Origin of the sequence: Mesorhizobium sp. M1004 (assembly GCF_040318795.1) — a bacterium.
In the GTDB taxonomy this organism is placed as follows: domain Bacteria; phylum Pseudomonadota; class Alphaproteobacteria; order Rhizobiales; family Rhizobiaceae; genus Mesorhizobium.
The window spans coordinates 166,676-224,346 of sequence record NZ_JAMYNB010000004.1 but is presented as its reverse complement, the minus strand read 5'-3'; the positions used below and the strand labels follow the sequence as shown (position 1 = coordinate 224,346).

Genomic DNA, 57,671 nt, shown 5'->3' with positions numbered 1-57,671 from the left:
GTTCGTCAGGTCGGGCCAATCCAGCCAGTTGGCTTCGAAGCCCTCGGCAAGGGTGAGCGTGCTAACATACTGCGGCGTATCTTTCAGGATCAATCTGACCAGGACACGCTTCCTGCGGCTATCCAGGCGCGGTGTCAGGTGCAGCACGAACAGTGCCGGCTTGCCACCCTCGGCGATCAGCGTGTCGGCCATCTGCGTTACTGCAGCGTCGCTGCCCGACGCGGCGACCATTCGTGAGATCTGGATGTCGGCATTGTTGTCGGCACCGAACTGCCAGGCTGCAATGAAATCGGGTTCGCTGACCCCAAATCGGGAAGCAAGGTCGACCAGATTGCAGGTCTCGAACAGTTCGGCGCGGCGCTTTTCCTGCGCCGGGGATTTGAGTTTTGCCGGGGTGTAGGTGGTGCGGCGGCGGATAAAGCCGGATTTGCCTTCTGCGATGAAGGCGGCAAGTTCGGCAACGGGATCGTCGGCACCGCCACCAACACGACCGTGCTCGCCCAACCTCGCCAGCAGCCGGCTCGCCAGTTCCTGCACCTTGCCGGAGCGGTCAGTGGCCAGGCTTTTCAGGAACGGCGCGTCCTCAGGCGTCAGGCCGAAATGCATGAGTTCGATCAGTGCCAGCCGGACTTCCGCCGGCTCGCCGGGCGCCTTCGCTTCCATCAGGCTGCGGGCCGTGGCCGGATCGCGACGGCGCATCTCGGTCAACGCGATACGGCGCGCGGCGGGGTAAAAGTCATCCCAGTTCTGCACCGTCAGTTGCTCCTGCGGCGCAATCTTCAGCCCCTCGACGCTGGCCTGCCAGTCGATCCACGGCGCATAGATGTCAGGGCTGTTCTGGTCTGATGCCGACGGCATCCAGTCCATCGGATGCAGCACGTAGCCACGGCCGGCGACGAGCGTCGCCACGCGCGCCTTGCGCCGCGCATCGGCGGTGTTCTTCAAGGCAGCCCGCAACAGCGGCCGCAACCGCTCCGGCAGCAGCGGCAGGCCAAGCCTCGGCAGCGGCGGGCGCCGCTTCAGCGACTTCGGCGCGGCTGGCCTTAAGCCCACATCGAGCGCCTGCGCGGCGATGGCCAGCAACAGCCGCTCCCGTTCGTCCGGGCTTGCGCCGCCGGCGATTTCCTTCCACGCGGCTGGCGCCAGATCGAACGCAGTTCCGCCGGTGATCCAGCAGTCGCGCATCGTCGCCAGGCCGGTTTGCTCGAGCTCGTTCATGACAGATCGAGCCTCCCGAAGCCGCTTTGCGCGGCGAGCAGATCGAGCCGCGCGCCGTTCCACAGGGCTGCCGTTGCCGAAAGGTCGAGACCGAGCACGGTTTGATCGACGGTTCCGGCGACAGGCAGGGCGATCCCTTGCGGGTCGTGCGCCGCTTGCCACCAGGCGGTGCCGCGCTCATCGAGCAGGATCGCGCCGGCAGGCAGCATCAGCGGGCTATCGGTCGACCAGGGCGCTGCGTCCTGGTGCGCCGCATGCGCCGCGAGCGGGTCCTTGACAGCGTCGAGGCCGAAATCCGGCCAGGCGCCCGACACGACGTCGCCCTTGCGCTCCGCCACCAAGGCCCGCAGTGGCTGGCGCGACGGGTAGAATACCAGGCGGGCGTGGAACCGGTCACCGGGCGTGAACGCCGCCGAGCGGCGGCCGGCCGAAGCCGGAAAGAAATCGAGCAGCAGCGCAAACTGCGGCGTCGGGCTTTTCAGATCGAGCAGCCAGGTCGAATGGCTGACGAGACCGTCGCGGCGGGTCTCGATCTTCTCGCCGACGACCTCCCAATGGCTGTCGACCTGCTTCGCGTCGGGACTGGACAGAACCTGGTCGCGGGTTTCGGACGCCGACACCAGTCGCTTCAGCTCGGGATCGTCGGGCGCCGAGCGCCAGGCTTTGGCCAGCAGCACCAGCTTGCCGAGTTCGCGGATCGCCGCGTCCGGCCGTTCCTCGCTGCGCAGCGCCATTAGCCGGGCCGGGATTTCGTCGATGCGTCCCGCAAGCGCCGTTGCTTTCATGTCGACCAGCCTGGCGGCAATGCGGCGGCAGCGCTCGCTGCTGGCGTCGGCAAAGGCGGAAAGGCCGAGCCGCAGCTGGTCGGCAATCCACTGGTCGAGTTCGTCCAGCGCGCCTGCCACCGCGGTGCGCGTATCTTCCGCCCGCTTGCGCTGCGCCGTCTCGCGGCGCTCCGTCGCGGCGGCGTCATCGACGGTGCTTTCCTCTGCCTGCGAGGCCTCGCCAATGCTCTTGCCAGACGCGCCCCTGCCAGACTTTGCGTCGACCGGCGGGGGCGCACTCTTCCTGCGCCGGCCAAGCCAGTCATTGACCCATTCCGGCGTTGTTTCGGCTGATGTGAAGCTGGCCGGCGCCGTGGCGGCGATCCACATCAGCGCCAGCGTGTGCTTGCAGGGAAATTTTCGCGACGGGCAGGTGCATTTGTAGCCGTGGTCGCCGGTGTCGACGACGGTGCGATAGGGGTTGGATCCCGAGCCCTGGCATTCGCCCCAGATCAGCGCCTGCTGCTCGTTCTTCTCCAGCCGCGGCCAGTTCGAGCGCTTGGTGAGCTTCGAGGCGGCGCTTAGCGACGCCTGATCGGGGGCCAGCGCCTCGATGGTTTTCAGTTCGAATTCCAAGCCGCGCCTCTCGTCACCCCAAATCAATGCCTGGCATCAATATAGGGTGCCGTTTGTGAAGGATTGTTGTGGCCCCGGCAAGACGAAGATAGCGCAGATCAGTACAACGGCGTGGCCATATGCCGGGGCGTCGGCCATTGCGCCGTGATCTCGGGCTGCACCGGGCGCTCGAGATAGGTCGACAGCACGACATAGCTTCGCGTCGAGGTGACGCCGGGCGTTTCGTAGAGACGCGCCAGCAGGCCTTCGAGCGCCCTGGTGTCCTCGGTGCGGACCTTGAGAAGCATGCAGGTGTCGCCGGCCACCGAATGGATTTCCTCGACCTCAGGATATTGGGAGACGGCCATCAGCTCCGGTGTCTTGCCCCAGCCCTTGGTATCGATATGCACGAAGGTGAGCAGCGGCTTCTTCACCGCCTTCGGGTCGATGATCACAGCCGTGCCGCGGATGGCGCCGCTGCGCCGCAGGCGCTTGACCCGCTCATGCGCCGCCGGCGGCGAAAGGCAGACGCGTTCGCCAAGTTCGGCGTAGCTGATCGTCGCATCCTCGACCAGCACGCCTAATATTTTTCGGTCGATTGCGTCGAGCTCGCGGGGAGCTACCTTGTTCTGCAGAACCCCATCTGTTTCTTCGTCCATATCGAAATTCCTTGTTGTCGCGGAATCCAGTTCGGCCATTATGACCCGATGACGAACGCGCATCAAGCTGCAACGCTCCATCAGCCGATCCCGGCGCTGGCCTACCTCCTGACCGGCTGCATCGCCGTCATCGGCTCGAACTCGCTGGTCCTGGGTCCAATTGCTCCGGCAGTCGCCGCATCCTTCGGCACCAGCGTGCCGGCGGTGATGGCCGCGTCGGCTGCCTTCGGTCTCGGCACTTCCGCCAGCGCTTTGTTCCTCGCCCGCTATATCGACGGCGTCGGCGCCCGCCGCATGCTGCAGGGCGCTCTGCTGTTGCTGGCGGTCGGGCTTCTCGTCAGCGCGCTGGCGCCGACGGTGATCATGCTGGTCGCGGCCCAGGCCGTCGCCGGCATCGCCGCCGGCGTCGCCATGCCGGCCATCTATGCCAGTGCAGCGGCAATTGCGCCGCCCGGCCGCGAAAGCGGCACGATCGGCGTCGTGCTGACCGGCTGGACGGTCTCCATGGTGGCCGGCGTGTCGCTGTCGGCCGTGCTTGCCGATCTCGTGCACTGGCGCGCCGTCTTCGCCGCCGTCGCGGTGCTTTCCGCCATTGCGCTTGCTGCCTTGTCGATGACCTCGCTCAGCGACGTCAGGAAGAGCGGCCCGGCGCCGTCGCCGTTCGTTGCGCTGGCCATTCCGGGCATCGTGCCGCTGCTCATCGCCTGCACCGCCTTCATGACCGCTTTTTACGGCGTCTACGGCTATCTCGGCGATCATCTGCACCAGGATCTGGGCGAGCCCGTCAGCGCCAATGCGCTGGCCGCACTCGCCTACGGCGCCGGCTTCGGCGCCGCGGCCTTCCTCGACGGCGTCATCGACCGCATCGGCGCACGGCGCGTCATGCCTTTCGCCTATCTGCTGGTCGCCGTCGTCTATGTCGCGATCGCGCTCGCAAGCAGCAATTTCGTGCTGATCCTGGCTATCATCGCCATCTGGGGCCTTGCCAATCATTTCGGCCTGAACGTGCTGGTGATGCGCCTTGCCGCGCTCGATCCGTCGCGCCGTGGCACCATCATGGGCCTGAACAGCTCGGTCACCTACCTCGCCGTCTTCATCGGCACCACCAGCTTCGGGCCGCTTTATTCATCGTTCGGCTTTGCCATCTGCGCCATCGTCGCCGCCGTGCTGATGCTGGTTGCGGCAGCAGCGGGGTCATGGCGATCGCCGCTGCCCATCAAGCCGTAAAGCTTGCGTTCTCATCCCGTCCTTCGCTAGAGCTTGGCTTGCCATGCGAGCCCCGCCCGGATGAAGACGACGCTTGAAACCACTGCCGACCCCTCGTCAGACGACCTCGCCTTCCTGGCCGAGCGGCTGACGGCGTTCAATGACGGCGATGTCGGCCCCTCCGGCCGCAAGCCGATCGCCGTCTTCGTTCGTGATGAGCACGGCGCTGTCGTCGCCGGCATTTCGGGATACACCGCCTGGGGCTGGCTCTATGTGCAGTGGCTGTGGGTCGACGAACGCCTGCGCGGCCGGCATATGGCCGGCGACATGCTGGGCGCTGCCGAGGAGGAAGCGGTCAAGCGCGGCTGCCAAAACGCCTGGATTGATACGTTCAATCCGACAGCGGCCAAAGTCTATGAGCGGCAAGGCTACCGGCGCTTCGGCGAACTGCCTGACTTTCCCGTCGGCCGCAGCCGCATCTTCCTGCAGAAGAAGCTCTAACCTGCCAGCCGCCCGCCTTGCATCGGCCGCGGCACGCCGGTGGTGCTGGGAAAGCTGATCGGCAGGCCGCGCAGCACGCGCACGGCAAGGAAGGCAAAGCATTCAGCCTCCACCGCATCGCCTTTCCAGCCCAGTGTCTCGGCCTGCACAACCTCGACGTTGGCGCGCCTCGCCAGCATCGCCATCATCGTCGGGTTGCGGCGGCCGCCGCCACTGACCGCCAGCCGCTTCGGCCGGCGCGGCAACAAATCGAGCGCCTTGCCGACGGCCGAGACGGTGAAGGCCGTCAGCGTCGCCGCCCCATCCTCTGCGCCGAGGCCGTCGGCCATGGCGGCGCCGAAGTCGAAACGGTCGAGCGATTTCGGATAGGGCTTGGTCAGATACGGATGCTGGAGCAATTTGGCCAGCCGCACTTCATCGACGGTGCCGGCCGCGCCCAGTGCGCCGTCGCGGTCCATCTCGCCGAGGCCGTTTGCCTTGATGAAATCGTTGAGCGGCGCGTTGGCCGGGCCAGTGTCGAAGGCGACGATGTTGTCCTTGCCGTCCCACCAAGTGACGTTGCCGACACCGCCGAGATTGAGCACAGCGGTGTCCCCGCTGGCGTCGGCTTCCCTCAAAAGCGCCGCGTGGTAGGCAGCCGCCAGTGGTGCGCCCTGGCCGCCAGCGCGCACATCGTCCGAGCGGAAATCATAGGCGACCTTGGCGCCCAAAATGGAATGCATCAGCGCGCCATCGCCCAACTGGCGCGTATCGCCGCGCCGCCCGGGTTGCGGGGCACGATGCAGCACGGTTTGGCCGTGAAAACCGACCACGCCGATATCGCCCATGGTCAGGCCGTAGCTTTCGACAAGGTCCTTCACCGCCGCCGACTGCGCCCGCGTCAGCGCCTCCTCGGCTTCGGCAAAGATCGCCGGCTCCGGCCCGTCGAAATTCCACACCCGGGCCTGACGCAGCGTCTCCTCCAGCAAGGCACGGATCGCTGCGGGGTAGGGGGCCAGCGTATAGGTGCCGAAATCGGCGATCCGCTCGCCATCGGTCTTGATCAGCGCCACGTCGATATTGCCGTCAAGCACGGTGCCGGTCATCAGGCCGACGGCCCAGATTGGTTCCACGGTCGACTCCCTTGCGACACCGTTTGCGATTCCAACGCAATCACCTGTCGGACGGATTGTCTCGCCAGGCAAGACCCTGGCCGCGGTCGATTGCTCCGAACCTGCCGGCAGGGTTTTTCACCGAACAGCGAAAATCGAGCAACGCCGTTCTTGCGTCTCGCCGCTCAAGACGCCAGCTATGAGACGAACACGTCATCGCCAAGGAGAAACGACATGGCATCCGAAGTCGCAGTGATCGCCGGCGCGGGTGCGGGCCTGAGCGCCTCTTTGGCACGCCTTCTCACCACGGAAGGCTATCGTGTGGTGCTGGCCGCCCGCAACACGGCCAAACTCGCGGCGCTGGTCGGGGAAACCGGCGCGCTGGCCGTCGAAACCGACGTCGCCGATCCGGCCTCCGTCGCCGGCCTGTTTGACGCCGCCGACAAGCAAGGCCCGCTGGCCCTTGCCGTCTTCAATGCCAGCGGCCGCACGCGCGGCCCGATCGCCGAGGTCGATCCCGATGCGGTCAAACAAGCCTTGCTTGTCGGCGCCTATGGCGGCTTCCTGGTCGGCCAGCAAGCGGCGCGGCGGCTGCTTGCGCGCGGCTCCGGTTCGATTCTTTTCACCGGCGCCTCCGCCAGCATCAAGGGCTTTCCCAACTCCGCCGGCTTTGCCATGCCGAAATTCGGCCTGCGCGGTCTGGCTCAGTCGATGGCGCGCGAACTCTTCCCGAAGAACATCCATGTCGCCCATTTCATTATCGACGGCCAGATCGAGCCGGTCGGGACGAAGCCCGAGCGACCGGACAGCCAGCTGTCGCCCGATGCGATCGCGCAGACCTATCTCGCGACCCATCGCCAGCATCGCAGCGCCTGGAGCTTCGAGGTCGAGCTGCGGCCCTTTGTCGAGACATTCTGACCGGTCCGGCGTGAGCGTTCTCGCAATCGCGAAATCTTTGAGAGAATATTCCCGGCTTCGTGTTTGAGAAGAAATGCGGTTCTTTGATCCGGCAAGCAGCATTGCCGATGATGTCGTCAAGGCTTGGTATTCCACCTCGCCGCAATGACTTCAGGATTACGAGGGATCGACAATGTCCGAACGCGGAAACGCTTCCAGCTCTCTTCTTTTTTCAGCCATCAGCCGGCGAGCTGCCCTTGCGGCACTTTTTGCCTCGGCCATCACGCTTGTTGGTCTGGCTCAGCCGACGCCGTCCTTCGCCGAGGACAAGAAGTCTATCAAGGTCGGCATCATCAGCGGCGAGGATGAGGATGTCTGGCGCGTCGTCGTCGCCCAGGCCGCCGAAAAAGGCCTGACCGTCGAGACCGTGGTGTTCAACGACTACACCCAGCCCAACGAGGCGCTCGAGCGCGGCGAGATCGACGCCAACGCCTTCCAGCACCAGCCCTATCTCGACAACCAGATCAAGACCCAAGGGTACCACATCGTGCGCGTCGGCTACACCGGCGTCTGGCCGATCGGCCTCTACTCCAAGAAATACACCAAGGTTGCCGACCTGCCCGAAGGCGCCGTCATCGGCTTGCCCAACGACCCCTCGAATGAGGGCCGCGCGTTGCGCGTTCTGCAGAACGAAGGCGTGATCAAGCTGAAGGACGGCACCGGCATCCTGGCGACTACCGCCGACATTGCCGAGAACCCGAAGAAGGTCGTCATCAAGGAACTGGACGCCGGCATTGTCGGCCGCTCGGTCGAGGATCTCGACGCGGCTGTCGTCAACACCGACTGGGCGCTGAAGAGCGGTCTCGGCCCGGACAACCGCATCGCCCAGGAGCCGGTGGCCGACAACCCCTACCGCAACTTCATCGCCGTGAAATCCGGCAACGAGAACGAGGCGTGGGTGAAGACGCTGGTCGCGTCCTACCAGAACGAGGCGGTCAAGGCCGAGTTCGACAAGGTCTACAAGGGCACCGGGATCAGCGCCTATTGATTGGCGCCTGGTTGTCAGGAGCAGGCGGCCCGCTGTTGAGCGGGCCGCTGTCGCATTTGTCGAGCGTTGAAACGGACAGTGAGATGAACCAGCACGTCACGGCCGAGGCATCCGGTCCGGTCAATATATCGGCCGGGCAGGAAGATGTCGTACGCCTGGTCGACCTCAAGCGCCGCTTCGGCGCGACGCCTGCGCTCGACGGCGTCTCGCTGACGGTGCGCAAGGGCGAGATCCTCGGCATCATCGGCCGCAGCGGCGCCGGCAAGTCGACGCTGATCCGCTGCCTCAACGGGCTGGAGCGGCCGGACTCCGGCGACGTCTTCATCGAGGGCCGCGAGATCGGCCGGCTCGGCGAGCGTGAATTGCAGCCGCTGCGGCGTCGCATCGGCATGATCTTCCAGCACTTCAATCTGCTGTCGGCCAAGACCGTGGAGGACAATGTCGCGCTGCCGCTGAAGATCGAGGGCCGCCCAAAGGCCGAACGGCTGGCGCGCGCCGCCGAATTGCTCCATCTCGTCGGCCTGTCGGAGAAGGCGAAGGCCTATCCGTCCTCGCTGTCGGGCGGCCAGAAGCAGCGCGTCGGCATCGCCAGGGCGCTGGCCGCGCGGCCGGCGCTGCTGCTGTCCGACGAGGCGACCTCAGCGCTCGATCCGGAGACGACGCGCTCCATCCTGGCCTTGCTGAAAGACATCAACCGGCAGCTCGGCCTCACCATCCTGCTCATCACCCACGAGATGGAGGTGATCCGCTCGATCGCCGACCGCGTCGCGGTGATCGATGCCGGGCGCATCGTCGAACAAGGCCCGGTGTGGTCGGTCTTTGCCGAGCCGCGTTCCGAAATCACCAGGAGCCTGCTCGGCGGCATCCGCCCGCAACTGCCGGCCGAGATTGCCGGCCGGCTTGCTCCCGGAGGCGGCGCCGAGCTCATCCTCAGGGTCGACGTCGCAGGTGAGGCCGCGCGCGGTCCGCTGCTGTCCGATCTTGCGGTGGCCGTGCCGGGACGGTTCCGCCTCGTCCATGGTGGCATCGACCATGTCCAGCAGCAGCCGGTCGGCACGCTGTTCCTTGCGGTCGCGGGCAACGATCCGAAACATCTGTCCAAAGTAATCGCATTCCTGAAGGCCCGCGACGCACGGGTGGAGGTGCTTGGCCATGTCGCCGGTTCTGTTTGAACTTCTGCTGCGCTCGATCTGGGAGACGGTCCTGATGACGGCGGCATCGGGCCTCATCTCGCTCGTCTTCGGGCTGCCGCTCGGCCTGGCATTGATTGCCACCGAGCGCGGCGGCATTGCCGAAAGCCTGTGGGTGAACCGCGCGCTCGGCGCCGTCATCAACGGCTTCCGCTCGGTGCCTTTCATCATCCTTCTGGTGGCGCTGATCCCGGTGACGCGGCTGATCGTCGGCACCTCGATCGGCACCTGGGCGGCGATCGTGCCGTTGTCGATTGCGGCGACGCCCTACTATGCCCGCATCGCCGAAGTGTCGCTGCGCGAGGTCGATCGCGGCCTGATCGAGGCGGCACGCGCGATGGGCGGCAATCGCTGGACGATCATCCGCGAGGTGCTGGTGCCCGAAGCTTTGCCCGGCATCGTTGCTGGTTTCACGGTGACGCTGGTAACGCTGATCGGCGCTTCGGCCATGGCCGGCGCCATCGGTGCCGGCGGGCTCGGCGATCTCGCCATCCGCTATGGCTACCAGCGTTTTGAGACCAGCGTCATGGTCGCCGTGGTCATTGTGCTGATCATTCTCGTTTGCGGCATCCAGTGGGTCGGCGACCGGCTGGTCGCCAGGCTGGACCGGCGCGGATGAGCGGCCACGAACGTTATTTGCCGGCAGGCTGCCAAACGCAGCGCCGGCTTTCTCTATCGGCGCCGAGATTGGGTTGCGCGTTGCTTTGATCGGACCGGCCTGCGTGCCACCGTGACAGCGAAACAAGGAGCTTGACCATGCCCAGGATCGTACCCGTGCTTGATCTCGGCCGCCTCGAGCAGGGCGCTTCGGAACGGCGAACGTTTCTCTTCGACCTGCGCACGGCCGCGCGCGATGTCGGCTTCTTCTATTTGACCGGCCACGGCATATCGGCTGCGGATACCGCAGAAGTGCTCGACGCGTCGCGCCGCTTCTTTGCCCTGCCGGAAGCCGACAAACTGGCAATTGAAATGGTCAAGTCCTCGCAGTTCCGCGGCTACACGCGCGCCGGCGGCGAGCTGACCAAAGGCAAGGCCGACTGGCGCGAACAGCTCGACATCGGCGTCGAACGCCCGGCCATCGAACAAGGCCCCGGCGTGCCCGCCTGGACGCGGCTGCAAGGGCCCAACCAGTGGCCGGCCACGCTGCCCGAGCTGAAGCCGGCGCTACTCGCATGGCAGGCCAAGGCGACGGCGGTGGCGATCCGGCTGCTCCGGGCCTTCGCTTTGTCGCTCGATCAGGCCGAGGACGCCTTCGATCCCGTCTACCGGGCCGAGCCCAACCATCGCATGAAGATCGTGCGCTACCCCGGCCGCGACGCCACCGGCGACAACCAGGGCGTCGGCGCGCACAAGGATGGCGGTTTCCTGACGCTTCTGTTGCAGGACGAGAGCAAGGGGCTGCAGGTCGAATATGACGGTGCCTGGGTCGACGTCGATCCGCTGCCCGACACGCTGGTGGTCAACATCGGCGAACTGCTCGAGCTGGCCTCCAACGGGTATCTGAGAGCAACGGTCCACCGCGTGGTAACGCCACCGGCCGGTGTCGAGCGGATTTCGGTGCCCTTCTTCTTCAGCGCCCGGCTCGACGCCACGATCCCGCTGCTCAACCTGCCCGAGGAACTGGCGGCCGAGGCGCGGGGTCCGGCCAGCGATCCCGACAATCCGCTGTTTCGCAATGTCGGTACCAATGTGCTGAAGAGCCGCCTGCGCTCGCATCCCGACGTGGCGCGCCGGCACTACGCCGATCTCCTGGAAACCGGCGCTCAGCCGGCTGAAATCTTGGAAGACAAGAACGAAATTTCCGCATCCCGCATTGTTTTAGAAAGCCGTTCGTCGCCAACCGCAGCGAATGCGCGCATATAGGAATTATCGTTCGGCGGTTTCCTCCCATTCCACCGAACGGTGTTCCCCTCTGAAGGTTCTTGACCTTCTTTTGGCCGGGCTGCTTTCGCGCCCGGCCTTTTTTATGTCAATAGCTCTTCTTTCTTCCCCACAAGGGGAGAAGGAAGAGGCGCCAGGGGACTTCACCCAAACTTCGGATCAAGGCTGCCCGACTTGTAGCGCTTGGCCATCTCAGCTACCGGCAGCGGCTTGATCTTCTGGGCATTGCCGGCGGTGCCGAACTGCTCGAAGCGCTCCTTGCACAGTTTGCGCATCGCGGCCATGGCCGGCGTCAGGTATTTGCGCGGATCGAACTCGCTCGGGTTTTCGGTCAGCACCTTGCGGATGGCGCCGGTCAGCGCCATGCGGTTGTCGGTGTCGATGTTGATCTTGCGCACGCCGTGCTTGATGCCGCGCTGGATCTCTTCCACCGGCACGCCCCAGGTCGGCTTCATCTGGCCGCCATATCTATTGATGATTTCCTGCAGGTCCTCGGGCACCGAGGACGAGCCGTGCATCACCAGATGCATGTTGGGCAGGCGGCGGTGGATTTCCTCGATGACGTTCATCGCCAGCACCGCGCCGTCCGGCTTGCGTGAGAATTTGTAGGCGCCGTGGCTGGTGCCCATGGCGACAGCCAGCGCATCGACATGGGTGTCCTTGACGAACTCGACCGCCTGTTCCGGATCGGTCAAGAGCTGGTCGTGGCTGATGGCGCCTTCGACGCCGTGGCCGTCTTCCTGCTCGCCGCCGCCGCTCTCAAGCGAACCGAGCACACCGATCTCGCCTTCCACCGACACGCCGCCCCAATGCGCCATGTCGACGACGCGCCGGGTGATGCCGGAATTGTAGGCATAGTCGGCCGGCGTCTTGCCGTCCTCTTTCAGCGAGCCGTCCATCATCACCGAGGTGAAGCCGTACTGGATGGCGGTGACGCAGGTGGCTTCGTTGTTGCCATGGTCGAGATGCATGCAGACCGGGATGTCGGGGTGGATTTCGACCAGCGCGTCGATCAGCTTGGCCAGCACCACATCATTGGCGTAGGCGCGGGCGCCGCGGCTGGCCTGCAGGATGACCGGCGACTTGGTCTCCTCGGCCGCCTCCATGATGGCGAGGCCCTGTTCCATATTGTTCATGTTGAAGGCGGGTACGCCGTAGCCGTATTCGGCGGCGTGGTCGAGCAATTGTCTCAGTGTTATGCGAGCCACCCAATAGTCTCCCGTATCTGGTTTCAAGCGCAACGTCGCGGGCCGGCCGGTTGCCGGCCTAGATGCTTCTGGCCGGATTTCGCCAGAACCGCAACCGTCAGCGGCCATCGTGGCCGCAATTCTTGTTGCAGGGCTGAAATCCGGTAGCCAGCCGGTGAGGCGCTAATCTACCCATTGAGGGGGAGATGGACGGCAGGCCAGAGGGGGTCGGTTCGACTGGAGCGCTAGCGTCCATCTGTCGGTGCTGGGAGGTCGCGTCAGGACGCGCCGACCCCCTCTGTCGCCTTTGGCGACATCTCCCCCTCAAGGGACCCTCAATGGGGGGAGATTATCCGCGTTCGGGGAACATCGCCTTCAACCCTTCGCGCGAAGCCTTGGCCACACCGCGCTCGGTGATCAGCCCTGTCACGAGCCGTGCCGGCGTCACATCGAACGCCGGATTGGCCGCCGGCGTCGCTTCGGGCGAAACCCGCACCTGCGCAATCTTGCCGTCCGCCGTCTTGCCCCAGACCAGCGACACCTCGTCACCGGAGCGTTCCTCGATCGGGATTTCGGTCAGCCCATCACCCACCGTCCAGTCGATGGTCGGCGAGGGCAGAGCGACGTAGAAGGGCACCTCATTATCGGAGGCGGCGAGCGCCTTGAGATAGGTGCCGATCTTGTTGCAGACGTCGCCATTGGCCGTGGTGCGGTCGGTGCCCACGATCACCATGTCGACCGCGCCACGCTGCATCAGATGGCCGCCGGCATTGTCGACGATCAGCGTGTGCGGCACGCCGTGGCCGGCCATCTCCCAGGCGGTCAGCTGGGCGCCCTGGTTGCGCGGGCGCGTCTCGTCGACATAGACATGGACCGGAATGCCGGCCTCGACGGCGAGATAGATCGGCGACGTGGCGGTGCCGTAATCGACCGTCGCCAGCCAACCGGCGTTGCAGTGGGTGAGGATGTTGACCGGCTCGCCCGGCTTCTTGCGTGCCGCGATCTCCTTGATGATGGCAAGCCCGTTCTCGCCGATGGCGCGATTGAGATCGACATCCTCGTCTGCGATTTCGGCAGCGCGCTTATAGGCCGCCTCCGCGCGCTGTCCCAATACGATCGGCCTGAGGAACCGCCGCATCTCGTCCAGTGCCCAGCGCAGATTGATCGCCGTCGGCCGCGTCTTGTGCAGCGTCTCCCAGACCGCGTCGAGCGCTTCGTCAGACGGATCGTCCGCCATCTGGATGGCGACGCCATAGGCTGCGGTGACGCCGATCAGCGGCGCGCCACGAACCCACATGTCACGGATCGCGGTGGCGATGCCGGCAACGCTCCCGATCGTCTCGACCCGGAACTCGTGCGGCAGCCAGCGCTGGTCGATGATCTCGACCGAACGCTGGTCGTCGCTCAGCCAGATGGTGCGGTAGTGGCGCTCGCCGACGTTCAAATCCTGCTCTCCCGTTCGATCAAAGCGGCCAGATTATTGACCTCGTCCATGCCGTGAATCTGGTGCCGGTTGACGGCGATGTGGCGGCCGAATTTCAGCGCCTTGGCCTCGCAGGAGGCTCGCAGATCCTCGTCTTCAATGGTCTCGAAATCGGCATTGTGGGCGAGGCCGAGGATGCGCCGGTGCACCTCGATGCCGGCAAAGCCCAAGAGGTCGGTCCAGATCTGGTGCAGCACATGGTCGAGCGCCTGCTCCGAGGCGAGAATGTCGCCCTGATCCTCGAACAGGCTCTTCTGGTAAAGCATGCCGGTGCGCTCGGTGCGCCATAGATGCGAGAACTCGGCGCGGAACACCGTCCAGGTGTCATTGGTCACCCCGAGCAGATAGGCACGCATGGCGTCACGCTTGCCCTTGTGTTCATGGCCGCGCTGCGAGAAGTAGGACATCCAGAAATTGGCGAGCAGCATGCCGACGTCGAAGGCCATCGGACCGTAGAAGGCGAATTCCGGATCGATCATCCGCGTCTCGGTGTCGGTGACCATGATCGAGCCCGAATGCAGGTCGCCATGCAGCAGCGTCTCGGCGTTGGCGGCGAAGATATGCTTCAGCCGCTGCGCCTCGACCTTGAGGTCGCGGTCGGCGCGCAGCTCGGCGACCAGGCCGTCGAGCTGCGGCGAGGTGTGCCGGTTCAGCTTGGCGTCGAAATAGGGATCGGAAAACACCAGGTCTTCCGTGATGCCGCAGAGCTCGACATTGTCGGCGAACAGCGCCAGGTCGGCCTTGCGGTCCTTGGTCGGCATGGAGAGATCGGAGCCGCGGAACAAAGTGCGGGCCATGAACAGGCCGATGTCGCGGGCGATATTTGGCAACTCGCGGCCGCCGATCAGGGCACGGCGCAGGATGATGTGCGGCGGCGCCAGATATTCCATGATGATCAGCGCCTGGGCTTCGTCGAAATGGAGGATCGCCGGCACCGAACCCGGCGCGCGCGCCTCTTGCCGCGTCAGCGCGTGATACTCGAAGAAGGAGCGTTTGAGCGGCAACGGCCAGCTGTCGCCGACGAGGCGAACATAGGGCAGGGCCTGCTTGACCACGGCCGCACCCGACACGCCCTCGACGATGAAGACGAGGTTGAGATTGCCGTCGCCGACCTCGCGCACCTTCCAGGCACCGGTATCGGGGCCGATTTTTGCGCACAGCGCTTCGTTCGTGCCGAGGCGCGTTGCAAGCGTCTCCACCGACAGTGCTTCGAACGGCAATTTCGCAGTCATTCCTCACCCTCCCGCTTGCTCGCTCAATCATAGTGGAGCGATGGCGGTGAGGCCAAGCTAGGAAGCTGACTGGCAATTGTCAATCGAGTTGACAATTGATGACGTAGCCCATAGCGTCATGGTCAGGGAGGAAACGAATGGGCAATGATGCCGTGTTCCGCGTGGACGGGCTGAGGAAGTCCTTCGGCCATATCGAGGTGCTTGGCGGCGTCTCGCTCGAACTGCATGCCGGTGAGATCACCGTGCTGATGGGCGCCAATGGCGCCGGTAAGTCCACCCTCGTGAAAATTATCAGCGGCGTCTACGACCATGCCGGCGGCACCATGCACCTGGCCGGTCATGATTTCGCGCCGAACACGCCGGCCGAGGCGATCCGCGCAGGCGTCGTCACCGTGCATCAAAACATCAATGACGGCGTCGTCGCCGATCTCGATGTCGCCACCAATCTGACGCTGGATAGGTTGAGCGGCAAGGGCGCGCCGCTGCTGTTCAACCCCGGCCGGGTGCGCCGCGAAGCCAAAGCGGTGGCCGACCGCATGGGGCTCGCCATCGACCTCAAGGCCCGCATCAGCGATCTGTCGCTGGCCGATCGCCAGATGGTGGCCATCGCGCGCGCCATGGCGCACCAGCCGAAAGTGCTGATCCTCGACGAGCCGACCTCCTCACTGTCCAGCGCCGAGGCGGACCGGCTGTTCGCCCTGCTCGACCGGCTGCGCGAGCAAGGCGTCGCCATCCTCTACATCTCGCACCGCATGTCGGATATCAGGCGGCTTGCCGACCGCATCGTCTCGATGCGCGATGGCGTCATCTCAGGCGTCTTCGACAGCGAGCCTCTCGACTATGAGGGCGCCGTTAACGCCATGCTCGGCCGCAAGATCCATCTTGACCGCATCGAAGCCAGGAGTTCTGCCAAGCCGATCCTGACCGTCGATGCCTTGCGCATCGCCCCTGGTGCCCGGCCATTCTCGCTGACGCTCGGCGACGGCGAGGTCGTTGCCATCACCGGCCTCGTTGGCGTCGGCAAGACCGCGCTCGCCGAGACGCTGTTCGGCTTGCGCAAGCCGCTGTCCGGTACGATGACTTTATATGGCAAGCCCTATGCGCCCGCGTCGACCGGCGAAGCCATCGCCGCCGGCGTGTTTCTGGTCGCCAAGGACCGCGGCGAAAACGGCATCGTCGGCGGCTTCAACATCCAGGAAAACATCAGCCTGCCCTTCCACAAGCGCATGTCGCGCTTTTCAGTTCTCAAACGCGGCCTTGAACGCACGATTGCCCGCCGGCAGATCGAGGATCTCGGCATCGTCTGCCGCTCGGAGAAGGACGAGATGACCACTCTGTCGGGCGGCAACCAGCAGAAGGTGATGGTGGCCCGCTGGATGGCGCAGGACGCCCGATTGTTCATTCTCGACGAACCGTTCCAGGGCGTCGATATCTCCGCCAGGCGCGACATCGCCGCCAAGCTGAGGGCAAGCGCCAATGGCCGCGCCACGCTGCTGTTCGTCACCGAACTCGACGAGGCACTGGAGACGGCCGATCGCATATTGGTGATGTCCGAGCAGACCATCGTCGGCGAACACCGCAACGCCGATGTCGATCTCGACCGTCTGCTGGCCGAAGTCGCGGGCGGGCCGTTGCACAGTGCGGCCTGAGCCACGATGATTGAAGAACTGAGGGTTGGAATGGAGTGCACGGGTTTGAGTTGGGTATTGACGGCGGGCGCTGAATGACGCTGCGCGATTACGCTATCCGCTACGGGTTCATCGTGCTTCTGTTCGGGCTGATCGCGTATTTCGCCATCGCCGCCGACGGGTTCGTCTCGCCGCAAAGTGCCGTCTTCATTTTCCAGTCGGTCGCCATCACCGGCGTGCTGGCGCTGGGCGTCACCGCCACACTGGTTGTCGGCGGCTTCGATCTCTCGATCGGCTCGGTTGCCACATCGGCCATGATGGCGGCTGCCTATGTCATGGTGGTGCTGGAGCAGAACGTTGTCGTCGCTGTCCTCATCTGCCTGCTCATCGGCGCCCTTGTCGGCCTCATCAATGGCTGGCTGATCGTCTATATGCGCGTGCCCGATCTGCTGGCGACGCTCGGCATGATGTTCCTGCTCGTCGGCCTCCAGCGCATCCCGACTGAAGGACGCTCCATCGCCACCGGTATGACAATGCCGGACGGCTCGGTCGCCAACGGCAAATTCTCCGACGCCTTCCTGGCGCTCGGCCGCCACCGCTTCGACTTCTTCATCCCGAACCTCATTCCGGTCTCCGTGGTCGTGCTGATCGTGCTCGCCGTGCTGATCTGGTTCTTCCTCGAATACACACGCTTCGGCCGCATGATGTATGCGGTGGGCAGCAATGAACGGGCCGCCGAACTCGCCGGCGCGCCTGTCAAGGCATACAAAATCTGGGCCTACGTCATTTCAGGAGTTTTTGCCTCGATCGGCGGGATTTTGCTGGCCGCACGGCTTGGACGCGGTGACATCGCGTCGGGTAATAATCTGCTGCTCGATGCGGTTGCCGCGGCGCTGATCGGCTACGCGGTGCTCGGCGCCGCCAAGCCGAACGCCTTCGGCACCGCCATCGGCGCGCTGTTCGTCGGCATCCTGCTGCAAGGCCTGACGATGATGAACGCGCCTTACTACACGCAGGATTTCGTCAAGGGCGTGGTTCTCGTCGTCGCCCTTGTCTTTACCTTCGCCCTTTCCGGCCGGGGCAGGAGATAGAATGGCTGCCGGGACAGTTTTGGGTTCAACAAACGGAGGAAAGAACGTGAACATCACAAGACGACTTTTGGGGAAGGTCGCGCTCGGATTGGCCGGCGCAACAATGCTGATGCAGGTCCCGGCCTTTGCCGCCGACAAGCCGGCGCCGTTCGACAAGCCCGGCGTCAAGATCGCGCTGGTGCGCTATCTCTCGACCGGCGATTTCTTCCAGGCCTATCTCTCGGGCGTCGAGTCCCAGTCCAAGGCGCTCGGCATCGATCTGCGCGTGCTCGACAGCCGCCAGGACGCCGCCCTTCAATCCGACATGGTCGACCAGGCCATCGCACTCGGCGTGCAGGGCATCATCATCCAGCACGGGCTGACGGAATCGATGAAGGACGCCGCCCAGCGCGCGGTCGATGCCGGCATCAAGGTCGTCGCCTTCGACGTCAATGTCGAAAACCCCAAGATCCCGCAGATCGAACAGTCCGACAAGGACCTTGCGCGCCTGGCGCTCGAGCAGGCGGTCAAGGACAATGGCGAGAGCTGGAACGCCGGCTATGTCTATGTCGCTGGCATCGCGCCGCTCGACCGCCGCAACGAGACCTGGGTCGACGTGAAGAAGAAACATGCCGGCATCAAGGAAGTCGCGATGTTCGGCACGCTCGACAACCCGATCGCCAACTCGGTCGCCAACCAGGCGCGGTCGGTGCTGCAGGCGCATCCCGACATCAATGTGATGTTCGCGCCCTATGACGAGTTCGCCAAGGGTGTGAAGATCGCCGTCGACGAGGCGGGGCTGAACAAGAAGATCAAGATCTACTCCGCCGACATCTCTACCTCGGACATCGCGGCCATGCGCGAGACCGACAGCGCCTGGGCCGCCACCGCCGCCACCAACCCTGCCGTCGTCGGCCAGGTCTCGGTGCGCGCGCTGGCGCAGCTGCTCGCCGGTGAAGATCCCGGCCACAACGTCATCGTGCCGCCGACGCTGATCACCCAGAAGGACCTGATCGACAAGGACATCAAGAACATGGAGGACCTGTCGGCCAAGCTGCCGCAATTCGCCCATGCCGATGTCGCCATGCCGGCCTGGATGCCGAACCCGAACGCGAAGTAGGATCGGTCGTCTGATAGATGCGAAGGGCGGCATGGGCCGCTCTTTTCATATTGATCGTAAGCCTGCCGGCCTACAACCAATGGTCTGGATCGCGCATCCCGTGGACAATCGCCACAGACACCATCGGGCTGCGGCTCGTAGATGATGATATAACGGCCTTCGACGAGCACGCGGGCCGTTGCGCTTAACTCGGGCCGTGCGCTGCCCATCTTGGGGTGCTGCGCCGCCAGCTCCAGTCTTTCGAAAATGCGCATCAACAGTCAGTCTGCTGCCTTTTCATTGTCGGCGGCGATGGTGTGCCAGATGTCTCGCAAATCCTGCGAAGCGCGCGGTGTGAGCCTATAGCTAGCCACGGGCGCGGCGTTCTGCCTTCAGGCTGCCGATGAACTCGGTGGGGTCGACAGCCACTGGCTTGCCGCTGCCCATCCCGTCGGCATAGGCCCGCTTCAAGTGCTGGAGTTCGAGCGTGCGCAATTCCTCGCGCTGCTCCCATAAGCGCAGGGCGTCGCGGACAATCTCGCTGTTGGAAGCATAACCGCCACCTTCGATAGCGCTTTGCAGGCGAGCTATCTGCTGCGCGGTGAGGGATATGGTGAGGGTGCGCATAGGTTCGTTTTTCATACCCACATTATAATGCATCCAACAAGGTCTAACAATATCTGTTAGGAATCTGCCCCTGCATCATGACCGCCCGACTCGCACCAGCCACCGCGCCGTCCTCGCCATGCAGGCGTGCAGTACCGGAACACCATATTCGATGGCAGGCAGGTCGTGCGGCGCACCCTTGGCGGGGATCGCCAGCATCCGCCCATGCCCGCCCGGCGCCAGGCAAAGCTGCGTCCCATCAGACGGTGTCGCCAGCGCGCCGTCCTTGAAATTGCTCAGCAGCCATTGGCCTTCGCGGGTGACGAAGATGGGAACGGCGTCGTATTTCGCCGGGTCCAGCGCGGCTATGACATTGGTTGCCGAAAGCAGCGACACCTCATGCTCGGCGGAGCGCCCGCCGAACAGCAAGCCGACACGAAGTCTCTTCGCAGCCATCGACAACTCCACCAAGGATCAGGGTCGGAGCTCGCATGCGAAACACAAGGCGCGCCCTAAAGTGGTCGAGCAATAGGCCAAGGATTGGAGTGGATTTTGACCAGTTCGAGCAGTTTTTCAGCACGACCTGCAAAAGCAGTTCTCCGCCTGGAGTCCTTCAGGTGGGAGAGCGGTTCGTCGTTTTGGTGAACGATGAACCGCTCCAGGTCTATGTCTAGCGCAGCGCTGCGGCGATGTTGCCACCGTCGACCGTCGTCACATCGGCGGTGGTGCGTTCGGCCAATGCTTGGTGCAGGAAGGCCTGCGCCACGTCTTCTGCCGTCACCTCCTGTCCGAGCAGATTGCCCGACATGTATTCCTTCTCCGACACGCCGCGCGCGCCGGAACGGCTGGCGATCATGGCGTCGGTCAACAGGCCGGAGCGGATGCGGTCGGCGTTGACCGCATTGGAGCGGATGCCGTGCGCGCCGTAGTCGAGCGCATATTGCCGGGACAGGAATAGCGTCGCCGCCTTCGGCACACCATAGGCGCCGAATTTCGGACCCGGGTTGACCGCCTGCTTGGAGGTGTTGAACAACAACACACCGCCGGTGCCCTGTTCCAGCATGATGCGCACCGCGTTCTGCGCCGCCGACTGGTGGGCGAAGAAGTTGAGCTCGAAACTCTTGCGCAGCAGGGCATCGTCGAGCTCGCCGATGCGGCCTTCCCAGGCGGCACCGGCGTTGGAGACCAGAATGTCGACGCCGCCATAGACAGCGACAGCTTTGTCGAAGGCGGCGCGCAGCTCGGCCGGGTTGGTGATGTCGGCGCCGACGCCGATCGAATTGTTGCCGGCTGCCTTTGCCGCCTCGGCCGCCCTGGCCGCATCGAGATCGACGACGACGGCATGCGCGCCATTGGCGGCGAACAGTTTTGCCGTCGCAGCACCGATCGCGCCGGCGCCGCCAGTGATCAGCACCACCTGGCCGGTCAGCGGCTTCGGCTTGTTGGAGGCGAGCTTGGCCTGCTCAAGCGACCAGTACTCCAGCGGGAAGAGGTCGGCCTTCGATAGAGGATGGAAGCTGCCGACGGCCTCGGCGCCGCGCACCGCCTCGATCCACATCTCGCCGACATCAGATGCGATCTTCGCATCCTTCAGCGTGCGGCCATGGCCGAACATGCCGAGGCCCGGCACCAGCGTCAGCCGCGGCATCGGGTCGAGCATGGTGCGCTGGACGTCGTCCAGCGCATCGTTGGTTTCGAAATAGGCGCGATAGTCGTTGGCGAAGGCGTCGACATGGCTCTTGATGACGGCCTTGTAGTCGCCAATCTTGTCGGCGTCTGGCACCGGAACCGCCATCGGTCCGGTCTTGATGCGGATCGACAGGTCGGGCGTCGACACGCCGCGTCCGGCATAGTCTGCAATGCCGGCTGAGTTGATGAAATCGACGATGGCGTCCGAAGTGCGGAAATCGCTGATCATGCGGTCGAAGCGGCCTTCGCCACGCGCCACCGCCACCGCGCCACGCAGCATCGGCGCGATCGCTGCCGGCGTTGCGAGCTTGGCCGGCAGTGCGGCTTTCGCTGTCTTCGGCTTGCCGTTCTTCGCCACATAGTCTTCGGCCACGTTCACATAATGGATCATGCGGTCATAGGCCTGCTTCGCATCGTCGCCGAAGGTGAAGATGCCATGCTTGTCGAGGATCAGGCCTTCGACGCTGGGGTCGGCGTCGTAGACATCGGCGGCCACCTTGGCGAGGTCGAAGCCCGGCTTGATGTAGGGCACGTACCCCATCTTGTCGCCGAACACGGTCTTGATCAGCGGCTTGCTGTCCGCCTGGTCGACGATGGCGAGGATCGCGGTCGAATGCGTGTGGTCGACGAATTTATGCGGCAGGAAGGCGTGCAGCAGCGTCTCGACCGATGGATTGGGGGAGGCGGGGTCGATGAGGTTCGCCCGCTGCAGCGCCACCATGTCCTCGTCGGCGAGGCTGGCCAGCGCACGCGCCTTCAGCAGCGCGCCGAGCTTGACCGCCGGCAGGCCTTGCGGCTCGATCACGCCCATGTCCCAGCCGCTGCCCTTGACGCACAGCACGTCCCATTCGTCGCCGACGAGGTCTGTGGCCTTGGTCTTGCAGGAAGTGTTGCCGCCGCCATGCAGCACCAGCCGCGGCTCGCCGCCGAGCAGCCGGGTGGTGTAGACGCGCAACGCGAGGTCGCGGGCCACGCCCTTTTTCGCATAGTCGGCCACCAGTCTTTCCGCGTCGTCGTCATTCCAAAGGTTCTTCATGTCGCTATGTCCGCTTTGCTGTCTTTGATGTTGCTGTGAACAGGAGTACCGCGATGCCTTGATGACAATGCGCCGGCTGCTGGGATTTCGTTGGTCAGGAAGCCTTTTTTGCCCCCGCACTGGCTCCGGCATGGTCGAGCAGCCGCCGCGCCATGCTGGCGCCGACGACGAGATGCGTGCAGAGCCCGCCGGCGAGCGCGGCGAGCAGCGGTTCGAACTTGCTGTCTTCCTGCACCACCATCAGCCGCTTTTCGATCTGGCGCAGTGACGACAGCGAGGCCGAGATGACGCGGCGGTTGTAGCTGCAGTCGAGCGCCTTGCCGGCGGCATCGATGATCTGGCCGGCAACGACGCCGGCGGCGCCCGCTTCGCGCAACAGCCCCATCTCGCCGGGGCTGAGCGCGCCGCATTTGACGACATGGCTGTCGGCGTCGACGGTGCCGACCGAATAGAGCGCCAGATCGCAGTTGGCAATATCGGCCAGTTGTTCGCGGATCACCGGTTCGGCGCGCAGCCCATGCGCCAGCAATTCCGTTGTCAGCACCAGCGGCGCGTAGAAATTGAGGCCCTTGGCGTTGAGCCGCCGGGCGATCTCCATCGTGCACTGGTCGGGACGGTAGGAGTAGGGCGCGCCGAGATTGCCGCAGAGCTGCACAACGGTGACGTCCTGCAGGTCGGCATAGGACATGACGTCGGCGATGGTGTAGACGGTGCGGCCCCAGGCGACGCCGATCCGGTCGCCCTTCTTGACCAGTTCGAGAAAGACGCCCGCCGCCAGCACCGCAACGTCCGTCGAAGGGTCGACGACATAGGCATTCTCCGGCGCGATCCACACCGCATCAAGCTTGAGCGCGTCCTCGAGCTGGCGCGCAAGCACGTCGTCGGTGAACAGCTGCGTCGAGGTCGAGATGTTGACGATGCCGGTCTCGCGCGCCTTGCGCAAATACATGGCGACCGAGGCGCGGGAGATGTTAAGCTGGCTGGCGACCTGGTCCTGGCGCAGGCCATGGGCATAATAGAGCCATGCGGCCTTGTGGATAAGCTGTTCTGCCGGTCGGATCGCCATGCCGTCTCCTCGGCTGACATTATTCACGGCTCTCGACAAAAGTCAAACTGGCGTGGGTACACGATACCTCTTTGCCCATCGAATCTGGACGATCATTGCGCCAAATGTGCCCGGTCGGGAATCGCCGATGGTGACGTGGCGGGAAGCTGTGGTTAGAAGTTCTCAACAATGAAAATTCGGGGAGCACGGGATGGGCAGTCCCTACGAGCAGGATCTCGGCAAGAACGCCGCCAACCATCAGCCGCTGACGCCGCTCACCTATCTGGAGCGGGCGGCAAGCACCTATCCCGATCATGTCGCCATCATCCATGGCAGCCAGCGCATCACCTATCGCACCTTCTGGCAGCGCTCGCTGAAGCTCGCCTCGGCGCTGTCGAAGCGCGGCATCGGCAAGGGTGATACGGTGACCGTCATGCTGTCCAACACGCCCCCCATGCTGGAGGCGCATTTCGGCGTGCCGATGGCCAAAGCGGTGCTGCATTCGCTCAACACAAGGCTCGATGCCGCCGTCATCGCGTTCCAGCTCGACCATGCCGAGACCAAGGTGCTCATCGTCGACCGCGAATTCGCTGCTGTCGTCAAACAGGCACTGGCACTGGCCAAGGTGAAGCCGCTGGTCATCGACTATGACGATCCCGACTATGCCGCCGATGCACCCTATCCCAAGGGCGAGCGCATCGGCGCGATCGACTATGAGGCGTTCGTCGCCGGCGGTGACCAGGGCTACGCCTGGTCGATGCCCGACGACGAATGGGACGCCATCTCGCTCAACTACACCTCCGGCACGACAGGCAATCCGAAGGGCGTCGTCTACCACCATCGCGGCGCTGCCCTGATGGCTTACACCAACACCATCCATGCCGGCATGGCCAAGCACGCCGTCTATCTGTGGACGCTGCCGATGTTCCACTGCAATGGTTGGTGCTTCCCATGGACAATGGCCGTCCAGGCCGGCACCCATGTCTGCCTGCGCTGGGTGCGGCCGAAGCCGATCTACGATGCCATCGCCGACCACGGCGTCACACATCTTTGCGGTGCGCCGGTCGTCATGTCGGTGCTCATCAACGCCAGCGATGAGGACAAGCGCCACTTCCCGCAGACCGTTACCTTCAACACCGCTGCCGCGCCGCCGCCGGAAGCCGTGCTGTCAGGCATGGCCGATGCCGGCTTTGCGGTCACCCATCTCTACGGCCTGACCGAGACCTATGGCCCGGCGGTCGTCAACGAATGGCACACCGCCTGGGACGGTCTCGACAAGGGCGAACGCAGCGCCAGAAAGGCCAGGCAGGGCGTGCGCTATGCCGCACTCGAAGGCCTGACGGTGATGGACGCGGAGACGATGCAGAAGACGCCGGCCGACGGCGAGACCATCGGCGAGGTCATGTTCCGCGGCAACATCGTCATGAAGGGCTATCTGAAGAACAGGAAGGCGACCGACGAGGCTTTCGCCGGCGGCTGGTTCCACTCCGGCGACCTCGGCGTCATGCATCCCGACGGCTACATCCAGCTCAAGGACCGCTCCAAGGACATCATCATCTCCGGCGGCGAGAACATTTCATCGATCGAGGTCGAGGAAGCCCTCTACAAACACCCGTCCGTGGCGTCCTGCGGCGTCGTCGCCAAGGCAGACGACAAATGGGGCGAGGTGCCGGTCGCCTATGTCGAGCTGAAGCCCGGCAAGGTGGCAAGCGAGGCCGAGATCATCGAACACTGCCGCGCGCTGCTCGCCCGCTTCAAGGTGCCGAAGGCGGTGATTTTTGCCGAGATCCCGAAGACATCGACGGGGAAGATCCAGAAGTTTCAGCTGCGGGAAATGGCGAAGGGATCTTAGTTCCAGAGCGCAACGGCACGCGCAAGGTCGAGTTCGCGCACACCCTCTGTCACCAAATTATACGCGTACGTCGAATTCGCATTGACACTTCCCTCTTTTCGATTTACGACTGACGAAAGTTGAAATTCGTCACTCATAAATCGACAGAGAGCCATGTCCGAAGCCGCCAGCATAATGGCCGACTCCACCCGCCAGGAGAATGTCACCCGCATTCTCGACTGTGCCGAACGCCTGTTCCGGCACTATGGTTACGGCAAGACCAATGTCGCCGACATCGCCCGCGAACTCGGCATGTCGCCGGCCAATATCTACCGTTTCTTCGCCTCCAAGGTCGAAATCCACCAGGCCGTCTGCGGCCGCATGCTCCTCGCCAGCTACAACATGGCCTACGAGATTTCCCGGTTGCCGATCAGCGCCGAGGAGCGGCTGCGCCGCTACGTGCATGCGCAGTACAAGATGACGCTGGAAGTCATGCTCGACGACCAGAAGGTCCACGAAATGGTCATCGTCGCGCTCGAGCGCGACTGGGGCGTCATCGACAAGCATATCGACAGCATTCACGACCTGTTTGCCGAGGTCATCCGCGAGGGCATCGAGGCCGGCGAGTTTGCCGACCAGGATCCGGTCATCGCATCGCGCTGCTTCGGCGCCGCCACCGTCATTCTGTGCCACCCGCAAATGGTGGCGCAGTGCCTTGCCAAGACCAATCGGGCGATGCCCGACGATCTCATCGATTACGCGATCAAGGCTCTGAAGTAATAGCCGCCGCCCGCCGGGCGCCGGTGTCGACCGTTCATCTCCAGTCGGGAGTACGAAAGTGTCTTTGTCCAGTTCCATCATCCGCAAGCTGCCGGTCGCCGGCCTGATCGTCGCCACGCTCGGGCTCGCCGCCTGCAGCCAGGAGAAGACCGAGGTCCAGGACATCATCCGTCCGGTCAAGGTGGTCGAGATCGGCCAGGCCGAAAAGAGTCGCGAACTCACCTATTCCGGCTCGGTGCGAGCCCGTACCGAAATGAACCTCGGCTTTCGCATCTCGGGCAAGGTCACTGAGCGTCTGGTCGACATCGGCCAGCATGTGACGACAGGCGATGTGCTAGCCCGTATCGATCCCACGGACTATGAGTTGTCGGTCAAGAGCGCCAAGGCCAGCCTCGACGCCGCCGAGCGGCAGGTCGAGACGGTCGATCTGTCCCGCAAGCGCGCCGAACAGCTTTTTGCCAAGAACTTCACCTCCAAGTCGCAGCTCGAACAGGCGACGCTGAGCTACAACCAGGCGGTAGCGACGCGCGATGCCGCCCGCTCTACCCTTGCCCAGGCGCAGAACCAGGTCGTCTACACCGATCTCAAGGCGAGCGAGAACGGCATCGTCACGGCGGTCTCGGCCGATGTCGGCCAGGTGGTCGGCGCCGGAACGCCTGTGATGACCGTTGCCGTCGACGGCGAAAAGGAAGTGCTGATCGCGGTTCCCGAAATGGACATCGCCGCCTTCAAGCCGGGAAAGGACGTCAAGGCCAGCTTCTGGTCCGATGACGCGCTGGCGCTCTCCGGCAAAGTGCGTGAAGTCGCCGGCAGCGCCGACCAGCAGTCGCGCACCTTTGCCGTCCGCGTCTCGCTGCCCGACGACCCGCGCGTGCTGCTCGGCATGACCGCCAACATCGAGGCCTCGGTGGCCAAGAAGCAGGAGATGGTGTCGATCCCGCTCAGCGCGCTTGCGGAAAAGGATGGTCGCAAGATTGTCTGGACCGTCGACCGCGCCGGCGAGACGGTGCACGAGCGCCTGGTCAAGGTTGCGGAGTTCACCGCCGACGGCGTCAGCGTCGCCGACGGGCTCAAGCCGGGGGATGTCGTCGTTGCCGCCGGCACCCAGTTCATGACCGAGAATCTCAAGGTCAAGCTGACCGGCGATGCGGTCCAGGCCGCCTCTGCGGAAGGCGATGCCGCAAAGGCCCTGCGCTGACCGCAGGCATGAAGCCGGCTTGATCGTCGCTTCGGCGAAAGGGCTGGGCAAGCGAATTCAGGTTTCCGGGCGGCGAGCGCCCGATGGTCGAGACGCCAAGATCGAGTTCCCCCGCATCGATCCGCGCGTCCCACCGCGATGAGTGTCTCTCCGCTCGGAAAGCCTCGCCGCCCGGAAGCCAGCATCGGAATATCCTAGCTGCATGCAAAGCGTATGCGCGCACGATCAACGAATTGGACTGACGCCGATGACCGCCACCGACAGCACTGAAAAGCAGCCTTTCAATCTTTCGCGCTGGGCCATCGGCCATCCCTCGATCGCGCGCTTCCTGTTCGGTCTGATCATCATTGCCGGCGCGCTCGGCCTGATGCGCATGGGCCAGAAGGAAGACCCCGATTTCACCTTCCGCGTCATGGTCGTCCAGGCGATCTGGCCGGGCTCCTCGATCCAGGAGATGGAAGACCAGGTCGTCAACAAGATCGAGCGCAAGCTGCAAGAAACGCCGCACCTCGACTTCGTCCGTTCCTACACCCGCGCCGGCAGCGCCATCATCACCGTCCAGATCAAGGGCGACACCAATGCAGAGGAGGTGAAGGACGCCTTCTACCAGGTGCGCAAGAAGGTTGGCGACATCTCCGGCGACCTGCCGCAAGGCCTGCTCGGGCCCTATTTCAACGACGAGTTCGGCGACACCTTCATCACCCTGCACTCGATCGGCGGCGACGGCTACAGCTATCCGGAGCTGAAGAAATTCGCCACCCAGGCTCGCGACATGCTGCTGACGACGCCGGGCGTCGAGAAGGCCGTCATCATCGGCGACCAGCCGGAGAAGCTTTATATCGACGTCTCGTCCAAGGCCCTGGCCGAACGCGGCCTGACGCTGACCGACCTGCAGAACGCCATCAAGGGCCAGAACAATGTCGATCCGGCGGGCTCCGTCGACACCGGCCTGCGCTCGGTGCGCATCTCGGTCGAGGGCGATGTCACCAGGGCTGCCGACATCAGGGAATTGCGCCTGCGCGCCGGTGGTCAGGTGACACGTCTTGGCGACATCGCCACCGTGAGTTCCGGTCTCGAAGATCCCTATCAGCGCAAGTACCGCTTCAACGGCCACGAAAGCGTCCAGGTCGGCGTCGTCATGGCCAAGGGTTTTAACGTCAGGGACGTCGGCACGGATGTCGAGGCGACCTACAAGCGCTTTGAGGAAGCGCTGCCCTACGGCGTTGCGGTTGACCAGATCTCCAACCAGCCCGAGGTTGTCAAGGACGCCGTCAACGAGTTCATGGAGGCGCTCGGCGAGGCGCTGCTGATCGTGCTTGCTGTCTCGCTGCTGTCGATCGGCTGGCGTTCCGGCCTGGTCATCGCCATTGCCATTCCGCTGGTGCTGGCCGCCACCTTCGCCATCATGTACGAGCTCGGCATCGATCTGCAGCGCATTTCGCTCGGCGCCCTGATCATCGCGCTCGGGCTGTTGGTCGACGACGCCATGATCGTCGTCGAGATGATGGAGCGCAAGCTGGAAGAGGGGCTGGTCAAGATCGATGCGGCGAGCTTCGCCTATTCCTCGACCGCCTTCCCGATGCTGAGCGGCACGCTGATCACCATCGCCGGCTTCATCCCGGTCGGCTTCGCCGCCTCGACCGCAGGCGAATATGTGCGCACGCTGTTCTATGTCGTCGGCATCGCGCTCGTCGTGTCGTGGTTCGTCGCCGTCTATTTCACGCCGTGGCTGGGCTACATGATCCTCAAGCAGCGCAAGCATGCCGGCAACCATCATGACGCCTTCGACACCGGCTTCTACCGGCGGCTGCGCGCCACGGTCGGCTGGGCGGTGCGCCACCGCATCATCGTTCTGGTGATGACGCTGGTCACCTTCGCCACCAGCCTGTGGGCGTTCCAGTTCATCCCACAAAACTTCTTCCCGCAATCCTCGCGGCCGGAAATCCTCGTCGATCTCTGGTTGCCTGAGGGAACCTCGATCAAGGAAGTCGAGACGCAGGCCAAGGCGCTGGAAGCCCGGATGATGGACGACAAGGACAAGCGCTTCATCGCCACCTATATCGGCGAAGGCGCGCCGCGCTTCTTCCTGCCGCTCGACCAGCAATTGCGCAATCCGAACTATGCGCAGCTTCTGGTGATGGCCAATGACGAGCCGGCACGCGAGCGGCTGATCCTCAAGCTGCGCTCAATCCTGGCGCAGGATTTCCCCTCGATCCGTTCCAAGGTCGACCGTCTGTTCCTCGGCCCGCCGACCGGCTGGCCGGTGCAGATGCGCATCATGGGTCCGGACCGCCAGGAGGTGCGCCGCATCGCCGACCAGGTGAAGGCGAAATTCGCCGAAAATCCGCTGCTCGGCGCCGTCCATGACGACTGGCTGGAGCCGGTACCGGCGATGAAGCTGATCATCGACCAGGACCGCGCCCGTGCTCTTGGCGTCACCTCGCAACGCATCCGCCAGATGCTGCAGGCAGCGATGTCCGGCGCGCCGCTCGATGACTTCCGTGATGGCGAGGAGACGGTTTCCATCGTCGCCCGCGAACCGGACGCCAGCCGCAGCCTGCTGTCCTCGGTCGACTCGGTCTATATCCCGACCGATTTCGGCGGCTTCGTGCCGCTGTCGCAGGTGGCCAAGGTGGTGCCGGTGCTCGAGCAGGGCGTCGAATGGCGGCGCGACCGCCTGCCGACCATCTCGGTGCGCGCCACGCTGCCGGATGGTGTGCAGTCGAACGACGTCGTCACCAAGCTCTACAATGACATGCAGGGCATGCGCGCCGGCCTGGCGCCCGGCTACAAGATCGAGATCCAGGGCGGTGCGGAAGATTCCGCCGAAAGCCAGGCCTCGATTGCCGCCAAGGCGCCGATCATGCTGGCCGTCATCGTCGTGCTCCTGATGATCCAGCTGCAGCATTTCGGCAAGGCGATGCTCGTGCTGGCCACCGGTCCGCTCGGCATCATCGGTGCGGCGGCGGCTCTGTTGATCAGCGGCGCGCCGTTCGGCTTCGTCGCCATCCTCGGTGTCATCGCGCTGCTCGGAATCATCATGCGCAACTCGATCATCCTGGTCGACCAGATCGATCAGGACATCGCCAGGGGGATGGACCGATCGGAGGCCATCATCGGCTCGGCCGTGCGCCGTTTCCGGCCGATCGTGCTGACGGCGATGACGGCGGTGCTGGCGCTGATCCCGATCTCGCGTGCGGTGTTCTGGGGACCGCTCGCCTACGCCATGATGGGCGGCATCCTCGTCGCCACCGTACTCACCATCCTGGTGCTGCCGGCAGGCTACGCGCTGTTCTTCGGCCGCGAGCCGAAGAAAGGCAGGAAGCCGGCTGATGAGGCGGTGCAGGACAATGACAGGCCGCCACTCGCGCTGGCCGCCGAGTAGGCGCTGCCGGCGCACAGGATGCACCTTGGAAAAGGCTGGAACGCCGTACGCTTGACGTGCGGCGTTCTGGCTTTCTCCTTGCCGGTGGCACCGAGCACCCAGGCAAGTATCTCAACACCAGGCGGGTTCATCAAAATAGGTTGAACGGCCACCTGTATGAAAATGCTTCGCGGCGCCGGTTTTGCAAAACAGAATTCCTTTCCAGGACGGCAAAGCCGTCCGATCCTGCTTACATATCGGAGCGGCAACGCTCATTCGCATCAGGTGATCATCCCATGGCAGACAACAAGCAATTGCGGCTCGGCGCCTTCATGCGTCCGGTCAGTCTTCACACCGGGGCCTGGCGCTATCCCGGCTCATATCCCGATGCCAACTTCAACTTCGCCCATCTGAAGCGCTTCGCGCAGACGCTTGAGGCGGCGAAGTTCGACGCCTTCTTCATGGCCGACCATCTGGCCGTTCTCAACATGCCGATCGAGGCGCTACGGCGCAGCCACACGGTGACCTCGTTCGAGCCGTTCACGCTGCTGTCGGCGCTCGCCGCCGTCACTGATCATATCGGCCTTGTCGCCACCGCATCGACAACCTTCGACGCGCCCTATCACATTGCCCGCCGCTTCGCCTCGCTCGACCATATCAGCGGCGGCCGCGCCGGCTGGAACATCGTCACCACATCCAATCCCGACGCCGCGCTGAACTTCGGCCTCGACGAGCATGTCGAGCACGACGAGCGCTATCACAATGCGCGGGAATTCTACGATGTGGTGACCGGCCTCTGGGACAGCTTTGCCGACGACGCCTTCATCCGCGACCCCGAGAGCGGGCTCTATTTCGATCCCGCGAGGCTGCATGTGCTCGACCATAAGGGTGAGCATCTCTCGGTGCGCGGCCCGCTCAACATTGCGCGCCCCGTGCAGGGCTGGCCGGTCATCGTCCAGGCCGGCGCGTCTGAGGCCGGGCGGCAGCTGGCAGCCGAAACGGCGGAGGTGATCTTCGCCGCCCACTCCGATCTCGCAGCCGGACAGCGCTTCTTCGCCGATGTCAAAGGCAGGGCCGAGAAGCTTGGCCGTTCGCGCGACGACATCAAGATCCTGCCCGGCGCCTTCGTCATCGTCGGCGACAGTGTCGAGGAAGCACAGGCCAAACGCGCCAAGCTCGACAGCCTGGTCTATTACGAGAGCGGCATTGCCTCGCTATCGATCGCGCTGGGGCACGACGCATCCGGCTTTGATCCCGACGCGCCCTTGCCCGAAATCCCCGAAACCAATGCCTCGAAGAGCGGCCGCGAGCGCGTCATCGAGCTGGCGCGCCGGGAGAATTTGACCGTCCGCCAGTTGGCGCAGCGGCTCGGCGGCTATTCCGGCCTTGCTTTCGTCGGCACGCCGAAAACCATCGCCGATTCGATGGAGGAATGGCTGTTTGCCGAAGGGTCAGACGGCTTCAACGTCATGTTCCCCTATCTGCCAGCCGGGCTCGACGACTTCGCCGAGAAGGTGGTGCCCGAGCTGCAGCGGCGAAAGCTCTTCCGGCGCGAGTATGAGGGCACCACCTTGCGCGAGAATCTCGGCCTGAAGCGTCCGCCGAACCGGTTCTTCGAAGGCTCCGAAGCGGTCATCCGCAAGGCCGGCTGACGTCTGCCACAAAAAGAAACGGGCGCGCCGAAGCGCGCCCATTCTTTTCAAGCCATCACTTTCAGATGACGAAGTACCAGTTGGCGAGCAGCATCACCACCAGGCCGGCGACCAGCGTCAGGTAGGGCAGCATGCCTGCCTTTTTGACCGAGAGGTCTGCGCCCGCCATGCCGAGGTCGGCCAGCATGTGGTCGGGGAACTTGCCCTTGTCTTGGACGTAGTGCCGGTAGCAGAACACCGGGATGATCAAGGCGGCTGTGATCAGGCCGGCCCAGAGCGCCATCGGGTTCCACACCTTGGCGCCGGCGCCCATGAAGATGGCGTTTACATAGGCGAAGATGGCGCCGAGGCCGAGCAGCCAGCTCGGCGCCTTCCAAGGCCGGTTGATGTGGCCGTTGTCGATGCGGTGGATCCAGCCGGCATTGAGGTTGAGGAAGTTGAAGATGATGTAGCCGCAGTTCGACACGGCGAGGATGAAGAAGAAGCTCGTCGCGTCGGCCGAGGCGATGGCCAGCACGATCAGGTTGAAGACGAGATCGGTCCACATGGCGCGCGTCGGCGCGCCATGCTCGTTGACGTGGCTGAGATAGCGCGGCAGCCAGCCATCGACCGAGCCCTGGTAGAGCGTGCGCGACGAGCCGGCCATTGCCGTCATGATGCACAGCACCAGCGCCAGGATCATCAGCATCACCAAGAGGCTGTGGATCAATGCGCCACCCCCGACCATGCCGGCCAGTGCATCGGCAACACCGGAGCCGTCGACGATCGGCGTCGCCAGCATGCCGTTGAGGCCCAACACGCCCTGGAAGGTGAAGGGCACCAGGATGAACAGAAGCATGCAGAGCAGGCCGGAATAGAAGATCGCCTTGAACGTGTCGGTGCCGGGGTTCTTGAACTCCGATGTGTAGCAGACGGCGGTCTCGAAGCCATAGGTCGACCACGCCGCGATGAACATGCCGCCTAGAACCAGCGTCCAGCCGGCAATGTTCCACGAGCCGGGCTCCGGCGCGTAAGCCGCCGCCAGCGGCACCAGCGGCGAAAAGTTCGCCCAGTTGATCTGGCCGGTGACGATCGGCACGACACCGACGATCAGCATCGGGATGATGACCAGGAGGCCGATATACTTCTGCACATTGGCGGTGCCGAGAATGCCGCGATGCTGGATCGAGAAGATGATCAGCATCAGCACCGCGCCGATGAAGAAAGTGGCATTGAGGGTGAAGGAGACAGGACCTAGCGTGTGGCTGAACAGCGTCCAGTTGCGGATCGCCGGCGTGGCCGCCGCGGTCACCGCGGCGATGGCGTCGGCAGGCACCATTCCGGCATGCGCCGCGATATAGGCGACGACGTCCGGCGACGCCTCGGTGAACAGCGGCACCGGCGCCAGCGCGTTGAGAATATAGGCGGCGGCGATCGAGCAGCCCAGCGACAGCACCGGCGACCAGGCGAACCAGTTGCACCACACCGACAGCGGCGCGATGAACTTGGAATAACGCAGCCAGGCGGTGGCGCCGTAGATCGAGGCGCCGCCCGACTTGTTCGGGAACAGGCCGGCGATCTCGGCATAGGTGAAGGATTGCAGGAAGCCCATGATCATGGAAGCGATCCAGATCCCGAAGGCCAGCGTTCCCGTCGTTCCGGCAATGCCGCCGATCGAAAACAGGACAAGGGCAGGAACGCCGCTCGCCACCCAGAAGGCGCCGCGCCAGTCGATGTTGCGGAGCAGCTTGCCTTCAGCGGGCTGCTCCAGGGCAGTGGTAATCGTGCTCATCTGTCTGAATTCCCCATTTTGTGTTCCCGGCCGGTGATGCCTCGGCTTCGCGAAGCTTGTTCCCCGGTACATGACCGCACGACTCCAGTGTTTCCACTCAGTCGTATTTTTTTCTTAACAGTGAAGATTGATCCGGCGCGCTTTCACGTCAAGTGATTTGTGGCGCCGTGCACATCACGGTTGCGAAACGCTCGCTTTGTCCTTCTCCCCTTGTGGGGTGAGAAGCGGTCCGCGGTAGCGGACGGAAAGCCAATTGCTTTCGAGCTTCGAACGCCCTGAGCCTGCGAAGGGCCGGGGGTGCAACCCTCAGGATCGCGGCCTGGTCTTTTGCGGATCGTAGTGGGCGAAGGCCACGACGCGCGCCGGCAGCCGCTTGGCCTGCCCGTCGAGTTTGCCGATCTCGACCTCTGTGCCGGTGGCCGCATGGGTGACGTCAAGCCTCGCCAGAGCGATGTTCTTGTTCAGCACCGGCGAGCGCATGCCCGAGGTGACGACACCGATCTGGGCGCGGCCGATATGGACACAGTCGCCATGGCCGACCGCGACATTGCTGTCGATGTCGAGGCCGACGAGCTTGTGCTGCGGATGTTCCTTGCGCCTTATCAGCGCCTCGCGGCCTATGAAATCGTCGGTCTTGGTCTTCAACGGCACGGTGAAACCAATGCCCGCCTCGAACGGGTCGGTCTGGTCGGAGAATTCGTAACCGGCGAAGATCAGCCCGGCTTCGATGCGCACCATGTCGAGTGCCTGCAGGCCCATCGGCTTCAGCCCGTGCGGCTGGCCGGCCTCCCAGATGGCATCGAACACTTTTTCGGCGTCGCGTGGGTGGCACCAGATTTCGTAGCCGAGCTCGCCGGTATAACCGGTGCGCGACACCACGACCGGAATGCCATTGCCGCCGCCGATGCGCGCGACAGCGAAGCGGAACCATTCGAGTTCGTCGATCGACGGTTGCAGCGGCGAGGTCCAGACCACCTCTCGCAAAATGTCACGGCTCTTCGGCCCTTGGACAGCGACATTGTGCATCTGGTCGGTGGACGAGCGCACCAGCACGTTGAGGCCAAGCTTCTTTGCCGTCTCGCGCAGCCATTCGCCGGACAGGTCATCGCCGCCGACCCAGCGGAAATTGTCCTTGCCGAGCCGCAGCAGCGTGCCGTCGTCGATCATGCCGCCATGCTCGTAGCACATGGCGGAATAGACGACCTGGCCGACGCCGAGCTTCTTGACGTCGCGGGTCAGCGTGTATTGCAGCAGCGCTTCGGAATCGGGACCGGTGACCTCGAACTTGCGCAGCGGCGACAGGTCCATGATCACCGCGTCCTGCCGGCAGGCCCAGTACTCGGCGATCGGCCCCTCTTTGGCGAAAGAATTGGCCAGCCAATAACCCCGGTATTCCACGAAGTTGCGGGTGTGCTTGGCGAAGCTTGAATGGAAGGCGGTCTCGCGGGTCATTTTCGGTTCCGAATCGGGCGTCATGCGTCTGGCGATCGCTCGCGAGAATTTGTGTTGGCCGGAATAGGTTCGCACATGGATGTCGGTCGGGTTCCAGCCATTGGCCGGTGTCGTGTCGTCGGGACAGGCGGAGGAGACGCAGACAATGTCGGTGAGCGCCCTGAGCAGGACATAGTCGCCGGCGCGCGACCACGGCTCATCCGACACCATCACGCCATGGGCGTCGATCTCCGTGTTGAAGAAGAAGTTGATCGCCATCCAGCCGGCACGTGGGGTCACACCCTTGTCGGCCAGCTCGCGGTTGAAATTCTCCGAGCAGTTGGTGTGGCCGGGATAGCCGATGTCGTCGTAATATTTGGCCGCACACGCCAGCGCGAACGCGTCATGCCGGCCGCATGTGTCCTGGATAACCTCGACCAGGGGCTCCATGTCCTGGTCGTAATATTTCGAGTGAAGGCCGGGCATCGGGTAGCTCGACCCCATCAGCGTGCGCGTGGTCGTTACGTCGAGCGGATGGTCCAGCCCCTTGTCCAGCTTGCGCGCCGAGAAGCACTGGAAATCGGTGCACTGGCGGCCGTCGACATCGATGATCTGCAGGTAGTCGCCCGCCTTGACGAAATAGGATTCGGCTGTCGCCGAATGGACGCGCAGATCGAGCACCGGATCGGCAAGCGGATCGGCCAGCTGCGACTTTGTCTTCAGGCGCACGGTGGCGCGGCGCACCATGACGGTGAGCGGCGTTGCCGTATCATGGCTGTCGACGAGCATCGGCCCGCCGGGTGCGGCAATCAGCATCGCGCCGTCGCGCCTGACCGTGAATGCCTGCTCGGTGCCGGCAGGCGTTGCGCCGCCGAACACACGCACCGCCTTGGGCTCGTCGAGCTGCACCTGGCGGCGCTCAAGGCCACGACGGACGGAAGCCAGGCTGTCATCGCCCTCGGCCAGAAGCGCCTTGATCCCGGCGGCATTGCTGTTGGACTTTTCGCCGAGGATGGAAGGATCGGTGGCGCCGGTCCTGTCCCAGGCCAGCAACTCGCAAGCCTGCCCGCCCTCGACATTGCGCACGGTGAACGTATCGCCGGCCTCGACCTCGATCAGCACCGCGCCATTCCCCAGGATAGTATGGCGCTCCATGCCCGGCGGCAGCGCGATCTGGCCGGGCCTCAGGATGAGGCTCGGCCGCGGCGGCCCGGCTGTCACTGAAGGGTAGGGCGACTGGCTCATCTCAGCCTTGCGGTTACAGAAACAAGTTTGCCTGTGTGTAAAATTATTTTAGCAGCAAGAATAGCAGCGCGGTTGGGTTTGGCAAGGTGGAGGTGGCGTTCTCGACGCGGTCGCTGCAGGTTAGACCCTTCCAATCAAACCCATCTTCCGAACGCCAGCGCCGCCCCTCATCTGGCTGCCGCCATCTTCTCCCCGTAAACGGGCGAAGCGGTCGTCGCCGGCTTCGCCAATCGCCAACGTTGCAGGATGAGCGCCGAGGCTGCGGCCAGCTTCTTTCTCCCCGTCACTATACGGGGAGAAATGCCCGGCAGGGCAATGAGGGCGGCGCCAACATCTGAAACTATCGAGCTAAAGCTCCTCGGAATGCTCGACAGCCACACCATACTCCGCAGCCGAATCCAACATCGTGTGCCACAGACTTTCGGCAAACGTCGCAAACACCAGGAGGTTGAACACCGCCTGCCCATCCGCCTTGTCACCACCACGCCAGAGCGTGACGCTGGTGTGATCCATCGAAGTCGCGGCAGCAGCGCCAACCGGAAACGCATCGGGATGCAAATCAATCGACGACAGTTTCGCCAGCATGGCGCGCGCCTTGGGGCCGCAGACGCTGATCAGCACGCGGGCATGCGATTGGTCGGATAGTGAGGCGGAAGATGCAAAGGTCTGAGCGAGCACCTCAGTCCTGCCACCCTTCGACAGGACAAAAAACTGATCCGGTCCCGACCAGATCAGCGTCGCATCCGCGGTGCCAACCGCCTTCGGCGTTTCCGGAGCCGCGACGCCGAAACGAGCGTTCGCCGCCTCGGCCAAATCACCCGCCTTGCCGCGCCGTGCCATCACCTGGACGAGGTCGAAATTACGGATCTCGGTCAGCGACACACCGGCATCGCCTTGCACGCCGTAAGCGCCAGGAGCGAGTGCCCGCTCGAGCGGGCTACGAACATCCCAGGAAAAATCAGCCACGCTGGCGCCCTCCATCGGGATCGTAGAAGACGGGATTGCAGAGCTCGACATCATAGTCTTCACCGCGCAGCGGATCATACGCGTGGACGATCTCGCCGATGCGTTCGCGGCCGCGCTCGACAAGGCCGAGACCGATCCACTGGTCGAGCGTCGGCGAGAAGCAGACCGAGGTGACGTAGCCTTGGTCGTTATCAGGCCCGGGCGTCTGGCCCTTCGGGATGATGTGCGCGCCGGAGCGCAGGCGGCGCGCCTTGTCGATCGGCTTGATGCCGACCACGACCTGCCGGTCCGGCGCCACCAGCGCCTCGCGGCCGGCCATGACGCGACCGATGAAATCCTTCTTGGTCGACATCATCTTGCCGAGGCCGAGATCGGCGGCGGTCGTCATGCCGCTCAGTTCCGGTCCGGCGACATGGCCCTTTTCAACGCGCATGACGCCGAGGGCTTCTGTGCCATACGGCGTCACGCCGAACGGTTTTCCCGCCAGCATCAAATTGCGTGCCATCGCTTCACCGTAACGCGCCGGCACCGAAATCTCGAACGCCATCTCGCCGGAGAAGGAGATGCGGAACAGCCGCGCCTTGATGCCGCCGCGCAAAGCGACTTCGCGCACGCCCATGAAGGGAAAACCTTCGTTCGAAAGGTCCTCGGCAGGGTCGACGATTTCCTTCAACAGGTCTCGCGTCCTTGGCCCGGCAATCGAGAACTGCGCCCACTGGTCGGAGACCGAGGTCAGTTGCACGTCGAGTTCGGGGAATAGCACCTGCCGGCAGAATTCGAGATGCTGCATCACCAGCCCGGCCTTCGCCGTGGTCGTGGTGAGGAAATAATGGTCCTCGGCCAGCCGCGAGGTCGTGCCGTCATCATAGACGAGGCCGTCCTCGCGCAGCATCAGCCCGTAGCGGGCTTTTCCCACGGCAAGGTTTGAGAAGGTGTTGATGTAGACGCGGTCGAGGAAGGCGCCGGCATCGGGGCCGTGCACATCGATCTTTCCCAGCGTCGAGACATCGCAGAAGCCGACGCCCGAGCGCACCGCCTTGACCTCGCGGGTGACCGATTCCAGCCAGTCCTTCTCGCCCGCGCGCGGATACCATTGCGCGCGCTTCCACAGGCCGGTGTCGACAAAGATCGCGCCTTGTTCGGCCGCCCAGTGATGCGACGGCGTCAGCCGCGTCGCATGGAAATTTTCGTCGCGATGGTGGCCGGCAAAGGCGCCGATGGCGACCGGCACGTACGGCGGGCGATAGATGGTCGTGCCGGTCTCGGGAATGGATTTGCCCGACACCGCCGCCATGATGGCGAGGCCGGCGACATTGGACGTCTTGCCCTGGTCGGTCGCCATGCCGAGCGTGGTGTAGCGCTTCAGATGCTCGACCGATTCAAAACCCTCGCGCTGCGCCAGCTCGATGTCGGACGCGGTGACGTCATGCTGCTGGTCTACAAAGGCCTTGCCTTTGCCGGCGACGTGCCAGAGCGGGGTCAGTGAGAAGGACTCGTCGCCGGCAACAGCTGCAGAGCCCGGATTGCCATTGCGTCCCGCGTCCCGCGCCGCTGCGGCGCCGGCCTCGAAACCTGCGCGCAGGCAGGCGCCTAGCCCGAAGTCGCCGTTAGCCGCACCTGCGGCGACCATACCGGGCGGCGCGCCGTCCGGCACGAAGGCGGCGATGTCGTCTCGCCATTTCGGCCGGCCGCGATGGTAAGAGGTGAGCCCGACCGCCGGATTCCAGCCGCCGGAAACGGCAAGCCCGTCGGCCTCGACCTCGGCGCGCGCGCCGCCGGTCAGCGACACCGCTATTTTTCTTACGCCGTCCTTGCCGCCGTCGACGCCGCTGACCGAGCCGTGCAGCACGGTGAAGCCGTTCCTGGAGGCGAGGGAACGATGGGCAGGCGAGACGTCAGTCCGCGCATCGATCACCGCCGCGACCTGCAGTCCGGCTGCGAGCGCGGTCTCGACCGTGCGCCAGCCATCCTCATTGTTGGTGAACAGCGCAACACGCTTTGCCGGCGTCGCGGCATAGCGCGCGACATAGGTCCGCATCGCCGACGCCATCATTACGCCGGGCGTATCGTTGCCGGCAAAGACGATGGGACGCTCGATCGCGCCTGCAGCCACAACACAGCGCTTGGCCACGATGCGCCACAGCCGCTGTCGCACCTGATGCTCGGGCGGAACCGGCAGATGATCGTTGACGCGTTCGATCGCGCCATAGGTGCCGCCGTCATAGACGCCGAACAGCGTCGTGCGCGTCATGATGCGAACGTCAGGCATTGAGCTGAGTTCGGCCAGTGTGCGCTGGATCCATTCCGCAGCCGGCAGCCCATCGATCGTGCCGCCATCCGACAACAGACGGCCGCCGAGCGCAAAATCTTCTTCGCACAGGATGACGCGAGCGCCGCTGCGCCCGGCCGCCAAAGCCGCCGCCAGACCTGCGGGGCCGGAGCCGGCGATCACCACATCGCAATGCGCCCAGGCTTTGTCGTAGTGATCCGGATCGGGGGTGACCGCCGCGCGACCCAGACCCGCGGCGCGTCGGATCGCCGGCTCGTAGACCATTTCCCAGAATTTTGCCGGCCACATGAAGGTCTTGTAGTAGAAGCCGGCGACGAAGATCGGTGCGAACAGCTGGTTCACCGACATCACATCGTGGCGCAGCGACGGCCAGCGGTTCTGGCTGGCCGCTTCGAGGCCTTCATAGAGTTCGGCCGTCGTGGCCTTGGTGTTGGCCTCGCGCCGTGCGCCGGTGCGCAGTTCGACCAGCGCGTTGGGTTCTTCCGAGCCCGCAGTCAGAATGCCGCGCGGACGATGGTATTTGAACGAGCGGCCGACCAGCTTGACGCCATTGGCGACCAGCGCCGACGCCAGCGTGTCGCCCTGGAAGCCGGAAAATGTCGTGCCGTCGAAGCGGAAGGTGAGGGGGGTGGAACGGTCGATGAGACCGCCGGATGAGAGACGATGAGAGGTCACGATGTCCAGCCTCTGATCCATATGGTGTCACGGCGAAGGATGGCGCCGTCCCTTACCCTCCCCCTTGTGGGGAGGGTCGCTGCGCAGCAGCGGGGTGGGGGTGCGGCACCGACCCCCACCCGGACCTGCGGTCCTACCTCCCCACAAGGGGGAGGTAGGGGGCTGGCGCTTTTCGCGACGGCTGTGGTCTCGACAGAATAGCTCATGTCTCCACCTGGCTCGCACCAGCCCCCGCCGCCGGTTCCACCGCGGAGATCTCGTGCGTCAGCGTGTTGCGGGTGACCTTCAGCCAGGCCCGGCAGCCACCGCCGTGATACCAGTTCTCTGCCATCACGCCGGCGATGTTGTCGCGCAGATAGACGTAGTCGTAGACAGCATCCTCGCCGGCACCCGCCGCCGGCCGCGCCGGCTTGGCGTCGCCGAGATAGCTGAACTCGCCGAGTTCGCGTTCGCCGCAGAAGGGACAGACAATACGCATCTCGCCAGCCTCAGTGCAGGTTCGGTTGGGCGCCCTGGCCCTTTTCGTCGATCATGGCGCCAGTCCGGAAGCGGTCGAGCCGAAACAGCGCCGCCTCCTTGTGCGTTTCGTCACGCGCCAGAAGATGGGCAAAGACGAAGCCGGAACCGGGCGTCGCCTTGAAGCCGCCATAACACCAGCCGGCGTTGAGGTAGAGCCCCTCGACCGGCGTCTTGTCGATGATCGGCGAGCCATCCATCGACATGTCCATGATGCCGCCCCACTGGCGCAGAAGCCGCACGCGGCCGATCATCGGGATCAGCGCCATGCCGCCTTCGCAGACATCTTCCATGACAGGCAGATTGCCGCGCTGGGCGTAGGAATTATAGCCGTCGATGTCGCCGCCGAAGACCAGCCCGCCCTTGTCGGACTGGCTGACATAGAAATGCCCGGCGCCGAAGGTCATGACGCCAGGAATGAGCGGCTTGATCGCCTCCGAGACGAAAGCCTGCAGCACATGGCTTTCGATCGGCAGGCGCATGCCCGCCATCGCTGCGACACGCGACGATGACCCGGCGACTGCCATGCCGACCTTGCCGGCGCCGATCTTGCCGCGCGACGTCTCGACGCCAGTCACCTTGCCGTTGCCGTCCCGGACAAAGCCGGTGACCTCGCAGTTCTGGATGATGTCGACGCCGAGTTCGCTCGCCGCATGGGCATAGCCCCAGACCACCGCGTCATGCCGCGCGGTGCCGCCGCGGCGCTGCAGGAGGCCGCCCTGCACGGGAAAGCGCGCATGGTCGAAATTCAGGAACGGCAGCATCTTCTTCAGCGCCGCCTGGTCGAGCAGTTCGGCATCGATGCCATTGATGCGCATGGTGTTGCCGCGCCGCGCATAAGCGTCGCGCTGCGCATCGGAATGATAGAGGTTGAGGACGCCGCGCTGGCTGACCATGGCGTTATAGTTGAGGTCCTGCTCCATCCGCTCCCAAAGCTTCATCGAAAGCTCGTAGAAGCCGGTATTGCCGGGCAGGCCGTAATTGGAACGGATGATGGTGGTGTTGCGGCCGGCATTGCCGGAGCCGATCCAGCCCTTTTCCAGCACGGCGACGTTTCTGATGCCGAACTCGCTGGCGAGGAACCAGGCGGTGGCGAGCCCATGGCCGCCGCCGCCGATGATCACAACATCGTAGTGGTCCTTGGGCGCCGCATCGCGCCAGGTGCGCTGCCAGTTCTTGTGGCCGGAAAGGGCAGCACGGGCGAGCGAGAAGATCGAATATTTCATCAGGTCATTCCGAGGTCGCTCGCACAGCTGGGACGATTATATGTCCAACGTGTGGTCGCGCTCCCATTGCGTGAAGTGCGAAGCATAGGAATTCCATTCCTGGTGCTTCAGCTTTAGATAAGCCGACGAGAATTCCTCACCCAGCGCCGCCTTGAGCGATTTGTCCTTGTCGTATTCGCGAAGCGCGTCGAGCAGATTGAGCGGCAGCTTCGGCGCGCCTTTCACCGTGTGGCCGTTCTGGTACATGTCGATGTCGTAGCGCTTGCCGGGATCGGCCTTGGAGCGGATGCCGTCGAGACCGGCGGCAATGATGACGGCCTGCAGCAGATAAGGGTTTGCGGCGCCGTCCGGCAACCGCAGCTCGAAGCGGCCGGGGCCGGGCACGCGCACCATGTGGGTGCGGTTGTTTCCGGTCCAGGTCACCGTGTTCGGAGCCCAGGTGGCGCCCGAAATGGTGCGCGGCGCGTTGATGCGTTTGTAGGAGTTCACCGTCGGGTTGGTGATGGCGGCCAGCGCCGAGGCATGTTTCATGATGCCGCCAAGGAAATTCTTGCCCTTGGCCGACAGGCCGAGCTCCATCGCATTGTCGGCAAAGACGTTGACCTTGCCGGCCTTGTCCCACACCGAAATATGGGCGTGGCAGCCATTGCCGGTCAGGCCCTGGAAGGGCTTAGGCATGAAGGTCGCGCGCAGGCCGTGCTTTTCCGCCACCGACTTGACCATGAACTTGAAGAACGAGTGCTTGTCGGCGGTCGCCAGCACATCGTCGAAGGCCCAGTTCATCTCGAACTGGCCGTTGGCGTCCTCATGGTCGTTCTGGTAGGGGCTCCAGCCCAGCGCCAGCATATGATCGCAGATCTCGGCGATGACATCGTAGCGGCGCATCACCGCTTGCTGGTCGTAGCAGGGTTTTGAAGCCGTGTCGTATTTGTCGGAGATGACGCTGCCGTCCGGCGAGATCAGGAAGAACTCAGCCTCGACGCCGGTCTTGACATGCATGCCGTCAGTGGCGGCTTCCGCAATCAGCCGGCGCAGCGTGTTGCGCGGCGCCTGCTCGACCTCCTTGTCGTCCATGATGCAGTTGGCGGCGACCCAGGCGACCTCGGGCTTCCACGGCAGCTGGATCACCGAATCCGGATCCGGCACCGCCAGCATATCAGGATGCGCCGGCGTGAGGTCGAGCCAGGTGGCGAAACCGGCGAAGCCGGCGCCGTCCTTCTGCATGTCGGCGATCGCCTGCGCCGGCACCAGCTTGGCGCGCTGGCCGCCGAATAGGTCGGTGTAGGAAATCATGAAATATTTGACGCCGTTCTCTTTGGCGAATGCGGCGAGATCGTTCCCCATTATAGTTCCTCGCTTATTTTGATGTGTTTTTTAGAAGCCGTTTTTCCCCGGTATCCAGTTGGTGCCGGCCAGCGGCACGCCGGCCATGGCGGCGGCTTCGATGGTGAGGGCTACGAGATCCTCGGGCTCGAGATTGTGCAGGCTGTTCTTGCCGCAGGCACGCGCAATGGTCTGCGCCTCCAGCGTCATCACCTTGAGGTAGTTCGCCAGCCGCCGTCCGGCGGCGACCGGATCAACCCGCTTCATCAGTTCGGGGTCCTGCGTGGTGATGCCCGCGGGGTCGCGACCCTCGTGCCAGTCGTCATAGGCCCCGGCGGTGGTGCCGAGCGCATTGTACTCCGCTTCCCAGCGCGGATCATTGTCGCCGAGTGCGACCAGCGCTGCCGTGCCGATCGACACCGCGTCGACGCCGAGCGCCAGCGCCTTGGCGACGTCGGCGCCGTTGCGGATGCCTCCGGAGACGATCAGCTGCACCTTGCGGTGCATGCCGAGATCCTGCAGCGCCTGCACTGCCGGCCTGATGCAGGCAAGCGTCGGCTGGCCGACATTTTCGATGAATACTTCCTGCGTCGCCGCCGTGCCGCCCTGCATGCCGTCGACGACGACGACATCGGCGCCGGCCTTCACCGCAAGTGCAGTGTCATAATAGGGGCGGGCGCCACCGACCTTGACGTAGATCGGCTTTTCCCAGTCGGTGATCTCGCGCAGTTCGAGGATCTTGATCTCGAGATCGTCCGGCCCGGTCCAGTCGGGATGGCGCGAGGCCGAACGCTGGTCGATGCCTTTCGGCAGCGTGCGCATTTCGGCAACGCGGTCGGAGATTTTCTGGCCAAGCAGCATGCCGCCACCGCCCGGCTTGGCGCCCTGGCCAACGACCACTTCGATGGCGTCGGCGCGGCGCAAATCCCTGGGGTTCATGCCGTAGCGCGACGGCAGGTACTGGTAGACCAGTTGCTTGGAATGGCCGCGCTCTTCCTCCGTCATGCCGCCGTCGCCGGTGGTGGTCGACGTGCCTGAGAGTGTGGCGCCACGGCCGAGCGCTTCCTTGGCCGGGCCGGACAGCGACCCGAAGCTCATGCCGGCAACGGTGATCGGGATTTTCAGCTCGATCGGCTTCTTGGCATAGCGCGAGCCCAGCACCACCGACGTGTCGCACCGCTCGCGATAGCCTTCCAGCGGATAGCGCGAGATCGAGGCGCCGAGGAACAGCAGATCGTCGAAATGCGGCAGCTTGCGCTTGGCCCCGGCGCCCCTGATGTCATAGATGCCGGTCGCCGCGGCGCGGCGGATTTCGGAAAGCGTGTAGTCGTCGAAGGTCGCGGATTTGCGCGGCGTCGTCGGCGGGTTCTTGTAGGTCATGCTGCCTCAATACGCGTCGGCGTTGTCGATATTGAAATTGTAGAGCGTGCGCGCCGAGCCGTAGCGCTTGAATTCCGACGGCTTGACGCCGGTGACGCCGGCGCGGTCGAGCAGTCCCTGCAGCAGTTCGATATGCTCGGGCCGCATCTCCTTGGCGATGCAGTCGGCGCCCAGGCTTTCGACCTTGCCGCGCACGAACAGCCGCGCTTCGTAGATGGAATCGCCAAGTGCGCCGCCGGCATCGCCCAGCACCACCAGATTGCCGGACTGCGCCATGAAGGCCGACATGTGGCCGATATTGCCGTGCACGACGATGTCGATGCCCTTCATCGAGATGCCGCAGCGCGACGAGGCGTTGCCCTCGATGACGAGCAGCCCGCCCTTGCCGGTGGCGCCGGCATACTGGCTGGCGTCGCCCTTGATGACGATCGAGCCCGACATCATGTTTTCGCCGACGCCAGGTCCGGCCGAGCCGTGCACGGTGATGGCAGCGCCGTCATTCATCCCGGCGCAGTAGTAGCCGACGCTGCCGCGCACATCGATGCTGACAGGCTGATCGACGCCGACGGCAACCGAATGGCTGCCCTTCGGGTGCAGCACTTCCCACGCCGTTTCGTTGGAGCCGGGCGTCAGATTGTGAAGCGCCTGGTTGAGCTCGCGCAGCGACGACACATCAAGATCGAAGACCCGGGACGCCTGGTCTTGCGCCGCCTTCGAAAGTTTGGTTGCCGGCATGAGCTCAATGCTCCCAGAAATAGACGGTTGCGGGTTCCGGCTCCCAGACCCTCGCATTGTCTATGCCGGGCAGCTTGGTCAGCGCCCGATATTCCGAGCCGAAGGCGACATACTGGTCGGTCTCGGCCATGACGGCGGGCTTGCAGGCGATCGGATCGCGCACCACGCCGAAACCGTTCTTGGTGCCGACGACGAAGGTGAAGAAGCCGTCGAGATCGGACAGCGTGCCTTCCAGCGCCTCGCCGAGGTTCTTGCCATGCGCCATCTGCGACGAGAGATAGGCGGCGGCGACCTCGGTGTCGTTCTCGGTCTCGAATTTCATGCCCTCCCGCACCAGCTCACGCCGCACATTATTGTGGTTGGACAGCGAGCCATTGTGCACCAGGCACTGGTCGGCGCCGGTCGAGAACGGATGCGCGCCCATCGTGGTGACGGCCGATTCCGTCGCCATGCGGGTATGGCCGATGCCATGCGTGCCGGTCATCGAGCGGACGTCGAAACGGTCGACGACCGCTTCCGGCAGACCGACTTCCTTGTAGATTTCCACCGCTTCGCCGGCGCCCATGATGCGCACGTCGGGGCGGATTGACTGCAGCGCTTCGCGCGCGGCATCGACCTTGTCGGGCGCGGTTCTCAACACTGCATGGGTGGACTTCACCGCTATGCTCACCGGCGCGCCGATGGCCTTCGCGAGTTCGGCGTCGAGGCCGCGGAAATCGCGCTCGGGCTTCGCGGACTGGATGGTGATCTTGGCTTCATTCCTGGAAGGCGCGCCATAGATGGCAATGCCGGCGCTGTCGGGGCCGCGATCGCTGAGCGATATCAGCATCTGCGACAGCATCGAGCCGAGCTGCGGCTCAAGCGACTTGTCTTTCAGAAAAAGTCCGACGATTCCACACATGTCAGCCTCCCGACGTTACCACTAGACGATGATGTATCGAATGCGTCGTGCGAATTCAATCGTATGAAAAAAATATTCCTGTAGTTACGTATCCGGCTCGATGCGGCCTTGTGAACTATCGCCGCCGTCGCGGGCGCTGTGAATCCATGTGGCGGTGCGGATGCGGGCTATTCTGTAGGCATCGAGGATCGACAGCGCATAGATCAGGAAGCCGCCGGCGTGGCGGCCGACGAAGCTGGCATCGGCCGGCGCGATCTTGGCCGTCACCCAGGCGAGGATCACCATGAAGAACAGGAACTGCAGGCCGCGCACGGGCACGCCCAGAATGACGTGGCCGCTGGCCGGTAAGACGATGGCAGCGCCGAGCACCAGATACGGGTTTGTCGGTGCGGGTGCGCTCATGCGACCTGCCTTTCCTGTCGGTTGATGGCATCGCGCAGCACTGAGGCCGAGGTCAGCAGTCTCTCGACCAGCGTTGGATCCAGCCTTGCGCCGCCGAATGCGGCCTGCCGGAACACGCCGTAGCGCGCCCGCTCGGCCTCGGCCAGCAGCCAGACGATGCGCACGCCGTTCGGGGTGATCAAGAGTTCCTTGGCGCGGCCTTCGGCAAAGATGTCGAGATGGCTGGCGATCAGGTTCTGCGGAAAGCGCGCCGCCCTGAGGTCGGTTCGCAGCACGGCTTCAGCCGGAAATCCCGGAGCCTTCGGCAGCGTATGCTGAAGATGATCGAAATTGGAGAAGGTCGTCGGCGAGCCCGGCCGCATCATCATGTCGAAGGTCGCCGGCACCGCAACCGGCTCTGTGATCGTGACACTCAACCATCGCGCCGGCAGCTTTCGCGTAGCCAGCGTGTCGACGATGGTGCGCAGCTGCACGCGCTGTCCGTTCCATGTGCCGACCCAGGTGACAACGCCGGCTGTGCCATCGGAGACATCAACGGCATCTGTGATGACGGTCCGGATGCTGGCTGCCTCGGCTGCAAGATCAGCCTTGGCCTTTTTGCGGCTGGCGCGCGTATGCCAGGCGAGGTGCAGGACGAGAGCCACGGCGACCGCCCCGGCCAGCAATGCTGTCGTCACGTCAGACACCTCGTCACGCCATGCCCGCCCAGACCGGCAGGCCCTCTCCTGTCAATAGCCCTGCGGCTTCGGCCACGGCATGGTGAACTGGTCGCCGCGGCGCACATAGCGGTAACGGTAGAAGTGGAACCACAGCGAGATCAGGAAGTAGAAGGCGACCATGGCGATCAGCTGCGTGCCGTAGCCGAGGAAGATCGCAAAGAAGGTCACCACGCAGAGGCAAAACAGCACGATCGCCGGGATCGGGTGGAACGGGTGCGTATAGCCGCGGCGGATCGTGCCCAGCGGCCACTTTTTGCGGAACATCATGATGTTTATGCTCATGAAGGTGTATTGCAGCACGCCCGACAGGATTGAGAAGGTGATCGCCTGGTTGAGGTCGGCGATGAAGGCGAAGGCGAGCGCGATCGGCAACAGGAACAGGATCGAGCGATAGGGCGTGCGGTATTTCGGGTGCACGGCCGAGAACCATGTCGGCAGATAGCGGTCGCGTCCAAGCGAGAACCACGCGCGGGCCGCATCGTTGATACAGCCATTGGCCGACGCCAGTGCCGCGAGCAGCGTGGCGACGAACAACAGGTTTTCCAGCAGCGGGCTGCCGGTCAGCTTGCCGGCGTCCCACAAGGGATAATAGGTGATACCGAGGTACTCCCAGGGCATCAGCGAGGCGCAGACATACCAGGTCATGGCGGCGGCGATCAAAAGCGTGATCATGCCGGCCATGGTGCCGTAAGGCAGCGAACGCGCCGGCGAGCGCACTTCCTCGGCGGCCTGCGTGGTGCCTTCGATGCCGAGATAGTACCAGATGCCGAACTGGAAGGCCGCGATGACGCCGATCCAGCCATAGGGCAGCGCATTGCCGGGGGTGACCAGTTCGTTGAGCTTCAGCACAGCACCCTGCGTCCAGGGGCTGACCGAGAAGAACAGGATAACGATCGAGACATAGGCTATCGCCGTGATGACGAAGTTGACGTTGAGCGTCATCAGCACGCCGCGATAGTTCAGCCATGCCAGCACGACGATGGTGGCGGCAATGAAGGAGTTGTGGGTGAGCCCTTCGACGCCGGCCTTGGCGACGATGGTGTCGCCGAGCAGGATGGCGTCCGAAACCTCCAGCATGGTGTAGGCAAAGACCAGGAACAGCGCGACGTTGAAGGCCATCAGCGGCCCGACAATGTGCTTAGCCTGCGCGTATTGGCCGCCGGCGGCGGCAACCGTCGATGTCACCTCGGAGTCGATCATGGCGACCGAAGTGTACAAGAGCCCGACCACCCAGCAGACGATCAGCGCCGCCAGTGCGCCGCCCTTGTCGGCCGAGAAATTCCAGCCGGTGAATTCGCCGACCAGCACGATGCCGACGCCAAGCGCCCAGACATGGGCGGGGCCGAGCACGCGTAGCAGTGAAACTCTGTCGCCGTGTATTGCCGGTTCAAGCGTGATCGTCATTGTTCAATCCCCACTCAGATCCGGTGTTTTTCGGAAGCGGCTTCAAGCTCGCCTTCGCGCGAGGAAGTCAGCACCTCCTCGGAATAGGTCGTGTCGATCTTGAACCAGTCGTAGAGCATCCACAGCGCAAGCACGACCGAGATGCCCCACGATGCGTAAGAGAGTGCGACCCACATGAGCGTGCTTCCCCAAAATCTCTGGCGTTACTTGTCGTCGAACTTTTCGTTGATGACGTCGCGATATTCGCGGTCGGAGGCGCGGAACAGGAAGACGAAATAGCCGATCAGCACCGCCGCCATGATGATCAGCGTCGGCCAGTCGATGATGTAGTGGAAGCGGTTCTGGATGATGTCGTGCGCGGTCTCCGGCGTATAGCCGAGCTTTTCCCAGATCGAGGCCATGGTCGGGTTCTGTCCCAACGCTTCCCAGGTTTTGGCATCGAGCGCGTCGATGGATTTCGCCGCACCCGCCAGGCCGAGTTTCAATGGCAGCCACAGCGCCACGAAAATGGCGACCACGACGACCACGATATCGAAAATCTGCCCGGCCTTGCCTTGTTCCGGCGGCGTGTAGCGCGACATGTCTTCTACCCCTCAGGACGTTCTGTTTTCAGGACTTGCGGCTGCGGGCCGCGTCGGCGTTCTTGATGTCGAGACCGTAGATGAAGTCCTTGTCTTCCTTGTAGTGATTGACCATCGCCAGGATGGCGGCCGTATTGAAGATCAGCACGGCGGCGGCAGCGATGGCGACGACGATCTTGATCCCGGTGTCCGGGATGTAGGGCCATGTCATGACGAGCACGAAGAGGATCGTCGCCCAAAGGCAGATGATCAGGAGCGCGGACCCGCGCAGGTCGGAACGGTACAGCGTTTCGATGCGCTGCTGCAGGTCTGACATCGGTTTCCCCTTTTCCAGCGCCCGACCCCGAATTGGCCGCCCGCTGCCTCTTTCAACAGAGTGAAATTTTTTTCATAAATTCGGGCCGAATCCAGCAATTGTCAAGCCGATTTTACGTTGGGTTAACCGTTTGTCCCCAGCCGCGAATTTTGCCTGACAATGAAATTATTTGCTTCCGGGTATTGCGGCATCAGGACGTTTGCGATCAATATTCGACCAAATGCTCCCGCCTCGCGCAGGGAGCCGGGAACACAATAGAATTTTCGAACGGAGGATTTGCGGATGACGGCATCCTGGAGATTTTCGACCCTGGCGGATCGCCATCGCGCGTTAGGCTCGAAGCTCGAAGACTGGAGCGGCATGGGCACCGCCTGGACCTACGACAAGGACGCCGACGAGGAATACACCGCCATCCGCACCAGGGCCGGGCTGATGGATGTGTCGGGCCTGAAGAAGGTTCACATCACCGGGCCGCACGCCTCACACCTCATCGACCTGGCAACGACGCGCGACGTGGAGAAGATCTATCCCGGCAAGTCGGCCTATGCCTGCATGCTGAACGAGGCCGGAAAATTCACCGACGACTGCATCCTCTACCGCACCGGGCCGAACGCCTGGATGGTGGTGCACGGCTCCGGCACCGGCCATGAGGAATTGCAGCGCGCTTCCGTCGGCCGCGACGTATCGCTGCGCTTCGACGACAATCTGCACGACCTGTCGCTGCAGGGACCGACCGCGGTCGACTATCTCTCAAAGCATGTGCCGGGCATTCGCGACCTCAACTATTTCCATCATATGCAGACGCAGCTGTTCGGCTTTCCCGTCATGATCTCGCGCACCGGCTATACCGGCGAGCGCGGCTACGAGATATTCTGCCGCGGCCAGGACGCCGGCACGATCTGGGACAGGATCCTCGACGAGGGCAAGAGCGCCGGCATCATTCCGTGCCGCTTCACCACGCTCGATATGCTGCGCGTCGAAAGTTATTTGCTGTTTTATCCCTATGACAACTCGCAGAAATATCCGTTCGAGAACGAAGGCCCCGGCGACACGCTGTGGGAGCTCGGCCTCGACTTCACCGTCAGCCCCGGCAAGACCGGCTTTCGCGGCGCCGAAGAGCATTACCGCCTCAAGGGCAAGGAGCGCTTCAAGATCTACGGCGTGCTGCTCGACGGCAAGCAACCCGCGGATGAGGGCGCGCCGGTCTATCGCGACGGCAAAAAGGTGGGCGTGGTCACCTGCGCCATGTATTCGCCGCTGGTCGAGAAATCGATGGGCATCGCCCGCCTCGACGTCGACTGCGCGGTCAAGGACACCAAGCTCGAGATCCGCAACAAGAGCGGTTCGATCAGGGCGACGGCGCAGCCTCTGCCCTTCGACGATCCCAAAAAGACCAAGCGCACGGCGAAAGGCTGAGGCACAATCGACAGCGAGGGGTTTCGAGGTACGAAGTAGAGAATGGCAGCCAAAACGATCATCAGCCGGCCCATTTACGGAACCCTGTCCCCGCAGCCCGGCAAGCATCATCTTTTCGTGGCGGATGCGGAAGGCGCGCTGGCGATCGTCGATATGGCAAGGACGGCGCCCCCCGGCTTCTTCGACGGCGCCGAAATCGTCTTCATTCCCGGGGCCGACGGCAAGCATGTTGCCGCTCTTGAGGCACTGAAGTCCGCGCAATTTCATGTCGCGCCAACCTTCGCCAGCCTGCTGCCCCGGCTGAAGCAGACGCTTGCCAACGCGCATATGGGCCTGCGCCTCTATCTCGCCGGCACCGAAGGGCTGATCGGCCAGGCCATGCAGGTGGCGCTCGAAGCCGGCATCGATCATACCTCCATGCAGACCGAGCATCGCGGCTCATTGGCGCGGCGCATGCAGTGCGTGCATTGCAAAGGCATCACCGAAAATGTGACGACGCAGCCGGCCACCTGCGCGCATTGCGGCCTGCTGCTTCTGGTGCGCGATCATTATTCGCGACGGCTGGCAGCATTCCAGGGCGTCTGCATAAATGCCGAGGATCGCTCGGAGATTCCTCCCATCGAGGAGGTCTTCCCATGAGCACCGGCACCACCAAGCTCGATGTCGTCGTCAGCGACGTCGTCCCGGTCAACGAACTGGTGACGCGCTTCCATTTCCGCCGCCGTGACGGTGAGCTTTTGCCGACCTTTTCCGGCGGCGCCCATGTCGTGGTCGAGATGCGCGATGGCGACCGCACAAGGCTCAATCCCTATTCGCTGATGGGATCGCCGCTCCACACCCGCGAATACACCATCTCGGTGCGCCGCGACGATGTCGGCCGCGGCGGCTCGTTGTTCATGCACCGGAGCGTCAAGCCCGGCCTGGAGATGGTGGTCAGCTACCCCGTCAATCTGTTCTCGCTCGACCTCAGGGCAAAGAAGCATCTGATGCTTGCCGGCGGCATCGGTATCACGCCGTTCATGGCGCAGACCGCGCAGCTCGCCGGGTCCGGCGGCAATTTCGAGCTGCACTACACCTGCCGCACCGCCTCGCTCGGCACCTATGCCGATGTGCTGCAGGAGCGCTATGGCCGTCGCGTCCGGCTCTATCACGACGACCGCGACGAGCGCATCGAACTCGACCGTCTCTTGTCCTCGCAGCCGCTCGGCACCCATCTCTATGTCTGCGGCCCGGCCGGCATGATCAACTGGGTGCGCGAGCGCGCCACGGCTCTCGGCTGGCCGGCGGAGACCGTGCATTACGAGCATTTCGCGGCACCCCAGCCCGGCCTGCCGTTCGACGTCACACTTGCCGTCAGCGGCAAGACCATCCGCGTCGGCGAGCAGCAGAGCCTGCTCGAAGCGATCGAGGCCGCCGGCGTCGATCCGCCCTATCTCTGCCGCGGCGGTGTCTGCGGCCAGTGCGAGACCAACGTCGTCTCGTATGACGGCAAGTTCATCCACAACGACCACTGGCTCAGCGAGGAAGACCATCGTTCCGGCTGCAAGATCATGCCGTGCGTGTCGCGCTTCGAAGGCAAGTCGCTGGTCCTGGAAAGATAGGAGGCGAGCTTGGGCATCACCTTTCGCAAGGAAACGTTTCGGGACGATTTCACCTTCAAGAACAGCCCGGAACACATCAGGCGGTTTCCGTTCCCGTTCCACGAAGATGCCTACATGTATGCGGTCAACATCGAGCCGCATGTGGTTGGCCCCAAGGGCAGCGTGATGGAAAACCTGATAGACGTCGACGAGCACTATGTCGCCGAGATGCAGGACCGCGCTTTGGTGCTGGCCGAGGATCCGCTGCGCTGCCAGTCGCTGCCGCACATGACGCTGGCCGGCTGGGACCTGCTCGAACTTTTGATGGAGCAACAGGCGCTTGGCTATCCCGAGCATTTCACCCTGACCCGCGACGGCGACCGCTGGCGCTGGATCAACCGGCCGCTCGGTATCGACGACACCTTCACCTTCGGCGACACCTCGACACTGCCTTACGGGCCGATGGAGTACATCACCCGCCAGAGCCAGGGCGATTTCTGCATCCTCGATCAGCGCGACGGCAATCTGTGGATGGACGCCGGCATGGTCACCACCCAGGCCGACTGGTCGCTCGATTTCGACATCGGCATGAATTTCTTCGAATGGCACGCGCCGGTGCCGCTGGCGCATGAGAAGGAGATTTTCGTCAGGGCGCTGAAGTTCCTCACCAACATCCAGCAGGGCAAGCCGGCGCGGCGTCTCAACTGGACGATGACCATCAACCCGCGCCTCGACACCAGCCCGGAGAATTACCACAAATGGGGCCCGGACCGCGCGACGGTGACGCCCGAAAATGTCGGCGACAAGGTGCATCTGCGCGTCGAACTGCAAAGCTTCTGGCGGCTGCCGCGCTCGAACGGCATCGTCTTCCCGATCCGCTGCTATCTCATCAAGATGGACGAACTGGTGACACAGCCGAAATGGGCAAGACGACTGCACCGGGTGATCCGGGATTTGCCGGAAGAGCTGGCCACCTACAAGGGCCTGACGCGGTATCGGCCGACATTGGTGGAATGGCTGTCGAAGCTGGATGATGGCAGTGCGACGTCACCGGGGTTCGGGCCGGACTAAAGGCCCCCTCATCCGGCCGCTGCGCGGCCACCTTCTCCCCGAGCGGAGAAGAGATCGCCAGCGCTGACGCCAGACTCCTCTCCCCTCGGGGAGAGGTCGGATTGCCCCGAATTGCTCTTGCAATTCGGCCTTGGCAATCCGGGTGAGGGGGCTGCGGCGGTCCGATTACCCAGCGCTATTCTGCGGATAGCAAATGATCGACAGATACCGCATCGGAAGTTTCGTCAGTTGCTCCGGCCCGTGCGGCGCGTCGGCGTCGAAGAACAGGCTGTCGCCCGGCTTCATCGGATAGAGGTTGCTGCCGTGCCGGTACACCACCTCGCCCTCCAGCATATAGAGGAATTCCATGCCCTCATGCTGGAAGGTCGGGAACACATCCGAATCCTCGGTCAGCGTAATCAGATAGGGCTCGACGACGACGCCGCTGGTGTTGGAGCCGATATGGCCGAGCAGATTGTATTGATGGCCGGCGCGGGTGCCGCGGCGTTCGACATCTAGCCCTTCGCCGGCCTTGACGAAGACGGCGCTGCGCTCTTCCTCGAATCGGCGGAAGAAGGCGGTGACGGGAACGCCGAGCGCCCTCGACAGCGCCTGCAGTGTGGTCAGCGACGGCGAGGTGATGCCGTTCTCGATCTTCGACAGCATGCCCAGCGAAATATCGGTGGCGACGGCGAGATCGGCGACGGTGATGCCGAGCTTCTTGCGGAAGGCGCGCACCTCGCGCCCGATCGCCACCTCCAGCACTTTTTCGCGGGTGTCGCGAATGGCATGCGGGTTCTGCGTCAGCGGCGCGCGGATGGTCTTCCCGTCCACGGATGCCTTCGCCGGTGGCTTTGCCCTTGTCGAAGCAGTCTTGGAGTCGGAACTTGTCTTCGCCATCTCACCCCCGAATCCCCATGATTATTTCACTCCAGGTGAACATATTCGGTGCCGATACAGAAACGCAACCGCGCAGCAAGCCCGTTAAGTCGAATGGTGTCCGCACCGGATTTGCGCCGTCATCCGTTTCCGGAAATCCGCTGGGGCGAAACGCGGTTTCTCCACAAGGCCTGTTGACAGCATCCAAGAGGCAATTACTGTCCTGTGAGTGAAATTTGTTTCGTAAGAGCAATTCCAAAAATCGAATGACACCGGGAGGCCTGCCATGAAAACGCGCGTTGCCGTCATTGGAGCGGGGCCATCCGGTCTGGCCCAGCTCAGGGCCTTCAAGTCGGCTGCCGACAAGGGCGCCGAGATACCCGAAATCGTCTGCTTCGAAAAGCAGTCCGACTGGGGCGGCCTGTGGAACTACACCTGGCGCACCGGCCTCGACGAGCACGGCGATCCCGTCCACGGCTCGATGTACCGCTACCTCTGGTCGAACGGACCGAAGGAGTGCCTGGAATTCGCCGACTACACGTTCGAGGAGCATTTCGGCCGCCCGATCGGATCCTACCCGCCGCGCGCGGTGCTGTGGGATTACATCAAGGGTCGCGTCGAGAAATCAGGCCTGCGCGAATGGGTACGCTTCAACAGCCCGGTGCGCATGGTGACTTTCTCCGACGAGACGAGGAAATTCACCGTCACCGCGCATGACCGCACCAACGACGTCACCTACTCCGAGGAGTTCGACAATGTCGTCGTCGCCTCAGGGCATTTTTCCGTTCCCAACGTTCCCTATTTCGAAGGCTTTTCGACATTCAACGGCCGCATCCTGCACAGCCATGATTTTCGCGACGCCATGGAGTTCAAGGGCAAGGACATACTGATCATCGGCCGCTCCTATTCTGCCGAGGACATCGGCTCGCAATGCTACAAATACGGCGCCAGATCTATCACCTCCAGCTACCGCTCCAAGCCGATGGGGTTCAAATGGCCGGAGAACTGGAAGGAAGTGCCGCTGCTGCAGAAGGTCGTCGGCAAGACGGCGCACTTCAAGGATGGCACCACCAAGGACGTCGACGCCATCATCCTGTGCACCGGCTATCTGCATTCCTTCCCGTTCCTCACGGAAGAGCTGAAGCTGAAGACCGCCAACCGCATGTGGCCGGACGGGCTCTATGAGGGCGTCGTGTGGGAGAAGAACCCGAAACTGTCCTATATCGGCATGCAGGACCAGTTCTACACTTTCAACATGTTCGACGCCCAGGCCTGGTTCGCCCGTGACGTCATCATGGGCCGCATCAAGCTGCCGTCGGTACAGGCGATGGCCGAGCACGGCGCCAAGTGGCGGGCACGCGAAGAGACGCTGGAAGACGCCGAGCAGATGATCTGGTTCCAGGGCGACTACACCAAGGAATTGATGGACCAGACCGACTATCCCGGCTTCGACGTCGAGGCGGTCAACCAGACCTTCATGGAGTGGGAGCACCACAAGGCGGAAGACATTATGAGCTTCCGCGACCACGCCTACCGCTCGCTGATGACCGGCACCATGGCGCCATCGCACCATACGCCCTGGCTGCAGGCGCTGGACGACTCGATGGAAAGCTATCTCCAGGTGAAGGGCGTGGCGGCGGAATAGGTCGGCGTGATGCAAAACAATGCGCCGGCACCGGCCCAGTTTCAATTCAGAGGGTAGTCGGGAGCCGCATCGGTCTCCGTCACCTTGACCCACACCAATTCGCTATAATAGGCGCCCTCCGGGCCGGTGCCGTACATGGACAGTCTGTCAGCCATCAGCAGATGTGTCATGTCTTTGAGTGCCCGGCCGGTCGGCTCCTCGGGCCAGGCGAAGACGCCGTCGGTTTTGGCGCCGAACCTCACATCGGTGCATCCGAAATCGATCTCGACCTTCCACGACAGCAACGGCCTGATATCGCTGAGCGGCGGGCGCGGCGGATCGGGCTGCTCGAAGTGATGGTCGACCGAGACTCTCGTCGGCACTGCCGGCGTGATGCCTTTGGCTTTGAAGGAGGCGATGGCGTCGTCGCCAAATCGTGCGAGCAGGCCAGCGTGCCATAACCGGTAGGTCGCGCGGAAAAAGCCGCTGACCCGGATAGATTTGCCATCGTTGTTGAAGACGTTCACAGCGGCGTAGAAACGGCGCAGTCGTGGCGCCAGCGCCCGCCAGTCGCATTCGGCCGGTGTCCCCGGCGTCGCGATGAAATCGTCAAGCAGATCGCTGCCGCGCACATTGGCGTTCAGCACCGTGCAATCCTCACCATGGATATGCCAGTGCCGCCGGAGCTCGGCTGCTGCGATGCCAGGCTTGCGCAGCTCTTCCACCGAGGCGCGAACCCGAGCAATCGCGTAGGACGTAGCCGCATCCAACGTCTCAAACCCCGAAACCACATGCTCGCCGGTCTTGGCCATGTCGAAGACGACGACAGTAAAAGGCGGTTCGCGCTGATCGGGCATTCGGCAGCAAGCTCAGGCTGGTCGAGGATGAAGCAGCTTTCCGCGCGAAAATGCGTCAAAGTCAAGAGCTGGAGCGCGGCCTGCCATTTCCAGAAGAGGCGAACTCCAGAAGAGGCGAAACCGTCTATCCGAGCCGTGCTTGAGCTTTCGCGGCTCAGGGGTCGAAGACCGACCGCGATGATGTCGATGGCAGGTTGTTGCCAGCCCGCGACAATGCCGCGACTTTGGACAGTGCGATGAACACTTTCTGGCCGAGATCGCGTGTGCCGGCCACGGGGCAGGTGATGATCATCACTTCAATCCAGCGGATAGTCGGGAGGCGCCTCCGTCTCGGTCACCTTGGCGGCTAGTATCTCGCAGTCGTTGGCCCAGTCGGGGCCATCGCCGCGCATGGCCATCATGTCGGCCATCAGC

At 63.7% G+C, this 57,671-nt stretch carries 50 protein-coding genes and 1 pseudogene (2 of these 51 running past the window's edge); 20 read left to right on the top strand and 31 right to left on the bottom strand.

Annotated elements, in window-relative coordinates; translation table 11 throughout:
• The 3 genes from NKH54_RS10385 to NKH54_RS10375 form a co-directional block, all read right to left on the bottom strand.
• Positions 1-1,218 carry the 5' portion of a DUF5691 domain-containing protein gene (locus NKH54_RS10385; protein ID WP_023738416.1) on the bottom strand. Its footprint begins 216 nt before the window's first position, so only the first 1,218 of its 1,434 coding nucleotides appear in the window; the start codon lies at positions 1,216-1,218; the stop codon falls past the left edge of the window.
• Positions 1,215-2,618: an SWIM zinc finger family protein gene (locus tag NKH54_RS10380; RefSeq protein WP_353028146.1), complete on the bottom strand. Its 1,404-nt coding sequence runs from the start codon at positions 2,616-2,618 to the stop codon at positions 1,215-1,217. The genes NKH54_RS10385 and NKH54_RS10380 overlap by 4 nt, the downstream gene beginning before the upstream one ends.
• A gap of 98 nt (positions 2,619-2,716) precedes the next feature.
• Positions 2,717-3,256 carry an Lrp/AsnC family transcriptional regulator gene (locus NKH54_RS10375; RefSeq protein WP_023687041.1) on the bottom strand — a complete coding sequence of 180 codons (540 nt, stop codon included), beginning with the start codon at positions 3,254-3,256 and terminating at the stop codon, positions 2,717-2,719.
• Positions 3,257-3,304: 48 nt separating this feature from the next.
• Here NKH54_RS10375 and NKH54_RS10370 point away from each other — a divergent pair, with 48 nt between their 5' ends.
• Positions 3,305-4,483 carry an MFS transporter gene (locus NKH54_RS10370; RefSeq protein ID WP_353028145.1) on the top strand — a complete coding sequence of 393 codons (1,179 nt, stop codon included), beginning with the start codon at positions 3,305-3,307 and terminating at the stop codon, positions 4,481-4,483.
• A gap of 60 nt (positions 4,484-4,543) precedes the next feature.
• On the top strand, positions 4,544-4,963 hold the full coding sequence (locus tag NKH54_RS10365) for a GNAT family N-acetyltransferase (RefSeq protein WP_023684459.1): 420 nt from the start codon (positions 4,544-4,546) through the stop codon (positions 4,961-4,963).
• Here NKH54_RS10365 and NKH54_RS10360 read toward each other — a convergent pair.
• A complete protein-coding gene (locus tag NKH54_RS10360; RefSeq protein ID WP_023709949.1) occupies positions 4,960-6,075 on the bottom strand; it encodes an anhydro-N-acetylmuramic acid kinase in 1,116 nt (371 codons plus the stop codon). The genes NKH54_RS10365 and NKH54_RS10360 overlap by 4 nt on opposite strands.
• 213 nt (positions 6,076-6,288) lie before the next feature.
• Here NKH54_RS10360 and NKH54_RS10355 point away from each other — a divergent pair, with 213 nt between their 5' ends.
• From NKH54_RS10355 to NKH54_RS10335, 5 genes are all read left to right on the top strand, one after another.
• Positions 6,289-6,972 carry an SDR family NAD(P)-dependent oxidoreductase gene (locus NKH54_RS10355; RefSeq protein WP_023668581.1) on the top strand — a complete coding sequence of 228 codons (684 nt, stop codon included), beginning with the start codon at positions 6,289-6,291 and terminating at the stop codon, positions 6,970-6,972.
• A gap of 172 nt (positions 6,973-7,144) precedes the next feature.
• On the top strand, positions 7,145-7,999 hold the full coding sequence (locus NKH54_RS10350) for a MetQ/NlpA family lipoprotein (RefSeq protein ID WP_023745558.1): 855 nt from the start codon (positions 7,145-7,147) through the stop codon (positions 7,997-7,999).
• A gap of 83 nt (positions 8,000-8,082) precedes the next feature.
• Entirely contained in the window at positions 8,083-9,171 is a 1,089-nt protein-coding gene (locus NKH54_RS10345; RefSeq protein ID WP_023834850.1) for a methionine ABC transporter ATP-binding protein, read from the top strand.
• Complete coding sequence (locus NKH54_RS10340) at positions 9,152-9,808, top strand: methionine ABC transporter permease (RefSeq protein ID WP_023668578.1); 657 nt, start codon at positions 9,152-9,154, stop codon at positions 9,806-9,808. Before NKH54_RS10345 ends, NKH54_RS10340 begins: the two co-directional genes overlap by 20 nt.
• 137 nt (positions 9,809-9,945) lie before the next feature.
• Positions 9,946-11,052, top strand: coding sequence for an isopenicillin N synthase family dioxygenase (locus tag NKH54_RS10335; RefSeq protein ID WP_023709947.1), 1,107 nt, complete (start codon positions 9,946-9,948; stop codon positions 11,050-11,052).
• 161 nt (positions 11,053-11,213) lie between these two features.
• Here the strand turns inward: NKH54_RS10335 and fba are convergent, their stop codons facing one another.
• From fba to mtnK, 3 genes are all read right to left on the bottom strand, one after another.
• Positions 11,214-12,278, bottom strand: coding sequence for a class II fructose-bisphosphate aldolase (fba, locus tag NKH54_RS10330; RefSeq protein ID WP_023687044.1), 1,065 nt, complete (start codon positions 12,276-12,278; stop codon positions 11,214-11,216).
• 328 nt (positions 12,279-12,606) lie between these two features.
• On the bottom strand, positions 12,607-13,701 hold the full coding sequence (mtnA, locus tag NKH54_RS10325; protein ID WP_023668575.1) for an S-methyl-5-thioribose-1-phosphate isomerase: 1,095 nt from the start codon (positions 13,699-13,701) through the stop codon (positions 12,607-12,609).
• Positions 13,698-14,972: an S-methyl-5-thioribose kinase gene (gene mtnK, locus NKH54_RS10320; protein ID WP_023834846.1), complete on the bottom strand. Its 1,275-nt coding sequence runs from the start codon at positions 14,970-14,972 to the stop codon at positions 13,698-13,700. Before mtnK ends, mtnA begins: the two co-directional genes overlap by 4 nt.
• Before the next feature lie 137 nt (positions 14,973-15,109).
• On the opposite strand from mtnK, the gene NKH54_RS10315 reads away from it, so the two are divergent.
• The 3 genes from NKH54_RS10315 (at position 15,110) to NKH54_RS10305 (ending at position 18,790) form a co-directional block, all read left to right on the top strand.
• A complete protein-coding gene (locus NKH54_RS10315) occupies positions 15,110-16,621 on the top strand; it encodes a sugar ABC transporter ATP-binding protein (RefSeq protein ID WP_023735628.1) in 1,512 nt (503 codons plus the stop codon).
• A 74-nt stretch (positions 16,622-16,695) separates the two neighbouring features.
• Complete coding sequence (locus NKH54_RS10310) at positions 16,696-17,691, top strand: ABC transporter permease (RefSeq protein WP_023668572.1); 996 nt, start codon at positions 16,696-16,698, stop codon at positions 17,689-17,691.
• Between the two features lie 46 nt (positions 17,692-17,737).
• The gene (locus tag NKH54_RS10305) at positions 17,738-18,790 is read left to right on the top strand and encodes a substrate-binding domain-containing protein (RefSeq protein ID WP_023692173.1); all 1,053 of its coding nucleotides are present in this window, start codon (positions 17,738-17,740) and stop codon (positions 18,788-18,790) included.
• 345 nt (positions 18,791-19,135) lie between these two features.
• Here the strand turns inward: NKH54_RS10305 and NKH54_RS10300 are convergent, their stop codons facing one another.
• The 4 genes and pseudogenes from NKH54_RS10300 to NKH54_RS10285 all read right to left on the bottom strand — a co-directional run bounded on the left by NKH54_RS10300 (position 19,136) and on the right by NKH54_RS10285 (position 23,166).
• A complete protein-coding gene (locus NKH54_RS10300) occupies positions 19,136-19,396 on the bottom strand; it encodes a ribbon-helix-helix domain-containing protein (RefSeq protein ID WP_023692171.1) in 261 nt (86 codons plus the stop codon).
• An 88-nt stretch (positions 19,397-19,484) separates the two neighbouring features.
• Positions 19,485-19,831: pseudogene (locus NKH54_RS10295) on the bottom strand (D-alanine--D-alanine ligase A); the annotation flags it as partial.
• A 214-nt stretch (positions 19,832-20,045) separates the two neighbouring features.
• Positions 20,046-22,100, bottom strand: a complete 2,055-nt coding sequence (locus NKH54_RS10290; protein WP_353028144.1) for a bifunctional aldolase/short-chain dehydrogenase — start codon at positions 22,098-22,100, stop codon at positions 20,046-20,048.
• Positions 22,101-22,194: 94 nt separating this feature from the next.
• Positions 22,195-23,166, bottom strand: a complete 972-nt coding sequence (locus tag NKH54_RS10285; protein ID WP_023696641.1) for a sugar-binding transcriptional regulator — start codon at positions 23,164-23,166, stop codon at positions 22,195-22,197.
• 190 nt (positions 23,167-23,356) lie between these two features.
• On the opposite strand from NKH54_RS10285, the gene NKH54_RS10280 reads away from it, so the two are divergent.
• The 5 genes from NKH54_RS10280 (at position 23,357) to NKH54_RS10260 (ending at position 31,970) form a co-directional block, all read left to right on the top strand.
• Entirely contained in the window at positions 23,357-24,997 is a 1,641-nt protein-coding gene (locus tag NKH54_RS10280; RefSeq protein ID WP_023684444.1) for an acyl-CoA synthetase, read from the top strand.
• A 153-nt stretch (positions 24,998-25,150) separates the two neighbouring features.
• Positions 25,151-25,756, top strand: coding sequence for a TetR/AcrR family transcriptional regulator (locus tag NKH54_RS10275; protein ID WP_023668564.1), 606 nt, complete (start codon positions 25,151-25,153; stop codon positions 25,754-25,756).
• A gap of 58 nt (positions 25,757-25,814) precedes the next feature.
• On the top strand, positions 25,815-26,954 hold the full coding sequence (locus NKH54_RS10270; protein ID WP_023692166.1) for an efflux RND transporter periplasmic adaptor subunit: 1,140 nt from the start codon (positions 25,815-25,817) through the stop codon (positions 26,952-26,954).
• A gap of 247 nt (positions 26,955-27,201) precedes the next feature.
• Positions 27,202-30,339, top strand: coding sequence for an efflux RND transporter permease subunit (locus NKH54_RS10265; RefSeq protein ID WP_353028142.1), 3,138 nt, complete (start codon positions 27,202-27,204; stop codon positions 30,337-30,339).
• 275 nt (positions 30,340-30,614) lie between these two features.
• Positions 30,615-31,970, top strand: a complete 1,356-nt coding sequence (locus tag NKH54_RS10260; protein ID WP_352444462.1) for an LLM class flavin-dependent oxidoreductase — start codon at positions 30,615-30,617, stop codon at positions 31,968-31,970.
• A 61-nt stretch (positions 31,971-32,031) separates the two neighbouring features.
• On the opposite strand, the gene NKH54_RS10255 is transcribed toward NKH54_RS10260, so the two are convergent.
• From NKH54_RS10255 to NKH54_RS10180, 16 genes are all read right to left on the bottom strand, one after another.
• Entirely contained in the window at positions 32,032-33,741 is a 1,710-nt protein-coding gene (locus NKH54_RS10255; protein WP_023834839.1) for a trimethylamine N-oxide permease, read from the bottom strand.
• A 306-nt stretch (positions 33,742-34,047) separates the two neighbouring features.
• The gene (locus tag NKH54_RS10250) at positions 34,048-36,417 is read right to left on the bottom strand and encodes a trimethylamine N-oxide demethylase (RefSeq protein WP_353028141.1); all 2,370 of its coding nucleotides are present in this window, start codon (positions 36,415-36,417) and stop codon (positions 34,048-34,050) included.
• A gap of 348 nt (positions 36,418-36,765) precedes the next feature.
• The gene (locus tag NKH54_RS10245) at positions 36,766-37,383 is read right to left on the bottom strand and encodes a sarcosine oxidase subunit gamma (RefSeq protein ID WP_031201653.1); all 618 of its coding nucleotides are present in this window, start codon (positions 37,381-37,383) and stop codon (positions 36,766-36,768) included.
• On the bottom strand, positions 37,376-40,369 hold the full coding sequence (locus tag NKH54_RS10240) for a sarcosine oxidase subunit alpha (protein WP_353028140.1): 2,994 nt from the start codon (positions 40,367-40,369) through the stop codon (positions 37,376-37,378). Before NKH54_RS10240 ends, NKH54_RS10245 begins: the two co-directional genes overlap by 8 nt.
• 181 nt (positions 40,370-40,550) lie before the next feature.
• Positions 40,551-40,826: a sarcosine oxidase subunit delta gene (locus NKH54_RS10235; protein ID WP_023820983.1), complete on the bottom strand. Its 276-nt coding sequence runs from the start codon at positions 40,824-40,826 to the stop codon at positions 40,551-40,553.
• A 10-nt stretch (positions 40,827-40,836) separates the two neighbouring features.
• Positions 40,837-42,090 carry a sarcosine oxidase subunit beta family protein gene (locus NKH54_RS10230; RefSeq protein WP_023820984.1) on the bottom strand — a complete coding sequence of 418 codons (1,254 nt, stop codon included), beginning with the start codon at positions 42,088-42,090 and terminating at the stop codon, positions 40,837-40,839.
• A gap of 36 nt (positions 42,091-42,126) precedes the next feature.
• Positions 42,127-43,434 (bottom strand): type III glutamate--ammonia ligase, encoded by a 1,308-nt coding sequence (gene glnT, locus NKH54_RS10225; RefSeq protein WP_023726360.1) that lies wholly within the window; start codon positions 43,432-43,434, stop codon positions 42,127-42,129.
• 30 nt (positions 43,435-43,464) lie between these two features.
• Entirely contained in the window at positions 43,465-44,793 is a 1,329-nt protein-coding gene (locus tag NKH54_RS10220; RefSeq protein WP_023668552.1) for an FMN-binding glutamate synthase family protein, read from the bottom strand.
• A 6-nt stretch (positions 44,794-44,799) separates the two neighbouring features.
• Positions 44,800-45,528, bottom strand: coding sequence for a GltB/FmdC/FwdC-like GXGXG domain-containing protein (locus NKH54_RS10215; RefSeq protein WP_023820985.1), 729 nt, complete (start codon positions 45,526-45,528; stop codon positions 44,800-44,802).
• A 4-nt stretch (positions 45,529-45,532) separates the two neighbouring features.
• On the bottom strand, positions 45,533-46,429 hold the full coding sequence (locus NKH54_RS10210) for a class II glutamine amidotransferase (protein WP_023668550.1): 897 nt from the start codon (positions 46,427-46,429) through the stop codon (positions 45,533-45,535).
• A gap of 84 nt (positions 46,430-46,513) precedes the next feature.
• A complete protein-coding gene (locus NKH54_RS10205; protein ID WP_023668549.1) occupies positions 46,514-46,831 on the bottom strand; it encodes a hypothetical protein in 318 nt (105 codons plus the stop codon).
• Complete coding sequence (locus NKH54_RS10200; protein WP_023820987.1) at positions 46,828-47,517, bottom strand: hypothetical protein; 690 nt, start codon at positions 47,515-47,517, stop codon at positions 46,828-46,830. Before NKH54_RS10200 ends, NKH54_RS10205 begins: the two co-directional genes overlap by 4 nt.
• Before the next feature lie 42 nt (positions 47,518-47,559).
• Entirely contained in the window at positions 47,560-48,954 is a 1,395-nt protein-coding gene (locus NKH54_RS10195) for an APC family permease (protein WP_023668547.1), read from the bottom strand.
• A gap of 14 nt (positions 48,955-48,968) precedes the next feature.
• Positions 48,969-49,130, bottom strand: coding sequence for a hypothetical protein (locus NKH54_RS10190; RefSeq protein ID WP_023668546.1), 162 nt, complete (start codon positions 49,128-49,130; stop codon positions 48,969-48,971).
• Positions 49,131-49,157: 27 nt separating this feature from the next.
• Positions 49,158-49,535 carry a hypothetical protein gene (locus NKH54_RS10185; RefSeq protein WP_023668545.1) on the bottom strand — a complete coding sequence of 126 codons (378 nt, stop codon included), beginning with the start codon at positions 49,533-49,535 and terminating at the stop codon, positions 49,158-49,160.
• 28 nt (positions 49,536-49,563) lie between these two features.
• Complete coding sequence (locus NKH54_RS10180; protein WP_023804352.1) at positions 49,564-49,851, bottom strand: hypothetical protein; 288 nt, start codon at positions 49,849-49,851, stop codon at positions 49,564-49,566.
• Between the two features lie 282 nt (positions 49,852-50,133).
• Here NKH54_RS10180 and NKH54_RS10175 point away from each other — a divergent pair, with 282 nt between their 5' ends.
• The 4 genes from NKH54_RS10175 to NKH54_RS10160 are packed head-to-tail and all read left to right on the top strand — an operon-like array spanning position 50,134 to position 53,918.
• Positions 50,134-51,267 (top strand): aminomethyl transferase family protein, encoded by a 1,134-nt coding sequence (locus tag NKH54_RS10175; RefSeq protein WP_023668543.1) that lies wholly within the window; start codon positions 50,134-50,136, stop codon positions 51,265-51,267.
• A 42-nt stretch (positions 51,268-51,309) separates the two neighbouring features.
• A complete protein-coding gene (locus tag NKH54_RS10170) occupies positions 51,310-51,906 on the top strand; it encodes a dimethylamine monooxygenase subunit DmmA family protein (protein WP_023668542.1) in 597 nt (198 codons plus the stop codon).
• Positions 51,903-52,868 (top strand): PDR/VanB family oxidoreductase, encoded by a 966-nt coding sequence (locus NKH54_RS10165; RefSeq protein WP_353028139.1) that lies wholly within the window; start codon positions 51,903-51,905, stop codon positions 52,866-52,868. The genes NKH54_RS10170 and NKH54_RS10165 overlap by 4 nt, the downstream gene beginning before the upstream one ends.
• Before the next feature lie 9 nt (positions 52,869-52,877).
• Complete coding sequence (locus tag NKH54_RS10160) at positions 52,878-53,918, top strand: heme-dependent oxidative N-demethylase family protein (RefSeq protein ID WP_353028138.1); 1,041 nt, start codon at positions 52,878-52,880, stop codon at positions 53,916-53,918.
• Between the two features lie 165 nt (positions 53,919-54,083).
• Here the strand turns inward: NKH54_RS10160 and NKH54_RS10155 are convergent, their stop codons facing one another.
• Positions 54,084-54,797, bottom strand: a complete 714-nt coding sequence (locus NKH54_RS10155) for a helix-turn-helix domain-containing protein (RefSeq protein ID WP_023692149.1) — start codon at positions 54,795-54,797, stop codon at positions 54,084-54,086.
• A gap of 265 nt (positions 54,798-55,062) precedes the next feature.
• On the opposite strand from NKH54_RS10155, the gene NKH54_RS10150 reads away from it, so the two are divergent.
• Positions 55,063-56,421 carry a trimethylamine monooxygenase gene (locus NKH54_RS10150; protein WP_023704844.1) on the top strand — a complete coding sequence of 453 codons (1,359 nt, stop codon included), beginning with the start codon at positions 55,063-55,065 and terminating at the stop codon, positions 56,419-56,421.
• 41 nt (positions 56,422-56,462) lie between these two features.
• On the opposite strand, the gene NKH54_RS10145 is transcribed toward NKH54_RS10150, so the two are convergent.
• The 3 genes from NKH54_RS10145 to NKH54_RS10135 form a co-directional block, all read right to left on the bottom strand.
• Positions 56,463-57,257 (bottom strand): hypothetical protein, encoded by a 795-nt coding sequence (locus NKH54_RS10145; protein ID WP_023729278.1) that lies wholly within the window; start codon positions 57,255-57,257, stop codon positions 56,463-56,465.
• 154 nt (positions 57,258-57,411) lie between these two features.
• Positions 57,412-57,549, bottom strand: a complete 138-nt coding sequence (locus NKH54_RS10140) for a hypothetical protein (protein ID WP_023696622.1) — start codon at positions 57,547-57,549, stop codon at positions 57,412-57,414.
• A 4-nt stretch (positions 57,550-57,553) separates the two neighbouring features.
• Positions 57,554-57,671: the 3' portion of a hypothetical protein gene (locus NKH54_RS10135; RefSeq protein ID WP_023729279.1), read on the bottom strand. 683 nt of this gene lie beyond the right edge of the window; the window shows 118 of its 801 coding nt (coding positions 684-801); its start codon lies beyond the right edge, outside the window — the gene reads right to left on this strand; its stop codon occupies positions 57,554-57,556.

Bases quoted from the DNA above. Each gene is read 5' to 3' on its own strand.
- NKH54_RS10375 (WP_023687041.1), bottom strand. From the start codon at position 3,256: ATGGACGAAGAAACAGATGGGGTTCTGCAGAACAAGGTAGCTCCCCGC.
- NKH54_RS10370 (WP_353028145.1), top strand. From the start codon at position 3,305: ATGACGAACGCGCATCAAGCTGCAACGCTCCATCAGCCGATCCCGGCG.
- NKH54_RS10365 (WP_023684459.1), top strand. From the start codon at position 4,544: ATGAAGACGACGCTTGAAACCACTGCCGACCCCTCGTCAGACGACCTC.
- NKH54_RS10355 (WP_023668581.1), top strand. From the start codon at position 6,289: ATGGCATCCGAAGTCGCAGTGATCGCCGGCGCGGGTGCGGGCCTGAGC.
- NKH54_RS10350 (WP_023745558.1), top strand. From the start codon at position 7,145: ATGTCCGAACGCGGAAACGCTTCCAGCTCTCTTCTTTTTTCAGCCATC.
- NKH54_RS10345 (WP_023834850.1), top strand. From the start codon at position 8,083: ATGAACCAGCACGTCACGGCCGAGGCATCCGGTCCGGTCAATATATCG.
- NKH54_RS10340 (WP_023668578.1), top strand. From the start codon at position 9,152: ATGTCGCCGGTTCTGTTTGAACTTCTGCTGCGCTCGATCTGGGAGACG.
- NKH54_RS10335 (WP_023709947.1), top strand. From the start codon at position 9,946: ATGCCCAGGATCGTACCCGTGCTTGATCTCGGCCGCCTCGAGCAGGGC.
- mtnK (WP_023834846.1), bottom strand. From the start codon at position 14,972: ATGACTGCGAAATTGCCGTTCGAAGCACTGTCGGTGGAGACGCTTGCA.
- NKH54_RS10315 (WP_023735628.1), top strand. From the start codon at position 15,110: ATGGGCAATGATGCCGTGTTCCGCGTGGACGGGCTGAGGAAGTCCTTC.
- NKH54_RS10310 (WP_023668572.1), top strand. From the start codon at position 16,696: ATGACGCTGCGCGATTACGCTATCCGCTACGGGTTCATCGTGCTTCTG.
- NKH54_RS10300 (WP_023692171.1), bottom strand. From the start codon at position 19,396: ATGCGCACCCTCACCATATCCCTCACCGCGCAGCAGATAGCTCGCCTG.
- NKH54_RS10290 (WP_353028144.1), bottom strand. From the start codon at position 22,100: ATGAAGAACCTTTGGAATGACGACGACGCGGAAAGACTGGTGGCCGAC.
- NKH54_RS10285 (WP_023696641.1), bottom strand. From the start codon at position 23,166: ATGGCGATCCGACCGGCAGAACAGCTTATCCACAAGGCCGCATGGCTC.
- NKH54_RS10280 (WP_023684444.1), top strand. From the start codon at position 23,357: ATGGGCAGTCCCTACGAGCAGGATCTCGGCAAGAACGCCGCCAACCAT.
- NKH54_RS10275 (WP_023668564.1), top strand. From the start codon at position 25,151: ATGTCCGAAGCCGCCAGCATAATGGCCGACTCCACCCGCCAGGAGAAT.
- NKH54_RS10265 (WP_353028142.1), top strand. From the start codon at position 27,202: ATGACCGCCACCGACAGCACTGAAAAGCAGCCTTTCAATCTTTCGCGC.
- NKH54_RS10260 (WP_352444462.1), top strand. From the start codon at position 30,615: ATGGCAGACAACAAGCAATTGCGGCTCGGCGCCTTCATGCGTCCGGTC.
- NKH54_RS10255 (WP_023834839.1), bottom strand. From the start codon at position 33,741: ATGAGCACGATTACCACTGCCCTGGAGCAGCCCGCTGAAGGCAAGCTG.
- NKH54_RS10250 (WP_353028141.1), bottom strand. From the start codon at position 36,417: ATGAGCCAGTCGCCCTACCCTTCAGTGACAGCCGGGCCGCCGCGGCCG.
- NKH54_RS10240 (WP_353028140.1), bottom strand. From the start codon at position 40,369: ATGGATCAGAGGCTGGACATCGTGACCTCTCATCGTCTCTCATCCGGC.
- NKH54_RS10235 (WP_023820983.1), bottom strand. From the start codon at position 40,826: ATGCGTATTGTCTGTCCCTTCTGCGGCGAACGCGAACTCGGCGAGTTC.
- NKH54_RS10230 (WP_023820984.1), bottom strand. From the start codon at position 42,090: ATGAAATATTCGATCTTCTCGCTCGCCCGTGCTGCCCTTTCCGGCCAC.
- glnT (WP_023726360.1), bottom strand. From the start codon at position 43,434: ATGGGGAACGATCTCGCCGCATTCGCCAAAGAGAACGGCGTCAAATAT.
- NKH54_RS10220 (WP_023668552.1), bottom strand. From the start codon at position 44,793: ATGACCTACAAGAACCCGCCGACGACGCCGCGCAAATCCGCGACCTTC.
- NKH54_RS10215 (WP_023820985.1), bottom strand. From the start codon at position 45,528: ATGCCGGCAACCAAACTTTCGAAGGCGGCGCAAGACCAGGCGTCCCGG.
- NKH54_RS10210 (WP_023668550.1), bottom strand. From the start codon at position 46,429: ATGTGTGGAATCGTCGGACTTTTTCTGAAAGACAAGTCGCTTGAGCCG.
- NKH54_RS10205 (WP_023668549.1), bottom strand. From the start codon at position 46,831: ATGAGCGCACCCGCACCGACAAACCCGTATCTGGTGCTCGGCGCTGCC.
- NKH54_RS10195 (WP_023668547.1), bottom strand. From the start codon at position 48,954: ATGACGATCACGCTTGAACCGGCAATACACGGCGACAGAGTTTCACTG.
- NKH54_RS10190 (WP_023668546.1), bottom strand. From the start codon at position 49,130: ATGTGGGTCGCACTCTCTTACGCATCGTGGGGCATCTCGGTCGTGCTT.
- NKH54_RS10185 (WP_023668545.1), bottom strand. From the start codon at position 49,535: ATGTCGCGCTACACGCCGCCGGAACAAGGCAAGGCCGGGCAGATTTTC.
- NKH54_RS10180 (WP_023804352.1), bottom strand. From the start codon at position 49,851: ATGTCAGACCTGCAGCAGCGCATCGAAACGCTGTACCGTTCCGACCTG.
- NKH54_RS10175 (WP_023668543.1), top strand. From the start codon at position 50,134: ATGACGGCATCCTGGAGATTTTCGACCCTGGCGGATCGCCATCGCGCG.
- NKH54_RS10170 (WP_023668542.1), top strand. From the start codon at position 51,310: ATGGCAGCCAAAACGATCATCAGCCGGCCCATTTACGGAACCCTGTCC.
- NKH54_RS10165 (WP_353028139.1), top strand. From the start codon at position 51,903: ATGAGCACCGGCACCACCAAGCTCGATGTCGTCGTCAGCGACGTCGTC.
- NKH54_RS10155 (WP_023692149.1), bottom strand. From the start codon at position 54,797: ATGGCGAAGACAAGTTCCGACTCCAAGACTGCTTCGACAAGGGCAAAG.
- NKH54_RS10150 (WP_023704844.1), top strand. From the start codon at position 55,063: ATGAAAACGCGCGTTGCCGTCATTGGAGCGGGGCCATCCGGTCTGGCC.
- NKH54_RS10145 (WP_023729278.1), bottom strand. From the start codon at position 57,257: ATGCCCGATCAGCGCGAACCGCCTTTTACTGTCGTCGTCTTCGACATG.
- NKH54_RS10140 (WP_023696622.1), bottom strand. From the start codon at position 57,549: ATGATCATCACCTGCCCCGTGGCCGGCACACGCGATCTCGGCCAGAAA.